Annotated in this window: 40 protein-coding genes (2 of these 40 cut by a window edge); 23 read left to right on the forward strand and 17 right to left on the reverse strand. The window is 61.3% G+C overall.

Annotation, left to right across the window (positions count from 1 at the left end; genetic code table 11):
* The 13 genes from GTP27_RS09510 to GTP27_RS09570 form a co-directional block, all read left to right on the forward strand.
* Positions 1 to 487, forward strand: the 3' portion of a protein-coding gene (locus GTP27_RS09510) for a DUF642 domain-containing protein (protein WP_202416658.1). Its footprint begins 104 nt before the window's first position; 487 of the gene's 591 nt are visible here — the last part of the coding sequence; its start codon lies off the left edge, out of view; it ends in the stop codon at positions 485 to 487.
* 193 nt (positions 488 to 680) lie between these two features.
* Complete coding sequence (locus GTP27_RS09515; protein WP_161038943.1) at positions 681 to 2,591, forward strand: SurA N-terminal domain-containing protein; 1,911 nt, start codon at positions 681 to 683, stop codon at positions 2,589 to 2,591.
* A gap of 290 nt (positions 2,592 to 2,881) precedes the next feature.
* Entirely contained in the window at positions 2,882 to 4,096 is a 1,215-nt protein-coding gene (locus tag GTP27_RS09520) for a XylR family transcriptional regulator (RefSeq protein ID WP_161038944.1), read from the forward strand.
* Between the two features lie 2 nt (positions 4,097 to 4,098).
* Positions 4,099 to 5,145, forward strand: a complete 1,047-nt coding sequence (locus GTP27_RS09525; protein ID WP_229633613.1) for an aldose epimerase family protein — start codon at positions 4,099 to 4,101, stop codon at positions 5,143 to 5,145.
* Positions 5,146 to 5,264: 119 nt separating this feature from the next.
* The gene (locus tag GTP27_RS09530; protein WP_161039062.1) at positions 5,265 to 6,383 is read left to right on the forward strand and encodes a fumarylacetoacetate hydrolase family protein; all 1,119 of its coding nucleotides are present in this window, start codon (positions 5,265 to 5,267) and stop codon (positions 6,381 to 6,383) included.
* 11 nt (positions 6,384 to 6,394) lie between these two features.
* Positions 6,395 to 7,183 (forward strand): D-xylose 1-dehydrogenase, encoded by a 789-nt coding sequence (gene xylB, locus GTP27_RS09535; protein ID WP_161038945.1) that lies wholly within the window; start codon positions 6,395 to 6,397, stop codon positions 7,181 to 7,183.
* Complete coding sequence (locus GTP27_RS09540) at positions 7,180 to 8,076, forward strand: SMP-30/gluconolactonase/LRE family protein (protein WP_161038946.1); 897 nt, start codon at positions 7,180 to 7,182, stop codon at positions 8,074 to 8,076. The genes xylB and GTP27_RS09540 overlap by 4 nt, the downstream gene beginning before the upstream one ends.
* The gene (locus GTP27_RS09545; RefSeq protein WP_161038947.1) at positions 8,073 to 9,860 is read left to right on the forward strand and encodes an IlvD/Edd family dehydratase; all 1,788 of its coding nucleotides are present in this window, start codon (positions 8,073 to 8,075) and stop codon (positions 9,858 to 9,860) included. The genes GTP27_RS09540 and GTP27_RS09545 overlap by 4 nt, the downstream gene beginning before the upstream one ends.
* A gap of 56 nt (positions 9,861 to 9,916) precedes the next feature.
* Positions 9,917 to 10,921 carry a D-xylose ABC transporter substrate-binding protein gene (gene xylF / locus GTP27_RS09550; RefSeq protein WP_161038948.1) on the forward strand — a complete coding sequence of 335 codons (1,005 nt, stop codon included), beginning with the start codon at positions 9,917 to 9,919 and terminating at the stop codon, positions 10,919 to 10,921.
* A gap of 10 nt (positions 10,922 to 10,931) precedes the next feature.
* Positions 10,932 to 12,470 carry a D-xylose ABC transporter ATP-binding protein gene (gene xylG, locus GTP27_RS09555; protein WP_161038949.1) on the forward strand — a complete coding sequence of 513 codons (1,539 nt, stop codon included), beginning with the start codon at positions 10,932 to 10,934 and terminating at the stop codon, positions 12,468 to 12,470.
* 3 nt (positions 12,471 to 12,473) lie between these two features.
* Complete coding sequence (locus GTP27_RS09560) at positions 12,474 to 13,616, forward strand: sugar ABC transporter permease (protein WP_161038950.1); 1,143 nt, start codon at positions 12,474 to 12,476, stop codon at positions 13,614 to 13,616.
* Between the two features lie 36 nt (positions 13,617 to 13,652).
* Positions 13,653 to 15,272 (forward strand): alpha-L-fucosidase, encoded by a 1,620-nt coding sequence (locus GTP27_RS09565; protein ID WP_161038951.1) that lies wholly within the window; start codon positions 13,653 to 13,655, stop codon positions 15,270 to 15,272.
* Between the two features lie 19 nt (positions 15,273 to 15,291).
* The gene (locus GTP27_RS09570) at positions 15,292 to 16,611 is read left to right on the forward strand and encodes a GDSL-type esterase/lipase family protein (RefSeq protein ID WP_229633591.1); all 1,320 of its coding nucleotides are present in this window, start codon (positions 15,292 to 15,294) and stop codon (positions 16,609 to 16,611) included.
* Positions 16,612 to 16,639: 28 nt separating this feature from the next.
* Here the strand turns inward: GTP27_RS09570 and GTP27_RS09575 are convergent, their stop codons facing one another.
* Positions 16,640 to 17,548, reverse strand: coding sequence for an alpha/beta hydrolase (locus tag GTP27_RS09575; RefSeq protein ID WP_161038952.1), 909 nt, complete (start codon positions 17,546 to 17,548; stop codon positions 16,640 to 16,642).
* A gap of 2 nt (positions 17,549 to 17,550) precedes the next feature.
* Here GTP27_RS09575 and GTP27_RS09580 point away from each other — a divergent pair, with 2 nt between their 5' ends.
* Genes GTP27_RS09580 through GTP27_RS09595 form a run of 4 tightly spaced genes read left to right on the forward strand, consistent with a single transcriptional unit; the run spans position 17,551 to position 22,583 of the window.
* Positions 17,551 to 17,751, forward strand: a complete 201-nt coding sequence (locus GTP27_RS09580; RefSeq protein WP_161038953.1) for a hypothetical protein — start codon at positions 17,551 to 17,553, stop codon at positions 17,749 to 17,751.
* A gap of 17 nt (positions 17,752 to 17,768) precedes the next feature.
* A complete protein-coding gene (locus tag GTP27_RS09585) occupies positions 17,769 to 18,932 on the forward strand; it encodes a glycoside hydrolase family 5 protein (protein WP_161038954.1) in 1,164 nt (387 codons plus the stop codon).
* A gap of 49 nt (positions 18,933 to 18,981) precedes the next feature.
* Positions 18,982 to 21,234: a glycoside hydrolase family 3 C-terminal domain-containing protein gene (locus GTP27_RS09590; protein ID WP_161038955.1), complete on the forward strand. Its 2,253-nt coding sequence runs from the start codon at positions 18,982 to 18,984 to the stop codon at positions 21,232 to 21,234.
* Complete coding sequence (locus tag GTP27_RS09595; protein WP_161038956.1) at positions 21,234 to 22,583, forward strand: tryptophan halogenase family protein; 1,350 nt, start codon at positions 21,234 to 21,236, stop codon at positions 22,581 to 22,583. Before GTP27_RS09590 ends, GTP27_RS09595 begins: the two co-directional genes overlap by 1 nt.
* A 102-nt stretch (positions 22,584 to 22,685) precedes the next feature.
* Here the strand turns inward: GTP27_RS09595 and GTP27_RS09600 are convergent, their stop codons facing one another.
* From GTP27_RS09600 to GTP27_RS09630, 7 genes are all read right to left on the reverse strand, one after another.
* Positions 22,686 to 24,227 carry a GH39 family glycosyl hydrolase gene (locus tag GTP27_RS09600; protein ID WP_161038957.1) on the reverse strand — a complete coding sequence of 514 codons (1,542 nt, stop codon included), beginning with the start codon at positions 24,225 to 24,227 and terminating at the stop codon, positions 22,686 to 22,688.
* Entirely contained in the window at positions 24,224 to 27,094 is a 2,871-nt protein-coding gene (locus GTP27_RS09605; RefSeq protein ID WP_161038958.1) for a glycoside hydrolase family 31 protein, read from the reverse strand. Before GTP27_RS09605 ends, GTP27_RS09600 begins: the two co-directional genes overlap by 4 nt.
* Before the next feature lie 14 nt (positions 27,095 to 27,108).
* Positions 27,109 to 28,677: a DUF5597 domain-containing protein gene (locus tag GTP27_RS09610; RefSeq protein ID WP_229633592.1), complete on the reverse strand. Its 1,569-nt coding sequence runs from the start codon at positions 28,675 to 28,677 to the stop codon at positions 27,109 to 27,111.
* A gap of 95 nt (positions 28,678 to 28,772) precedes the next feature.
* Positions 28,773 to 31,784: a TonB-dependent receptor gene (locus tag GTP27_RS09615; RefSeq protein WP_161038960.1), complete on the reverse strand. Its 3,012-nt coding sequence runs from the start codon at positions 31,782 to 31,784 to the stop codon at positions 28,773 to 28,775.
* Positions 31,785 to 32,199: 415 nt separating this feature from the next.
* Positions 32,200 to 32,670, reverse strand: coding sequence for a DUF4844 domain-containing protein (locus GTP27_RS09620; protein WP_161038961.1), 471 nt, complete (start codon positions 32,668 to 32,670; stop codon positions 32,200 to 32,202).
* A 112-nt stretch (positions 32,671 to 32,782) separates the two neighbouring features.
* Positions 32,783 to 33,841, reverse strand: coding sequence for a tRNA 2-selenouridine(34) synthase MnmH (gene mnmH, locus GTP27_RS09625; protein WP_161038962.1), 1,059 nt, complete (start codon positions 33,839 to 33,841; stop codon positions 32,783 to 32,785).
* Positions 33,838 to 34,437 (reverse strand): arylesterase, encoded by a 600-nt coding sequence (locus tag GTP27_RS09630; protein ID WP_229633594.1) that lies wholly within the window; start codon positions 34,435 to 34,437, stop codon positions 33,838 to 33,840. Before GTP27_RS09630 ends, mnmH begins: the two co-directional genes overlap by 4 nt.
* A gap of 115 nt (positions 34,438 to 34,552) precedes the next feature.
* Between GTP27_RS09630 and GTP27_RS09635 the strand changes: the two genes are divergently transcribed.
* Positions 34,553 to 35,236: an ABC transporter ATP-binding protein gene (locus GTP27_RS09635; protein ID WP_161038964.1), complete on the forward strand. Its 684-nt coding sequence runs from the start codon at positions 34,553 to 34,555 to the stop codon at positions 35,234 to 35,236.
* On the opposite strand, the gene GTP27_RS09640 is transcribed toward GTP27_RS09635, so the two are convergent.
* Positions 35,233 to 36,738 (reverse strand): NAD(P)H-hydrate dehydratase, encoded by a 1,506-nt coding sequence (locus GTP27_RS09640; RefSeq protein ID WP_161038965.1) that lies wholly within the window; start codon positions 36,736 to 36,738, stop codon positions 35,233 to 35,235. The two genes, GTP27_RS09635 and GTP27_RS09640, sit on opposite strands and share 4 nt — an antisense overlap.
* A 98-nt stretch (positions 36,739 to 36,836) precedes the next feature.
* Here GTP27_RS09640 and GTP27_RS09645 point away from each other — a divergent pair, with 98 nt between their 5' ends.
* Entirely contained in the window at positions 36,837 to 40,448 is a 3,612-nt protein-coding gene (locus tag GTP27_RS09645) for a hydantoinase B/oxoprolinase family protein (protein ID WP_161038966.1), read from the forward strand.
* Between the two features lie 198 nt (positions 40,449 to 40,646).
* Here GTP27_RS09645 and GTP27_RS09650 read toward each other — a convergent pair whose 3' ends face one another.
* Entirely contained in the window at positions 40,647 to 42,338 is a 1,692-nt protein-coding gene (locus GTP27_RS09650) for a response regulator (RefSeq protein WP_371865909.1), read from the reverse strand.
* Positions 42,339 to 42,640: 302 nt separating this feature from the next.
* On the opposite strand from GTP27_RS09650, the gene purL reads away from it, so the two are divergent.
* Positions 42,641 to 46,690 carry a phosphoribosylformylglycinamidine synthase gene (gene purL, locus GTP27_RS09655; RefSeq protein WP_161038968.1) on the forward strand — a complete coding sequence of 1,350 codons (4,050 nt, stop codon included), beginning with the start codon at positions 42,641 to 42,643 and terminating at the stop codon, positions 46,688 to 46,690.
* A gap of 111 nt (positions 46,691 to 46,801) precedes the next feature.
* On the opposite strand, the gene GTP27_RS09660 is transcribed toward purL, so the two are convergent.
* The 6 genes from GTP27_RS09660 to GTP27_RS09685 form a co-directional block, all read right to left on the reverse strand.
* Complete coding sequence (locus GTP27_RS09660; RefSeq protein ID WP_161038969.1) at positions 46,802 to 47,578, reverse strand: peptidylprolyl isomerase; 777 nt, start codon at positions 47,576 to 47,578, stop codon at positions 46,802 to 46,804.
* A 99-nt stretch (positions 47,579 to 47,677) separates the two neighbouring features.
* On the reverse strand, positions 47,678 to 48,457 hold the full coding sequence (locus GTP27_RS09665) for a peptidylprolyl isomerase (protein ID WP_161038970.1): 780 nt from the start codon (positions 48,455 to 48,457) through the stop codon (positions 47,678 to 47,680).
* 122 nt (positions 48,458 to 48,579) lie between these two features.
* Positions 48,580 to 48,852 carry a BolA family protein gene (locus tag GTP27_RS09670; protein WP_161038971.1) on the reverse strand — a complete coding sequence of 91 codons (273 nt, stop codon included), beginning with the start codon at positions 48,850 to 48,852 and terminating at the stop codon, positions 48,580 to 48,582.
* Positions 48,849 to 49,478, reverse strand: a complete 630-nt coding sequence (locus GTP27_RS09675; protein ID WP_161038972.1) for a septation protein A — start codon at positions 49,476 to 49,478, stop codon at positions 48,849 to 48,851. Before GTP27_RS09675 ends, GTP27_RS09670 begins: the two co-directional genes overlap by 4 nt.
* Before the next feature lie 10 nt (positions 49,479 to 49,488).
* Positions 49,489 to 49,884, reverse strand: a complete 396-nt coding sequence (gene msrB / locus GTP27_RS09680; protein WP_161038973.1) for a peptide-methionine (R)-S-oxide reductase MsrB — start codon at positions 49,882 to 49,884, stop codon at positions 49,489 to 49,491.
* A gap of 43 nt (positions 49,885 to 49,927) precedes the next feature.
* Positions 49,928 to 51,397 (reverse strand): protein adenylyltransferase SelO, encoded by a 1,470-nt coding sequence (locus GTP27_RS09685; protein ID WP_161038974.1) that lies wholly within the window; start codon positions 51,395 to 51,397, stop codon positions 49,928 to 49,930.
* A gap of 165 nt (positions 51,398 to 51,562) precedes the next feature.
* Between GTP27_RS09685 and GTP27_RS09690 the strand changes: the two genes are divergently transcribed.
* From GTP27_RS09690 to GTP27_RS09700, 3 genes are all read left to right on the forward strand, one after another.
* On the forward strand, positions 51,563 to 53,215 hold the full coding sequence (locus GTP27_RS09690; protein ID WP_161038975.1) for a 3-(methylthio)propionyl-CoA ligase: 1,653 nt from the start codon (positions 51,563 to 51,565) through the stop codon (positions 53,213 to 53,215).
* A gap of 163 nt (positions 53,216 to 53,378) precedes the next feature.
* Complete coding sequence (locus tag GTP27_RS09695) at positions 53,379 to 55,466, forward strand: 3-hydroxyacyl-CoA dehydrogenase NAD-binding domain-containing protein (protein ID WP_161038976.1); 2,088 nt, start codon at positions 53,379 to 53,381, stop codon at positions 55,464 to 55,466.
* Between the two features lie 162 nt (positions 55,467 to 55,628).
* A complete protein-coding gene (locus GTP27_RS09700; RefSeq protein ID WP_161038977.1) occupies positions 55,629 to 56,270 on the forward strand; it encodes a PEPxxWA-CTERM sorting domain-containing protein in 642 nt (213 codons plus the stop codon).
* A gap of 12 nt (positions 56,271 to 56,282) precedes the next feature.
* On the opposite strand, the gene GTP27_RS09705 is transcribed toward GTP27_RS09700, so the two are convergent.
* Positions 56,283 to 57,671: the 3' portion of an MFS transporter gene (locus tag GTP27_RS09705; RefSeq protein ID WP_161038978.1), read on the reverse strand. Its footprint extends 321 nt past the window's final position; 1,389 of the gene's 1,710 nt are visible here — the last part of the coding sequence; its start codon lies off the right edge, out of view — the gene reads right to left on this strand; the stop codon is at positions 56,283 to 56,285.

The raw sequence follows: 57,671 nt of genomic DNA on the forward strand, positions 1-57,671 counted from the left end.
GAATGCCATCGCATTTAATGGCGGCTGGTCGGTCAGCGGTGGCACCGTCGATATTATCGGCGCGCCCGGCTTTTTCGATCTGGTGCCCGGCAATGGGCATTATATCGATCTCGACGGCTCGACCAACAAGGCTGGTATCTTCGCCAACGCCATCAATGTGGTCAACGGCATGAGCTATACCCTGAGCTTCGATCTGGCAGGTAATCATCGTGCGGCCGGCACGGACACGGTGGTCGTCAATTTCGGCAGCGGCAGCCAGACCTTCACCCGTGCCGCCACCGATGGCTTCCAGACTTTCAGCCTCAATTACACGGCCACCGGTACCGGCAAAGTGGGCTTCAGCTTTGTCGATCAGGGTACGGATAACCAAGGTGCGCTGCTGGACCGCGTGACGGTAACGGCCGTGCCTGAGCCGGAAACCTACGGCATGCTGCTCGGTGGTCTGGCGCTGCTGGGCGTGGTGGCACGCCGCCGCCGTCAGGGCTGATTCCTCCTTCCCTGCAACATGGGCTCGCCGCGGCGGGCCTTTTGTTTTATGGGCGTTGCAATGTGTCTGTTTTGCCAAGGATTTAGACTTGCTATAGAGGGGGCTGCACTGTAAAATCGGCCAACTGGAATCGGCGAACGCGAGTTCGCCTTTTTTGTATGTGCAAGTCCCACTCAATCCGAATTGGCAGACCATGTTTGAATTTATTCGTACCCATCAACGCCTGATGCAGATTTTCCTGGCGATCATCATTGTCCCGTCGTTTGCTTTCGTCGGCATCGGTAGTTACAAGAGCTTCGGCGACGACGCCAATACGATCGCCAAAATCGATGGCAAGCCGCTGACCCAGCAGGAATTCGATAACGCCGTGCGTAACCAGCTGGACAATTACCGCCAGCGTCTGGGCGCCCAGTTCGACCAGAAAATGTTCGATACCCCCGAGTTCAAGCAGAATCTGCTGGACCAGCTGATCGCCGAACGTGCCATCGCTGCCGAAGTGCTGCGCTCGCACCTGACCGTCAGCGATGCATTGCTGCAGCGCGTGATCAAGGAACAGTTCGGTGGCGAAGGCGCGTTCGACATGGAACGCTATAAATCGATACTGGCTGCCCAAGGCATGACGCCCAGCATGTACGACCAGCGTCTGCGGCGCGACCTGACGCTGCAACAGCTGGGCAATGCCATACAGGCGACCGGCTTCGCACCACGCGCCGTGGCCAAGACCTTGTCCGATATCGGCGCGCAGGAACGCGAAGTGCAGGAACTGCTGCTGCCAGTGGCTGATTTCGTGCCACAGGTCAAAGTGACCGACGAGATGGTCAAGGCCTTCTACGACAAAAACGCCAAGTTCTTCGAAGTACCGGAACAGGCCAAGATCGAGTACGTCGTCTTTAACAGCGATTCGGTGCTGAGCCAGATCAGCGTGACCGATGCCGATGTTGCAGCCTATTACAACGCTAACCAGGCGGGTTTTTCCACGCCGGAAAGCCGCCGTGCCGCACACGTGCTGGTGGCTGTAAAGAAAGGCGCGAATGCTGCCGAGGTAGCTGCCGCCAAGGCGAAAGCGGAAGCCATCGTGGCCGAACTGCGCAAGGCACCAGCCGACTTCGCCAAGGTGGCGAAGGCCAAATCGGATGATGCCGTATCGGCCGAGCAGGGCGGTGACCTCGATATCGTGACCAAGGGTGCGCTGCCAGCACCGGTGGAAGCAGCTGTCCTGAAACTCAAACAGGGCGAAATCAGCGACGCGGTGCAGTCGGAATACGGCTTCCACATTCTGACTGTTACGGCCTTGAAGCCTGCTGTGCTCAAACCGCTGGACGAAGTGAAGACTGAAGTGGCTGCCGTGCTGAAAAAACAGAAAGCGGCCAAGAAGTATTCGGAGATGGCCGAGACCTTCTCGAACACGGTGTACGAACAGGCGGACAGCCTGAAACCGGTGGCTGACAAGCTGGGCCTGAAGATCGAAACCGCTGCCAACGTCAGCCGTACGCCCGGTCCTGCTGCTGCCGCTGCACCCTACAACAACGCCAAGTTCCTGACTGCGCTGTTCTCGAACGAATCGATCAGCAGCAAGCGCAACACGGAAGCGGTGGAAACGGCGCCGAGCACGCTGGTGTCTGGCCGTATCGTCGAATTCAAGCCGGCCAGCAAGCGTCCGCTGGCGGAAGTGGATGCCGCCATCCGTCAGCGCGTGACGATGGAAGAAGCCGCCAAGCTGGCCGCCAAGGCGGGTGCCGACAAGCTGGCAGCGTTCAGGAAATCGGGCGATGCGAGCGGCTTCGCTGCCGCCAAACTGGTGTCGCGCTCCAAGCCGGAAGGCATCAACGGCCTGGCCCTGCAGGACATCATGAAGGCCGACACCACCAAGCTGCCAGCCTATGTGGGCGTGGATGTGCCCGGTCTGGGCTATGGCGTGTACCGTATCAGCAAGGTGCAGCAGCCTGCCGTGCAGGATGAAGAGCGTCGCAAGGCTGAAGCCGAGCAGATCAACAGCATCGTGGCCCAGCAGGAAATGCACGACTACATCGAACTGCTCAAGCAGAAGGCCAAGGTGAAAATCCTCAAACCTATCGCCAAAGCGAGCGTAGTAGAAGTGAAATAAGGTCATTCCGAGGTCCCGCGCGGGACGCTGGATCAAGCGCAAAAAGCCGGCTATATGCCGGCTTTTTGCATTTCTGCGCGGCGGTTTTCCTCATCTTGATAGTAACTGTTGTAGATTGATGTCAGTTGTCCGATGTCTTGTGCTTTTTTGAACTAAGTTTGCCAGAAAACAAGCTATGGCCATGCATAATTGCAAGGCCATTTGGTGATTTTCATAATTGAGCCCGCTGCCATAGCACGGCAGAATGCAGGCATACCTATAAAAAATACAAGGTTGAGGAGACCGTCGCCATGTCGACGACTAAAACGCATCGCGTCGCGTTGCTGTTTAACGCAAACAAGATTTTTGACCGGGAAGTGATTGCCGGCATTGCGGAGTACCTGTCCAGCACCCGCAGTTCGTGGGATCTTTTTCTTGAGGAAGATTTCCGTCTGCGTTTACCCGGCATCGAAAAGTGGCAGGGTGATGGCATCATTGCAGACTTCGACGATCCAGCCGTTGCTGCTGCACTGGCCGAGAGCAAGATACCCGTGGTTGCCGTGGGCGGCTCGTATGCCAATCCGGCGGACTATCCGCGCGACGTGCCTTACGTTGCCACCGATAACTTCAAGCTGATCAAACTGGCCTACGATCACCTGATCGAAGCGGGGCTGCGCCACTTTGCGCTGTTTTCCCTGCCCGAGGCCGAAGGAAACCGCTGGGGCCAGGAGCGCGAGAAAGCCTTCACTGCGCTGATGCAGCGCGAGCGTTTCGAGGTCGAGATTTTCCGCGGACTGACCACCAGCGCACAGTCATGGGATGAAGCGGTAGAGCAGCAGATCTGCTGGCTACGCAGCCTGCCCAAGCCGGTCGGCATCATCGCCGTGACCGATGCGCGCGCGCGCCAGCTGATGCAGGCCTGCATGCTGGCGGGCATCGCCGTGCCGGAACAGGTAGCGCTGATCGGCATCGATAACGATCCGCTGGCGCGCATGCTGACGCGTATTCCTCTGAGCTCGGTGATTCAGGGGGCGCAGGAAATGGGCCGCACGGCCGCCCACCTGCTGGATCAGATGCTGCACGGGGTACGTCTGAACCATACCTGCATACTGGTGCCGCCAGCCGGTATCAATGTGCTTGCATCCAGCAAGCATGAATCCACCCGTCACCCCTATGTCATGCGTGCCTGCCACTTTATCCGCCAGTACGCCTGTCAGGGCATCAAGACGGATCAGGTGGCCGATTATGTCGGCATTTCGCGCTCTTCGCTGGAAGCCTATTTCCGCCGCGAACTCGGCTACAGCGTGCACGACCAGATACTGCGTTTCCGGCTGGAGGCGGCCACCGCCATCCTGTCCAACGGCGACTGCAATCTGGTCGATGTGGCGCTCAAATGCGGTTTTACCTCCAGCCAGTACATGCATCTGGTCTTCAAGCGCGAACTGGGCTGTACGCCCCGTGCCTACCAGCAGCGCGCGGCAGAAGACCGGCACGCTGCGCCGGCTACTTATGAAGGAATTCTTTAGTGATGATAGACAGTATGGCCGATACGGGCGCCGACGCCGAGGCGCAGGACCAGCTTTTCGAACTGCGCAACGCCGATGGCATGAAAGTCACCATCAGCGAGCGCGGTGCAGCGCTGGTTGCGTGGAAGGCGCCGGACCGTTATGGCCGCCAGGCGGATGTGGTGCTGGGCTATGCCGAACATGCCGCCTACCGCGACAACCAGATTTTTATGGGCGCCATCATCGGGCGCTGGGCCAATCGCATTGCTGCCGGCCGATTCGAACTCGACGGCCAGTCCGTGCAGACTGTGGTCAACGACCGGGGCAACCATCTGCATGGCGGTCCGCAGGGCTTTCACATGCTGCGCTGGGAAGGCGAGGGCGATGAGAGCGCTGTCTCGCTGCGGCTCACTTCACCGGCCGGGGATGCCGGTTTTCCCGGCCAGCTCGAAGTGTGCGTGCGCTACCAGCTCGATGACCGTGGCGCACTGCGTATCGATTATCAGGCCATCAGCGATGCTGCGACGCCTATCAGCCTGACCGCGCATCCGTATTTCAATCTGAATGGCGGCATTGCCGATGTGGGCGACCACATGCTGCAGATCGATGCCGACGAATACATGGCCACCGATGGCTTGGGCATTCCGCTGGCACGTAGCTCGGTAAGCGGCACAGCGTTCGATTTCCGCCGCCCTGCGGCCATAGGCGCGCGCCTGTGCTGGCCGGACCAGCAGTTGCAACTGGCGCAGGGCTTCGACCACTGCTTCTGCCTGCGTGGCAGTGCAGAAGGGCGCTCCGGCCCGCTGCGCGAAGTGGCGCGGGTGGTCGATCCCGGTTCTGGCCGCTGCCTGCAGGTTGCCACGACGGAGCCGGGGCTGCAGTTCTACAGCGGTAACAATCTGGATGGCGTACGCGGCTATGCCGCCCGGCCCTACACGCGCCACGACGGCTTCTGCCTGGAGGCGGGCTACTTTCCTGACCAGCTGAACAGTCCGCAAGCGGCTGCTGCCATCCTGCGGCCGGGTGAGGTTTACCGACAGACTACGATCTACCGGCTGAGCTTGCAGTAACTCTGCGTAATCATGACTGCCGTTGGTGAGTTTCGTAATTGCCGAGCCGGATCACACAGGGCAACATCTGATCCGTCCAATAACACTTAACGCGGGAGACGAAACAAGTGACAAATGCGATGTTGCCGGATGATAGTGAGCGGGCGCTGCTGGTAGGCCGGATCTGGCGTGCCGGCGTCGGCCCCGCCGTGGTGACCGTGCGCGCCGGCCAGCTGGTGGATATTAGCGCGCAGGCGGCGACGGTGGCCGATCTGTTCGAACGCGATGATCTGCTCGAGCTGGTGCGTTTTGCTTCCGGCGAAATACTGGGGCCGCTGGAGACCGTGCTGGCCGGTGGGAACAGCCTGCTGGCACCATGCGATCTGCAAGCCATCAAAGCCTGCGGCGTAACATTCGCCGTCAGCCTGCTGGAGCGGGTGATCGAGGAGCGCGCCAAGGGCGATCCGTCGCGGGCTGCGGCGCTGCGGCTGGAAATCCAGCGCCACATCGGTGCCGACCTGTCGGCCATCCGGCCCGGCTCGGAACAGGCGGCACGGCTCAAGACCGATCTGATTGCGCGCGGCCTGTGGTCGCAGTATATGGAAGTGGGCATAGGTCCGGACGCAGAAGTGTTCACCAAGGCGCAACCCCTGTCGGCGGTGGGCCATGGCGCCAGCGTGGGCCTGCATCCCGATTCGCAGTGGAATAACCCGGAACCGGAAATCGTACTGGCAGTGAATAGTCGCGGCTGCGCGGTGGGCGCCACGCTGGGCAACGATGTGAATCTGCGCGACATCGAAGGACGCAGTGCTCTGCTGCTGGGCAAGGCCAAGGATAACAATGCCTCCTGCGCGATCGGTCCCTTCATCCGCCTGTTCGACCAGCATTTCGGCATGGAGCAGATCCGTGCCGCCGAAGTGAGCCTGCTGATCCGCGGCAGCGATGACGGCTTCGAGCTGCAAGGCAGTAGCCGCATGCGCGAAATCAGCCGTGATCCGCTGGATCTGGTGGCACAGGCCTGTGGCCCGCACCATCAGTATCCCGATGGTTTCATGCTATTCCTCGGCACCATGTTCTCGCCGACCAAGGACCGCGATGCCAGCGGCGCCGGCTTCACCCATCATCTGGGCGATCTGGTGCGGATCTCGACGCCCGTGCTGGGCACGCTGGAAAACAGCGTGCAGCGCAGCGACCAGTTGCCGCCGTGGACTTTTGGCCTGCGTGCCCTATATCAGAATCTGGCCGCACGCGGTCTGTAGAAAGGTAGTCGATGAATCAATCGGACAAAACGCTGATGTACCCGCAGTATCAGGAGCTGGCCGGGCGCACGGTAGTGATTACGGGCGGCGGTAGCGGCATCGGTGCGGAAATGGTGCGTGCTTTCTGTTTGCAGGGCGCGCGCGTATTTTTCCTCGACATCGCCGAGCAGGCCTCGCGGCAACTGGTGGCCGCACTGGCGCAGCAGGCGCATGTGCCACTCTATTTGCCCTGCAATGTGGCGGACCTGGAGGCGCTGGCGCAGGCCATGGCGCTGATCGAACAGCAGGCCGGCACCATCCATGTGCTGATCAATAACTGCGCCAATGACGACCGCCATGCGGTGGCCGATATTACGCCTGCCTACTGGGAGGAGCGCATGGCGGTGAATCTGCGCCACCAGTTCTTCTGTGCGCAGGCGGCGGCGCGCGGCATGCGGCACGATGGCGGCGGCGTGATCCTCAATATGGGTTCGATTTCGTGGCATCTGGCCTTGCCGAATCTGAGCCTGTATATGACGGCCAAAGCCGCGATCGAAGGCATGACACGGGGACTGGCGCGTGATCTTGGCCCGGACCATATCCGTGTCAACTGCATTATCCCCGGTGCGGTACGCACGCCGCGCCAGATGGCGCTATGGCATACGCCGGACGAGGAAGCACGCATACTCGCCGGCCAGTGTCTGGCGCAGCGGGTGGAAGTAGAGGACGTTGCCGCAATGGCGCTGTTCCTGGCATCCGACGGCGCACGCCGCTGCAGTGGCCGCAATTACTACGTGGATGCAGGATGGTTCGGAGCATGAGCATGGCGGATTACAGCGCCCCCGAGTGTCTGTGGGAAGTCGGCGCAACGCTGGGCGAGGGCGTGCTGTGGCACGCGCCCAGCGCCAGTGTGTATTTTGTCGATATCAAGCAGCAGCGCATACACCGCTGCGACGCTCGCGGTGGCCGCCGCATCAGCTGGGAGGCGCCGGCGCAGGTCGGCTTCATCGTCCCCACCTCGAATGGCCGCTGGATCGCTGGCCTGAAAGGCAGTCTGCAGTATTTCGATCCGGCCAGCGGCGCCTTCACGCACTATTGCGCGCTGGAGCCTGAACAGCCCGGCAACCGCAGTAACGATGGCTATGTGGATGCGCAAGGGCGGCTATGGTTCGGCACCATGGACGACGGCCAGAGCGCAGCCAGCGGCGCGCTGTATTGCTGCGTGGCTGACGGCGTGCCGCGCCGTGCCGACAGCGGCTACATCATCACCAATGGCCCCGCGTGCAGTCCCGCTGGCAGCACGCTGTATCACACCGATACACTGGGGCTGCAAACCTTCGCCTTCCGCCTCGATGCTGCCGGCCAGTTGCATGACAAGCGGGTGTTCGCCAGCTTTGCGGGACGCGCTGGCCATCCGGACGGGATGGCCGTCGATGTGCTGGGCCGCGTCTGGATTGCCGTGTTCGGCGGCAGCCGCATCGATCGTTTCAGCGCTGCCGGCGAATATCTGGACAGCATCGCCATGCCTTGCTCGAACATCACCAAGCTGGCCTTCGGCGGAGCGGATCTGCGTACCGTCTTCATTACCACCGCGCGCAAGGAGCTGTCGGAAGCGGCGTTACAGCAGCAGCCGCTGGCCGGTGCGCTGTTTGCGCTGCATAGCGACGTCGCCGGACTGCCGGCCCATGTACTGCAACTGGGAGGCCGCGCATGAGCGGGCAAGAGAAAAAACCGCGGCGTTACCGTTCGCAGGACTGGTTCGATAATCCGGAACGGATCGACATGACGGCGCTGTATCTGGAGCGCTTCATGAATTACGGGATCACGGCGCAGGAACTGCGCTCGGGCCGCCCCATCATCGGTATCGCCCAGAGTGGCAGCGATATCAATCCCTGCAACCGCATCCATCTGGAGCTGGCCAAGCGGGTGCGCGAAGGCATCCGCGACGCCGGCGGCATAGCGCTGGAATTCCCCATCCATCCCACTTTCGAGAACTGCCGCCGGCCAACGGCGGCAATAGACCGTAATCTGGCCTATCTGGGACTGGTGGAAATCCTGCACGGCTATCCGCTCGACGCAGTGGTGCTCATGACGGGCTGCGACAAGAGTACGCCGGCCCAGCTGATGGCAGCGGCCACGCTCGATCTGCCCGCCATCGTGCTGTCCGGTGGCCCCATGCTGGACGGCTGGTTCAATGGCGAACTGGTGGGTTCGGGGGCGGCGATCTGGAAGGGCCGCCGCCAGCTGGCCGCAGGCCAGATCGACAATGAACAGTTCCTGCAGATTGCCACGGCATCGGCGCCCTCGGCCGGTCACTGTAACACCATGGGGACGGCATCGACCATGAATGCGCTGGCCGAAGCGCTGGGCATGTCGCTGACCGGTTGCTCGGCGATTCCGGCGCCTTACCGCGAACGGGGCCAGATAGCCTATGAAACGGGACGCCGTATCGTGGCACTGGCGCAGGACGATGTGCGGCCTACGCAGATCCTGACGCGTGACGCCTTCCTCGATGCAATTGTGGTGAATGCCGCCATCGGCGGTTCGACCAATGCCCAGCCTCACATCATGGCGATGGCGCGCCACGCCGGCGTGGAGATCACGCCGCAGGACTGGATGGCAGTCGGTTACGACGTGCCGCTGCTGCTTAACATGCAACCCGCCGGCAAATATCTGGGCGAGCGCTTCCACCGCGCCGGCGGCGTGCCGGCGGTGATGTGGGAGTTGCAGCAGGCCGGCCTGCTGCGTAGCGAGCGTCCTACCGTGACAGGCCAGAGCATGGCGCAGAATCTGCAGGGCCGCGCCAGCAGCGACCGCGAGATGATCCGGCCGTTCGCCGAGCCGCTTAAAACCCAGGCTGGTTTCCTCGTCCTGAAAGGCAATCTGTTCGATTTTGCCATCATGAAGACCAGCGTGATTTCGGCCGACTTCCGTCAGCGCTATCTGTCCGTGCCGGGACGCGAGGGCATCTTCGAGTGTCGCGTGGTGGTGTTCGACGGCGCCGACGACTACCATGCGCGCATCAACGATCCGGATCTGGGCATCGACGCCCAGACCATGCTGGTGATCCGTGGCGCCGGCCCGATAGGCTGGCCCGGTTCGGCGGAAGTGGTGAATATGCAGCCGCCCGATGCCCTGATCAAGCAGGGCATCCATGCCTTGCCCACGCTGGGCGATGGCCGTCAGTCCGGTACTTCGGACAGCCCGTCCATACTGAACGCTTCGCCCGAGAGTGCTGCGGGAGGCAATCTGGCATGGCTGCGCACGGGGGATACGGTGCGGGTCGATCTGCCCGCCGGCAGCTGTGACGTGTTGCTGAGCGAAGACGAGATGGCGCAACGCCGCGCCAGTGTAGCGCTGCCGCCGCTTCCGCCTAGCCAGACGCCGTGGCAGGAAATCTACCGTGCCACGGTGGGCCAGCTAGATTCGGGTGCCTGCATGGAACTGGCGCTGAACTACCGCGCAGTGGCCCACGATATGCCGCGCCATAACCACTAGCTGTTGCCTGACACTGGCATTAACATACGACGATAACAATACAACCGGAGACTGTAATGAAAAAACTTCTGAGTGCGATGGCGCTGGCCATTGCCACGCTGTGTGCCAGCGCACCGGCCAGTGCCGATGCGGCACATCCGAAAATCGGCTTCTCTATCGATGACCTGCGGGTGGAACGCTGGACCCGCGACCGCGACTTCTTCATCGCTGCAGCCGACCAGCTGGGCGCCAAGGTGTATGTGCAGTCGGCCGATGCCAGCGAACAGCGCCAGATGGCACAGATCGAAAACCTGATTGCGCGCGGCGTCGATGTGCTGGTCATTGTGCCGTACAACGCCACTGTGCTGGCAAATGCCGTCAGTCAGGCCAAGAAGGCCAAGGTCAAAGTGCTGTCGTATGACCGTCTGATCCTGAACGCCGATGTCGATGCCTATATCTCGTTCGATAACACTGCCGTGGGCGAGTTGCAGGCCACTGCGCTGGTGCAGCTCAAACCTAAAGGTAACTACTATCTGCTGGGCGGCGCGCCGACCGATAACAACGCCAAGATGCTGCGCGAAGGCCAGCTGAAAGTGCTGCAGCCGCTAGTGGACAAGGGCGCCATCAGGATCGTCGGCAAGCAGTGGGTGAAAGACTGGAGCGCGGCCGAGGCCATGGCGATAGTGGAAAACGCCCTGACTGCCAATGCCAATAAGATCGATGCGGTGGTGGCATCGAACGACGGCACGGCCGGTGGTGCAATCCAGGCGCTGGCTGCGCAGAAGCTGGCCGGCAAGGTGCCCGTGTCCGGTCAGGATGCCGATCTGGCAGCAGTGCGCCGCGTGATTGCCGGTACCCAGGCTATGACCGTGTACAAGCCGCTGCGCCAGATTGCCAGCGAGGCGGCCAAGCTGGCCGTGCAACTGGTGCGTGGCGAGAAACCGGCCACGCAGGCACAGATCGATAACGGCTACAAGAAGGTCGATACGCTGCTGCTCAAACCGATTCTGCTGACGTCGTCCAACGTTGACCTGCTGGTCAAGGATGGCTTCTACACCCAGGCCCAGCTGGCCGGCAAATAAGGCGTTCGGCATGTCGGAATATCTGTTTGAAATGCGCCAGATCGTCAAACGCTTTGGCGGGGTGGCGGCGCTGAACGGGATCGATCTGAAAATCCGTCCCGGCGAGTGCATAGGCCTGTGTGGCGAAAATGGCGCGGGCAAGTCCACGCTGATGAAAGTGCTGTCGGCAGTCTATCCGCATGGGAGCTGGGAAGGCGAAATCCTGTGGGAAGGTCAGCCGTTACGGGCCCATTCCGTGCGCGAGACGGAAGCGGCCGGCATCATCATCATCCATCAGGAGCTGATGCTGGTGCCGGAACTTTCGGTGGCGGAAAATATCTTCCTCGGCCATGAGCTGACCCTGCCGGGCGGGCGCATGAACTATCCGGCCATGAACCAGCGGGCCGAAGCGCTGCTGCGCGAACTCAAGCTGCCCGATGTAAACGTGGTGCTGCCGGTGAAGCAGTATGGCGGCGGCCACCAGCAGCTGATCGAGATTGCCAAGGCCCTCAACAAGCAGGCCAAGTTGCTGATTCTGGATGAACCTTCGGCTTCGCTGACGGCGGCCGAGACGGCAGTGCTGCTGGAGATCGTGCGTGGGCTGAAAGCCAAGGGCGTGGCCTGTGTGTACATTTCCCACAAGCTGGAAGAAGTGGCGGCGATCTGCGATACGGTGGTGGTGATCCGCGACGGCCAGCACATAGCCAGCACGCCGATGGCGCAGATGGATGTGCCGACTATCGTGGCCCAGATGGTGGGACGGGAAATGAGCCAGATGTATCCGCATGTGCCGCACAGCATAGGCGAAGTGGTGATGGAGGCGCGCCATATCAGCTGCTATGACCCCGATCAGCCGGCGCGCAAGAGGGTGGACGATGTGTCGTTCACGCTGCGCAAAGGCGAAGTGCTGGGCATTGCGGGCCTGGTGGGAGCTGGCCGCACGGAGCTGGTGAGCAGCCTGTTTGGCGCCTACGGCGGCCAGTGGCAAGGCGAAATCTGGCTGAACGGGCGCAAGGTGCAGAATCGCACGCCGCTGCAGGCCATTGCCAACGGCTTTGCGCTGGTGCCGGAGGACCGCAAGCAGCACGGCATCGTGCCAGACCTCGGCGTGGGAGCGAATATCACGCTGTCGGTGCTGCAGCGCTATACGCGCCTGAGCCGCATCGATAGCAGCGCCGAACTGCTGGCGGTACACCAGCAGATCAGCCAGCTGGCGCTGAAGACGGCCAGTCCGGCCTTGCCGATTACGGCACTCTCGGGCGGCAATCAGCAGAAGGCTGTGCTGGCCAAGATGCTGCTGACCGAGCCGCAGGTGCTGATACTGGACGAGCCTACCCGCGGCGTCGATGTGGGCGCCAAGTTCGAAATTTATCGTCTGATTCTGCAACTGGCCGCGCAGGGCGTTGCCATCATTATGGTGTCGTCGGAACTGCCGGAAGTGCTGGGCATTTCGGACCGGGTGCTGGTGATGGGCGAAGGGCGCCTGCGCGGCGATTTCATCAATCGGGATCTGACTCAGGAACAGTTACTGGCCGCAGCTATCGGCCAGCAGCAATACAGCGTAGCGTAAAACATGAAAAACACACAATTCAAACAGCTGTTCACGCAATACAAACTGTTAGCGCTGATGGTGGCCATCGCGCTGATCTGGGCTTTCTTCAGCTGGAAAACTGATGGCGACTTCGCCACCGCGCGCAATCTGTCCAACCTGATGCGGCAGATGGCGATTACCGGCATACTGGCCTGCGGCATGGTGTTCATCATCATTGCCGGCGAAATCGATCTGTCGGTGGGCTCCTTACTGGGCTTGCTGGGCGGTGCGGCGGCGCTGCTCGACGTCAGCCATCATCTGCCGCTGCCAGCCACGCTGGTGCTGGTGCTGGTCTGCGGCTTGCTGGTGGGCCTGTTCAACGGCTACCTGACGGCGTATGCAGGCATCCCCTCGTTTATTGTCGGGCTGGGTGGCATGCTGGCCTACCGCGGTGTGCTGCTGGGCGTGTCCGGTGGCCAGACCATCGCTCCCGTGTCGCCGGAACTGACGGCACTGGGGCAGGGCTATCTGGCGCCGTCGCTCGGGGTAGCGCTGGGCGTGCTGCTGGTGGCGCTCGATGTGCTGCTAGTGTGGCAGCAGCGCCGCCTGCTGGCATTGCACCGCCTGCCGCTGCGCAGTCTGTGGGCCGATGGTTTGCGGGTGCTGGCGACGGCGGCGGCAGTCGGCGGCTTTGTCTATCTGTTCAACAGCTACGAAGGGATACCGCTGCCCGTGCTGCTGTTGCTGGTGCTGCTGGGCGTGTTCAGCTACATCGCAACCCAGACGGTATTCGGCCGGCGCATCTATGCACTGGGCAGCAATATGGAAGCAGCCCGCCTGTCCGGCGTGAATGTACGTGCCATCAAGCTGTGGATCTTCGGCCTGATGGGGCTGATGTGCGCGCTCGGTGGGCTGATCAACACGGCCCGTCTGGCAGCCGGTTCGCCTTCGGCCGGCACGGCGGGCGAGCTCGATGTGATTGCGGCCTGCTTCATCGGCGGCACTTCCATGCGCGGTGGTGCCGGCACGGTGCACGGTGCGCTGATCGGTGCCCTGGTGATGGCCAGTCTCGATAACGGCATGTCCATGCTTGATGTGGATGCCTACTGGCAGATGATCGTCAAAGGTCTGATACTGACCTTCGCCGTATGGGTGGACGTGGCCACCCGCAGCGCGCGCCGCTAGGCCGCGGGCGAACTACTTTCAAGCGGAGCGGCCAGCATGCAACGTCGTCAACTATTGAAACAGCTGGCCGCCGCCATTCCGGCGCTGGCTGCGTCCCCCTACCTGTTTGCCGCAGCGCAGCCGCGCGCGCAATTCAGCCCGGACTGGGATGCGCTGGCGCGCTACCGCACGCCGGACTGGTTCCGTAATGCCAAATTCGGCATCTGGGCTCATTGGGGGCCGCAGTGTGCGCCGGAATATGGCGACTGGTATGCGCGCGCCATGTACGAGCAGGATAGCGAGGCCTACCAGCATCACCTGCAGCACTATGGCCACCCGTCGCAGCACGGCTTCAAGGACATTATTGCCGGCTGGCGCGCCGATGCCTGGCAGCCCGATGAGCTGCTGGCGCTGTATCGCCGTGCCGGTGCGCGCTATTTCGTCGCGCTGGCCAACCATCACGATAACTTCGACCTGTACAACAGTCGCTATCAGCCCGAGTGGAACTCCACCCGTATCGGACCGCGCAAAGACCTGATAGGCGGCTGGCGCGACGCGGCGCGGCGGCAGGGCATGCGCTTTGGCGTCAGCGTACACGCAGCCCATGCATGGACATGGTACGAGGTGGCTCAGGGCGCTGACCGGCATGGACCACTGGCGGGCGTACCCTATGATGGCCGCTTGCAGCGGGCCGGTGGCGTCGGCAAGTGGTGGCAGGGGCTGGATCCGCAAGGGCTGTACGCGCAGAATCACCCGCTAAGCGCGCCGGCCCGGCAGAGCGGTATCTGGGACGAGCAATGGCACTGGCGCGGCGGGGTTGCGCTGCCATCGGCCGGGTATGTGGAGCAGTTCCGCGCCCGGGTGATGGATCTGGTGCAGAACTATGATCCTGATCTGGTGTATTTCGACGATACGGTATTGCCGCTGCATCCAGTCAGCGACGTGGGATTGCGGCTGGCAGCCGATATCTACAACCTGAGTATCGCCCGCAAAGGGCGGCTGGAAGCCGTCATCAACGGAAAATTGCTCGATGCGCAGCAGCGTCAGTGCATGGTGCTCGATATCGAACGGGGCCAGAGCAACGAGATCGAAGCGTTGCCGTGGCAGACCTGTACCTGTATCGGTAACTGGCATTACGACCGGCGTATCTATGACGCCGATGGTTACAAGAGCGCCCGCACGGTGGTGCACATGCTGATCGATGTAGTCAGCAAGAATGGCAACCTGCTGCTTAGCGTGCCGGTGCGCGGCAATGGCAGCATAGACGAGCGTGAGCGGGCAGTGGTCGAGGAGATCGGCCAGTGGATGACCATGTATGGCGGCGCGATTTACGATACCCGTCCGTGGCGCGTGGCGGGCGAAGGGCCCGTACTGGAGGCCGCTGCTAGCCTGAGCAAGCAGGGCTTCAACGAAGGGCAGGGCGTCGCTTTCAGCAGCGCCGATATCCGTTACACCTGCAAGGATAAACACCTGTACGCCTTCGTCATGGGCTGGCCGGCACAGGGCACGGTGCTGCTGCGCCAGTTGCGCCGCGGCGTGCTCTCCGTGCGGCAGGTAACGCTGCATGGTTCCGTGACGCCGCTAGTGTTCAGACAGCAGGACGACGGCCTGCTGGTCGATCTGCCGCCGGACCGCCCTGCATTGCCTTATGCCTTTGCCCTGAAGATTTCCGCCTGAATCACTGACCATCGCACACATGAACCCACATTCGACTATGCATACTCTGCGGCTGGCCATCGCCAGCCTGGTGGCAATTACCTTGCCAGCGCTGGCGCCGGCTGGTGCAGCCGATCTGACCCTCTACAACGGCCAGGCGGCTAGCTCCCAGCCGGTGACGCTGGTGGCGCATGAGCTTGCAGCACCTATGCAGGCCGGCAAGGCGCTCTCGCTCAGTGGTGCCGGTGGCAGCGCCAGTGTGACGCCGGGGCAGGTCGATGGCCAGCGTCATGCGCTGGTGCTGCGCTGGGAACAGGCATGGTACGCAGCCTTGCGGCTGACGCCAGCAACTGCGCTCAACCTGCAGATGCTGGCGCCCCATGCCACGCTGGAATTCGATCTGCGGGTGGCGCAGCTGGAGCAGGGCGGCATAGACTTCAAGATGGCCTGTGGCGAGGCATGCCAGCGCAAACTTGGGTATGTGGTGCCGGGCCGCGCCATGCAGGGCAAAGGCTGGCAGCATCTATCGTTTGCCCTGAGCTGCTTCGCCCGGGCGGGCGATGATTTTTCTAAAGTCGATGTGCCGTTCGCGCTGGAAGCCAATGGCACGGGCGAGGTGGCGCTGGCCAATGTGCGTATCGTTGCGCATGGCAAAGCCAGCCAGTCCTGTCCCGATTACCGCAGCATCGCCTTTGCGCCCAGTCCGCTGAATCAGGCATGGGCCATGCCGCGCTGGATGCAGCGCCATGAGCAGAAGCTGGTGCTCAAGCAGCAGTTACTGAGCGCAGGTACGCCACCGCAACTGGTGTTTATCGGTGATTCGATTACCGAAGGATGGGAAAAAGAAGGCAGCGCGGTGTGGCAGCAGCACTACGCGCCTTACCATGCGCTCAATCTCGGTTATGGCGGCGACCATACGGAGAATGTGTTGTGGCGCCTGCAGCATGGCGAAGTAGATGGCTTGCAGCCTAAAGTCGCCGTGCTGATGATAGGCACCAACAACACGGGCGACCGGCAGGATCAGCCAGAGGTGACCGCAGCCGGCGTTGAGCGAATTTTAGCCGAACTGCGCCAGCGCCTGCCGCAGACCCGCGTGCTGCTACTGGCGATCTTCCCCCGCGAAGCGAGTGCCAATGCGGTGCTACGCCGCATCAATGAGCAGATCAATGTCAGGCTGGCGGCGCTGGCCGATGGCGAGCGGGTGGTGTTTGCCAATCTGAATAGCGCCATGCTGGATGCCGACGGACGGCTGGACACCGCCATCATGCCGGACCTGCTGCATCCGCAGCAGCGCGGCTATGCTATCTGGGCTGAGGCCATGCAGCCAGTGCTGGAGCATATGCTGGCAAGCCAGCTCTAGGCTGTCTTGCCAGTGTGCGGCGGCGGGCCTACTGAACGATCAGCTTGCGGCTAGCCAGCCATTCTTCGGCGCGTTTGGTCCAGTTAGAGGCATTGCCCAGGCCGGGGCGCAGGGCCATGCCGTGTCCGCCCCGCTCGAACAGATACATTTCGGCTGGCACGCGGGCGCGGGTTAAGGCCTGATAGAACAGGATGCTGTTCTCGACCGGCACTACATCGTCATCCTGACTGTGGATCAGTAGCGTGGGCGGGGTCTGGGCGTTCACCTGCAATTCGGTCGACATCAGCTGAACCTGCGCAGCGCCGGGCTGCTGGCCGAGCAGCGCCTGACGCGAGCCCATATGGGTGGTGGGCGGCGCCATCGTAATGACGGGATACATCAGCATCAGGAAGTCTGGCCGCGCGCTCACGCTATCGAGCGCGGCGCCGGTGCGGCCTGCCGCATGGTCATACAGGGTGGCCGCGCTGGCCGCCAGGTGGCCACCTGCCGAACTGCCCATTACGCCGATGCGGTCCGGTGCTACGCCGTAGTCAGCGGCATGGGCGCGTACGGTACGGATGGCGCGCAGCACATCCTGCAGCGGTGCCGGATGGCCGTAGTCCGACAGGCGCGATTTCAGCACGAAGGCTGTAACGCCCAGACCGGACAGCCATTGCGCATACTGGTGGCCTTCGCGCGTGTAGGATAGATAGGCATAGCCGCCACCGGGGCAGATGATTACTGCCGTGCGGGCAGGGCGGTCTATCGACGCGGGATAGACGGTCAGACTGGGTTGCGAAATATTGTTGATACGCTCGCCATCGTGCTGCTCGGCGCCGGCATGGGCACGGTAGTGAGGCACGCCTTCGGGCCACAGGCCGAGCTGCGCGGTCTGGGCGTGGGCCTGCCAGCTCAGGGCCAGCAGCAAAGGGAGCAAGCGGAAGCGGGATAAACGCATGGATGGAACTCCTGTCGGATGTCGATGTTGCGATAGTACTCAATCTGGCGCGCCGCAACCGGCGCTGCGTAATTTTGTTCGGACAGTTGCGGGATTTCGCAATTGCTGCGCCAGTGTGGGGCTCGCACAATGCCAGAGTAGAACTGGCCCGTGGCGTGCATCAGAGCGTGGCCCGGTCGCCTGGCGCCGCAGAGCGCCTGTAACCTGAACGGAGACTTTGATGAAATTATTATCCGCCCTGTGTCTGACAGCGCTACTGGGTGGCGGGATTGCGCTGAGCGTTACGGATGCCCAAGCGGGCAGCGCGCCAGTGCCCGAGCCTATGCGCGACATGAGCAGCATGCAGTTTTCCACCCTGATGTCGCCGGGCTGGAATCTCGGTAACGCGCTCGAAGCGATCGACAGCAAGCATCCCTATGTCTGGGGCAGTACGGTGTTTCAGGAGACGGCATGGGGCAATCCTCCTGCCACCCGCCAGCTCTTCGACGCCGTGAAAGAGGCCGGCTTCCGTAGCGTGCGCATTCCCGTTTCGTGGAAGGTGTATGCCGATGCGCAGGACAATATCAGTCCGCAGTGGCTGGCGCGGGTAACTCAGGTAGTCGATGATGCCCGGGGCGCAGGACTGATCGTGATGATCAACCTGCACTGGGATGGCGGCTGGATGCAGCCCACCTATGCCAGTCAGAATATGGCGCAGGCGCGTATCCGCAAGTTCTGGCGGCAGATCGGCGAGCATTTCCGCAACTATGGCGATAGTCTGCTGTTTGCCGGCACTAACGAGGTCATGGTCGACGGCGATTATGCTGCGCCAAGCAGCGAATATTGCGCCGTGCAGAATAGCTATAACCAGACCTTTGTCGAGGCAGTACGGGCAACGGGCGGGAATAATACGCAGCGCCATCTGGTGGTACAGGGATTCAATACCAATATCGACTACACGCTCAACTGTAATGCCACGCTGCCAGACGATACGACGGCGCAGCGGCTGATGATGGAAGTGCATGACTATGATCCGTTCGACTTCGCCCAGGATGCCAAGAGCGGCCAGTGGCGCTGGGGGAGTGCGGACAATCCGCGCGGCTGGGCCAATGAAGCCTATACCGATGGCCAGTTCGAGAAGCTGCGCAAAGCCTTTATCGCGCGCGGTATTCCTGTGCTGCTGGGCGAGTATTCGGCGATACTGCGCAGCGAATTCGATCCGTCCGGAAGCCAGCGCAAATACTGGGATAGCTATCTGACGCGCGCGGCACATAGCCGCGGCATAGTGCCCATGTACTGGGATAATGGCTACACCAGCAACCATCAGTCTGGATTGTTCGACCGTGGCCGTGCGCTACCCGTATACCGCGACATTATCGAAGCGCTGGTACAGGCCAGCCGCTGAAACGCTGCCGCGCATGCGGCAAGCGCCCCTTTATTTCACTAGATCGTATATGAAAATTCCAACACCCCTGAGTCAGATCTGTGCCGCCGTGCTGTTGTGCTGCAGTGCTACTTGTGCGCAGGCCGAACAGCCGGCATCGCTACAGCCGTGGATGAATCAGGCACTGCCTGCGGCGCAGCGCGCCGAGCTGGTGGTGCAGGCCATGACGCTGGATGAAAAACTCAAGCTGGTATATGGCTATTTGGGGGCCGACTCGGACTGGAAGAAGAGCAAGCGTCCGGCTGGTTCGCGCCCGCAATCAGCAGGCTATATCGACGGGGTGGCACGGCTGGGCATACCGCCGCTGTATGAAACCGATGCGGGGCTGGGCGTGGCCAGCCAGCCGGGGCCCGATGTGCGTCAGGCCACGGCGCTGCCGTCTGGCCTCAGCACGGCAGCCAGCTGGGATACGGTGGCAGCCCATGCGGCCGGAGCGATGATAGGCGATGAAGCGCGCAAATTCGGCTTCAATGTGCTGCTGGCCGGAGGCGTCAACCTGCTGCGCGAACCGCGCAATGGCCGTAATTTCGAGTATGCGGGAGAAGACCCGCTGCTGGCGGGGCGTATGGTCGGTGCCCAGATTGCCGGCATACAGTCGCAAAAAGTGGTGGCCACCCTTAAGCATTTCGCGCTCAACGATCAGGAAACCAACCGCACGACCTTGAATGTGAAGATTGATGACAGTGCTGCGCGCATGTCCGATCTGCTGGCTTTGCAGTTTGCTTACGAAGATGGCCAGCCTGGTTCTGTCATGTGCGGCTATAACCGGGTGAATGGCGCTTACGCCTGTGAGAACAGCTATCTGCTCAATACTGTGCTGAAGCAGGAGTGGGGCTTCAAGGGCTGGGTGATGTCGGACTGGGGCGCCACCCACAGCACCATACCGGCTGCCAATGCAGGGCTGGACCAGCAATCCGGCATGCCGTTCGACCTGTCCGACTATTTCGGCCCGCCGCTGAAGGAAGCGGTGCTCAATGGCTGGGTGGCGCAGCAGCGCCTCGATGATATGGCGCGGCGCATAGTAGGGGCCATGTTCGAGCATGGCGTGGTTGACCAGCCAGTAACGGTGGCGCCGCAGCAGATCGATTTCCCCGCCCATGGCGCAGTCAGCCAGCAGGCCGCGCAGGAAGGCATGGTGCTGCTGAAGAATCGTGCTGGTCTGCTGCCGCTGACCAATAGCGCGCGCCGGATTGCCGTGATCGGCGGTCATGCCGACAAAGGCGTAATGGCCGGGGGCGGCTCCTCGCTGGTATATCCGCACGGCGGCAATGCCGCCCCGGAGCTGGAACCCAAGGTCTGGCCGGGCCCGGTGATGATCTATCCGTCGGCACCGCTGAAGGCGCTGCAGGGCAAGCTCGTCAGCGCCAGTGTGCGCTTCGATGACGGGCGTGATCCGGCCCGTGCCGCTGCGCTGGCACGGGATAGCGACGTGGTGCTGGTATTTGCCACCCAGTGGACCGGCGAGGGCATGGATGTGCCGGATCTGGCGCTGCCGCAGCAGCAGAATGCGCTGATCCACGCCGTTACCGCAGCCAATCCGCGCACCGTGGTGGTGCTGGAAACGGGCGGACCGGTCACCATGCCATGGCTGGAGCAGGCTGGCGCCGTGCTGCAAGCATGGTATCCGGGTACCCAAGGCGGTGTAGCCATAGCCAGCGTGCTGACGGGCGAAGTCAATCCATCCGGCCGTCTGCCTATGACATTCCCGGTCAGTGCAGCGCAACTGCCCCGGCCCAAGCTGGACGGCTATCCCGAACAGGCCGACGCCCGTATCGAGGTGGATTATCACGAGGGGGCGGCGGTGGGCTACAAATGGTTCGACCTCCAGCGGCTGACGCCCTTATTCCCGTTCGGCTTCGGCTTGTCGTATACCGAATTTGCCATGTCCGGATTGCGCGCGGAACTGCGCGAGGGCCGCCTGCAAGCCAGTTTCGAAGTACGCAATACGGGTAAGCGGGCCGGCAAACAGGTGGCGCAGATCTATCTGGCTCCCCTGCAGGCCAGCTGGGAGGCGCCCAAGCGTCTGGGCGGGTTCAGCAAGGTCAGTCTGGCAGCCGGTGCGCGCGCCAGCACCAGTGTGACGATAGATCCGCGTCTGCTGGGTACCTTCGACAGTGTCAGCAAGCGCTGGCTGGTTGCGGCCGGCGACTACCGCATCACGCTGGCCGCGCATGCACGCGATACGCAGGCGAGCAGTGTAGTGATACATCTGGATGCCGCCAGCTATGATGTGCAAGGTCGTCCGATCGGGGCGCAGCATTGATGCAGCCCTATCAGCGCATCGCCATACTGGGCGGCGGCACGGCTGGCTGGATGGCGGCACTGGCGCTGGCAACCCGCCAGGGCGCGCTAGAAGTGGAAGTGGTGGAAGCTGCGCCCACTTGTACTATCGGCATGGGTGTGGCGAGTGGTCCCGAGTTGCGCGAATTCCACCGTATGGTCGGGATAGACGAAGCGGATTTTCTGCGGGCGACGCTGGGCAGTTACCGGCTGGGCACCGAACTGCGCGACTGGCAGCAACTGGGGCAGCGCTACTTCGATATGCTGGCCGGAATGGAGCCGGATGGTACGACGGCGCAATATGGCTATCAGTTCGACGCACAACTGTATGCTGGCTATCTGCGCCGGCTGGCTATGCTGCGCGGAGTGCATCGCAGCGTAGGCCGGCTGGAACAGGCCATCCGCCGCGCCGATGGCGGTATCAGCGCGCTGCAGCTCGACGGCGGCCGCCGTATCGGTGCCGATCTGTTTATTGATTGTTCGGGCCACGATGCACTGCTGCTGGCCGGCGCACTCGGTGTGCCGTCGCTGGATTTCAGCCAGTGGTTACCGGTCGATGCCCTCTGGCTGTGTCCCGCCGAACGCAGCGTCGCCACGCCGGCACCATGCAATCTGGCCGTCGCGCTGGAAGCAGGGTGGGCGTGGCAGATATCGTTACAGCACCGCAGCGAACATGCTTATGTGTTTTCGAGCCGTCACTGTGATGCCGCCGAGGCGCGTGCCCGGCTGCTGGCGCGGCTTGATGGCGCGGCGCTGGCCGAACCGCGCTTGCTGCACTTGCGGAGCGGCCACCGCATCCGCTTCTGGCTGCGCAACGTGGTGGCGCTGGGGCAGGCGGCGGGTCAGATCGAGCCTCTGGAAGCACCCGCCGTCATGCTGATCCAGCGTGGCTTGAGCGGCTTGCTGCAGGTATTGTCCTGTCCCGCCGCTGCGCAGGCCGGCGCAATCGAACGCTATAACGGCACGCAGGAACGGCTGTTCCGCTATGAGCGCGACCGCCTGATACTGCATTACAGCCGCTCGATGCGGCGGGATAGCCAGTTCTGGCGCGATATGGGCAAGCGGACTTTGCCCGACGGGCTGGCGCTACGCCTGCAGGCCTGGCGTGCAGCCCGGAATCCGCCGCGTCACGATGCGGCACAGGGGGAGAGTGGAGGCTGGAGCGGCATGCATGCCGGTGCCGGCTGTGTACTGCGCCGCTGTGATCCTCTGTTGCTGGAACTGACACGCGAAGAAGCCCTGCATGCACGCGATGCGCGGCACTTGCGGCTGGCTGCGCTGATGGAGCAGGTACAGCGTGAATATGGCGGCCAGCTTCCGCTGCCGGCCTGAACCCCAACACGCGAGTCTGCACTGCGGGGTGGCGCAGGCCCGCCGCTGGTGCGGCGGGCGGTCATGCAGAACAGTCAAGCGGCGGGGGCGGAGCGACCAGACTTAACGCCGTTCGATCTTGATCAGCACCACATCATTGCTACGCATTGCAAGCTCTAGCGTGGCGTGGCCGCTGGCCGGCACCTGCAGCAGCCGCGTGCGCGGCAGGTCGCGCGTCTGTGCGCGCAATTGCCGCAGTTGGTCGGCGCTCAGGGACTTCGGCGCGCCCATGCGCAGGTAGGCCGTATGGGCGTCGTTGGCCTGATAGCCGGTACGGTAGATGCGCACGGCATATGGGCCGGCCGGATAAGCTTTCAGCACGAGCCGCAAAGGCTGACTGACTTTGCTCGGCTGTACCCGCGTGTAGTAGCCACGATTGCTCAGCTGCTGCTGCGGGGTCTGGAAGTCCCAGGCCAGCAGCTGGGTAGCACTGCCGCTGCGGGCTGCATAGCTCTGTGCGTCGCCGGTGGCGAGTTCGGCCTCGCCTAGCTGATGCAGATATTTATAGGCAAACCATGCAGGCTTGCGTACACCCTGGGGATTCATCAGGCCAAAGCCGCCTTCGAACGGGGCCGTGGGCGGCCCCGGCTCTTCGAACAGGTCGCTATAGGTCCAGTAGCTCATGCCCTGTACCAGACCGGCGCTCTGTTTGAGTTTCTGCAGAATGTAAGGCGCACTCAGATAGGCGTCATGTACGGGATCGCGTGGCGTATAGCTGGTGCTCCATTCGGTGAAATAGAGCGGCATCGCGGCGTGGCCCGCAGCCTGCATCTGGCTGCGCACCTTGCGTACATCGCCGACGATGGCGTCGGGCGAGCCGGATAGCTTGGTGTCTTCCTTGCCGTGTTCATCGAGGAAGCCGCCTTCCACACCATAGGTATGGGTGGTGACAAAATCCACCGGCACGCTGTTCGCGCGCGTGTAGGCGAGGAATTCCGCCACCCATGCTGCGCCGGCCGTCGATGGGCCACCCACCCGCAACGCGGGATCGATGGCCTTGATGGTGCGGGCGGTGCGGGCATACAGCTCGAAATAGGCTTGCTGGTCGGCGCGTTCCCAGAATCCATCCAGATTGGGCTCGTTCCACACCTCGAAGAACCACGATCGCACTTCGGCGGCACCATAGCGCTGCTGTACGTGCCGTACGAAAGCATCAATCAGCGCCACCCATTTGTCCGGCTGAGGGTGCGAGGTATTGCCTTTCCAGTAAAAGATGCTGAGGTCGGAACTGCGCATGGCCAGCGGCGTGAAGCCCAGTTCCACAAAAGGCCTGATGCCTATTTTGAGCAGCTGGTCGTACAGATAATCGAGCTTGCTCCAGTCATACACAGGCTTGCCGTCTACTTCGCGGTAGGTACCCAGCACATCATGGAAGATGGCGTGGAAGCGCAGGTAGCGGAAGCCCAGTTCCTCCCGCGCAGTCTTAAGCTGGGCCAGACTGTCGTCGCGTATCAGGGTGCCCGGATAATCCGAACCTACCGCCAGGTCGGCATAGTGTGCGCGCGGTGTGGTCGGCGCCGCTGCATCGAGCACAATCTCGCGCACACCGGCGGCACTGGCGGTACCGCACAGTGCCATGCTGCACAACAGCAGCGCCGCTTTCATCGCTGCACCTTGATGGCGTGGCCATCGTAGTCCACCGTGCGGTCGGCCAGCGCGAAGTTCTCGCTGCTGGAATCACCCGGCTTGATGAAGCGCACCCTGAACTGACGTTGGGCGATCATGCCCTGGTAGCTGCCGCTGCGGGCGCCAATCGTGAATACCCCGGTCTTGTTGTTGTAGCTGAACGGAATCCGGCTGGCTTCGCCACGCAGATAGGCATTGCTGACGCCATCGTCCTCATACAGCGTGTACTGGCCATCGGCGCCGGTGTACACGTTGAGGGTAAGCGCTGCGTCGGGCTTTTCATCGACATACTGGGTAACCGGACCAAAAGGCACAATCGCGCCAGCTTTCACCAGCAGCGGGATACGGGTTTCCGGCGCCTCGACTCTGATGCTCTGGCCGCCATGGTGCAGCTGGCCCGTGTAGAAGTCGTACCAGTTGCTGCCTTTGGGCAGTACCACCTCGCGCGAGCGGCCGCCATAGGTGTACACGGGCGCAACCAGCAGGCTGTGGCCGAACAGGTACTGGTCTTTCAGGTCGCGCACTGCAGGATCGTGGGGGAAATCCATCACCAGAGCGCGCATGATGACACCCGATTGGTAGTGGATATCGGCAGCGGCCGAGTAAATATACGGCATCAAACGATAGCGCAACTGGTCGTACCACACCATAGAGTCGCGCATAGGCGAGCCTTGCGGCGAGATTTCATGGATTTCACGCTTGACCACCTCGCCGTGCGAGCGGAACAGCGGCGAGAAGGCGCCGAACTGGAACCAGCGCAGATTCAGTTCGCGCCATTCCTTCAGATCTTCCGGATTGCCAGCTTGGCTGCCGGTGCTGCGGTTTTCCTGTGCCGAACCCACGTCGCCGATCTGGAAGCGGGTTTCCTGGGCATAGCCGCCGATATCGTGGGTCCAGTTGGCGATGCCGGACATGGAGATGCCGACGCCGGCTGAAATCTGGTCGTACAGATTATTCCAGCGGCTCACCGTATCACCGCTCCAGACGGCACTGGCATTACGCTGGATGCCGGCAAAGCCGGAACGGGAAAGGATGAACTGGCGCTTGTCTGGCTGGTCCTGTTTCAGGTGCTGGTAGAAGCCGCCCGTATGCACCAGGCTATACGGATTGAAGGTGATTTCGCCGGCGCCATAAATGGTAGGGCCGATCAGCTGTTTGAAATCGGCCGGGCGGGCATTCGACAGCACATCGGGTTCGGTATTATCCATCCACCAGGCGTCAAAGCCCAGATCCACCAGCTTGGGCTTCATCTGGCGGTAGTAGATGTCGCGCGCTTCCGGTGCATACGGCGAGTAGTGGCTGTTCTTGTAGCCGGGGCCGACCCAGTCCAGGTCGCCGTTCTCGACGTTCCTGGTCCACATATGGCCTTTGGCTGCCAGTTCCTTGTAGTTGGCGGTATTGGCGTAGAACTTGCCCCAGATGGAAATCATGATGCGTGCGTGGGAGCGATGGACTTCATCCACCATGGCCTTGGCATCCGGGAAGCGGGCCTGGTCGAAATCATGGCTGCCCCAGCCATCTTCCGGCCAGTAAAACCAGTCCTGCACCATATTGTCGATAGGCCAGCCGCGCTTGCGGTATTCGCGCAATACGCCCAGCAACTGCTCCTGCGTTTCATAGCGCTGGCGCGACTGCCAGTAGCCATAAGCCCACTTCGGCATCATGGGGGCGCGGCCGGTCAGATGGTGATAGCCGGCGATGACCTTGTCCATGTTCTCGCCGTTGATGACGTAGTAGTCGATGGCCTGGGCCAGTTCGGACGAGAAGGTCAGCGAATGGCGTTCGGGCGCGGGCAGGGGATCATTGTGGGTCATGGCAATCATGCCGCCGGCTGGTTGCCATTCGAGCCGCAGCGGCACCGGCTGGCCGGCCTTGAAGCTGACCTCGAAATTGTGATACCACGGGTTCCAGCCCTGACGCCAGATGTCCATCACTTCTTTGCCATCGACCAGCAGGCGGGCGTAGTCGGACGCGTACAGCTGCATCTTGTGTACGCCAGCCTTGGGCGAACGCATGCTGCCTTCCCACACCACTTTCAGATTGGGCGCTTTCGGATCGACTGCATCCTTGGGCCAGTTCTCGGCCACGTCCTTCAGATACTGGTAGGCGATATCCTTTTCGCGCCGGCTGTACACCAGTTTGCCGTCCACATAGTATTTTGCCGTCAGTGCGCCGGGCAGGCCATCGGCATCGGCCAGTTGCAGGTCGCGGCTCAGCCATGCATACGGCTTGCTGTCGCCGAAGCGCGAAATGGCATTGTTATCCCACAATACGCCGTAGTTGCGGCTGGAGATCACAAACGGCACGGCGATGGCCATATTGTGCTGCATCAGCAGCACATCTTCGCCATTCATATTCATCTGATGGTTCTGGTGCTGGCCCAGACCGTACAGCGCATCGGTGCTGCCATGGTTGAAGCCCTGCTTGATGGCGAGCATGCGCTGGCCTTCCACTTGTACCGGCGTCATGCTTTCCGCGTGCTGGGTCAGGAAGGCTTTGCCGGCGGCGTTAAAGAACTGCAGCGCGCCCGTCGCAAGGCTTACTTCGACGGCCATGCGCCTGGCTTTGAGCCGGACTTTGTCCTTGCTGGCGGACAGGCTGTAGCTGTCCTGCACCGGCTGCGCCACCGCCATCAGCGAAGGCGTCAGGGCCTTGCCCGGCTGGTCCAGCTTGACCACGTGGATGATGTTGTCGGCCATGACTTCCAGCCTGATTTCTCTGGCGGCGCCGTTATCGGGCCGCACGATCAGACCTGTGGCGGTTTTTTCGTAGCTGCCAGCCAGGGCCGGAATGCTGGCCAACACGGCCAGACTGGCCACCGCAGGGGCCATGATCTTTATACGCATACAGTCTCCGCTATTTAGTAGGTATCGAGTTTTACTTTTAGCACCACCGGAGTGGCGCCCAGATTCAGGCCGTAGTCGGTCTGGTCGCCATTCCAGTTGCGCTCCATGATCCAGTTGCCACGGGCGTCGAAATGTCCCTGTTCCACCCGCGCCCACATCGAGGGCTGGCCTTGCGCATGGCTGATCTTGATGCGCGCATGCTGGCCGATGATGATGAATTCCTTGTCGCCGGTCTGGGCGATGGCCACCCCGCCATTGGGTATCTCTGTCCCGGCCGGATGGTCCTTCAGTTCCTTGAAATATTCGCGTTCGCCGAACTGCCATTCGCGGAACGAAATGCTGGCATTCCATCCCTGCATGGCAATGTTCTGCGGCTGGCGGTCGTCGCCTTCGGCCACGCCATAAGTGCGGCCTTCGTAGGCCCAGCGTGCCCACTGCCGCTGCATGGGGCGGAACGCGGCATAGATGGCGCCGAACGGCGCCACCATGCTGCGGTCGCTGGCCTTGTGACCGAGCGGGTAGTTGCTGTATGCGGCGTAGTCGATGCCGAACGGCGCCACGCCGATCGCGCCACGGCCCAGCACCAGCCAGAGGTAGCGCACGTAGTTGGCGCCGTTGCTCATCTCCGGCACCATGAGCGGCTGGTCGGTGCGCTGGAAGTGCTGCAGGCTGGCGTTGAATTTGTTCCAGTCCGGGTCGTAGATGTCGGGACCGGCGAAAGCGATGTGCGGCGCAGCGGCGCGGTAGATATCGATCACGTCATAAGTGGGGCCGCCGCTGGCGAAGTTTTCATGCCATGGCAGCAGCGGGCTTTCGGTCGAGTCGCGCTGGGCATTGTTGACGTACATGGGCAGGTCATATACGGCGCGGCCGGCTTTGGCGATCTCCTCGATATAGCTGGCAATGGCGTAGGCATGGAAATACTCGTCGGCGTAAGCGCCATAGGCCTGACGCCATGTGGCGCCAGGAGCCTGCGGCTGTTGCGGTTTCTTGTACGCGAGCACGGCGGCCGGCACGGGCCCGCTGAATAGCTGTTCGGCCGCCGGGGCGTAATCCCGCGCGTAACCATAGGTGCCGACTTCGTTCTCGACCTGCATCATGATGACGGTGCGCTCTGCGCTGTCCACCTGTTTGAGGTGCTGCATCAAGCGCACAAAGGCTTTGCGGTCCGCCTGCAAGGTGCTGCTGGCATGGGGCGACAGACAGTAATTGGGCTTGCCTTGCCGGTCCAGCATGCGGGGGAAGCGGGCATTATCGAACTTGACCCATGCGGGCGCATAGCTGGGGCTAGTATTCTTCCATGTGCCGAACCATAGCAGCACCAGACGCACCTGATGCTGGCGCGCCTGTTTCAGCAGCGCGTCCACGTAGCTGAAATCGAACTGTCCTTCGACCGGCTCGATCTGTTCCCATGCGACGGGAATTTCCAGCGTGTTGGCATGCATATCGCCGATGGCAGCGAAAACCTTATCCAGCGCCAGCGGATAATTGCTGGAATTGTGCGCCTGCCCGCCCAGTATCAGGTAGGGGGCGCCGTCCACCAGCAGGGCATGGCGGCCCTGCTGGTGGACGATACGGGGCATTTCCGAAGCCGGCGCCGCGCTGCTTGCTGCCATCAAAAACAGGAGACTGGTAACCAGCCGGCGGGCGCTTGGCATCATCTATTTCTACCTTTCGATCAGAAGTCGTAGCTCAGTTTTGCTACCACGCGGCGGCCGGTTTTGAACCAGGCGCGCCCCATCATGCCGATATTCTGCTGCATCAGCTGCTTGTAGGTGGCATCGGTCAGATTCTGTGCTTCCAGACCCAGTTGCAGTTTGTCGGTGAACTTGTAGAACATCGATGCGTCCAGCTGACCATAAGCATCTGACCAGGTAGGCAGTGCCCAGGCGACTATAGTTTTGCCGTAGTCTGCGCTGGCCGGATTGGTATCGGTGGCATCCGAACCCTTGGTGCCGTTGACGTTCACGCCCTGCAGTGCTTTGGAGCGCCAGTTGTAGGCCAGGCGGGCCGAAATCGGACCTTTGTCGTACAGCAGGGCCAGATTGTAGGTCTGGCGCGACAGGTTTTCCAGCGGCAGATTGCCGAAGGTGGTGCCGTTGGTGTCGCAGCCGTTCATGTTCAGATTCAGGTTGGCTGCCGTATCGCCGCCCGTGCAGTACTTCGAATAGATCGGCGTGTACAGTTCGCGCTTGCTGTCTACAAAGGTGAAGTTGGCCTGCACGCCGAGGCCGGAGAAAGCACCGGGCAGTTTGTCGAAGTACTGCTGGAAGGCCAGTTCGAAGCCACGGGCATGGCCTTTGGCGCCGTTGATCGGCCCTGTCACGGTAAAGTCATACAGCTTGCCGTTCACGTCTGCCAGCTGTTTTACATACATCTGCTTGACGATGATGTCCTTGAGCTGTTTGTTGAACAGGGCCACCGTGAAGGAGCCGGTCGGTGCGAAATACCACTCGCCCGTCAGATCGAGCTGGGTCGCCGTGGTCGGACGCAGCATCGGGTTGCCGTCGCTCTCGCCGGTCAGACTGACGCTGTTGACGCGAGTGACGCCGGTAACCGTATTGGTGGCCGAATCGGCGCTTTCGCCCAGCTTGGTATAGCCCTGCAACTGCGAGAAGTCAGGACGCGACAGCGCTTTGGCCAGCGCCAGGCGGAACTGCAGGCTGTCGCTGGCTTTCAGGCGCAGGTTCAGGCTAGGCAGGAAGTTGTGATAGTTATTCTGGTAGTCTTTCACTTCGGCGAACGGTTTGATATTCGGTACAGGCGTACCGACCATCACGCCGCCATTCGGCGCGGTCGAGGTGAACACGGTATAGCCATGGGCACGCGAGTCGGTCTTCACGTAGCGCAGGCCGATATTGCCGTCGACCGGGTATTTCAGGTTATCCAGACCGAAGCGCAACTGGCTATACAGGGCCTGGGTCTTTTCCGACTGGTCGTTGGTGCCGGCATAGTTGCTGGCGCCGTAGCTGGCCGGTGTCCATGGATCGCAGCTGCCCCAGCCCTGTTTGGCAACCTGCTCTTTGCACAGGATGTCGTGGTAGGCATGCAGCTTGGCATACGAATCGGGGAAGCCCTGGGCCAGCGAAACATCGGGGAAGACCACCGATGGCACGCTCATGCCGCCATTGAAGAAGTTGTTGAAGCTATGCAGATTGGTGTTGCCGCTGAAGCGGGGATCGCCCAGCGAGGCCAGACCGCTGATGTTCCAGCCCAGCTGCCATGGCTGGCTGATAGGCGACCAGTTATAGCTAGGATTCGAATTCTGCGTTACGGCATCGCGGTCCGTCAGGCGCACACCGAAGCGCAAGTCGCGCAGCACGGGATGGTCGAAGTCGTATTTGAGGTCGGTTTTCCAGGCAGTTTCGTTGGCGCGGCTCTGGTCCAGGTGTTCCATGGTGAAGGCCCAGTAGTAGTTCTTCGGATCGGCCAGATAGGCGCGATCGGCATCGGTGAACAGCAGCTTGGGCACATTGCCGCTCAGATCGACCTTCTCCTGTGGCATGGTCACCCCGGTGGCCACGGTGGAATCGACGCTGTTGGTGCTGGCGCGGATACGCTGCAGATCCGTGCTGACGGTCCAGTTGTCACGGCGCCAGCGCAGGTTCCACGACAGATCGGTGGTGTCGGATTTGCGGTTGGAAGTGCGGGTGTCGTCGCCGAAGTTGATGCCGCCATCGGACGGATCGGTCAGAGTGCCGGTCAGCAGCGCGCCGCGCGAATTGAAGGTGGCATCGGACGAAACCTTGATGTTGTAAGGGCTGGATTGGGCAAAGATGGCCTGCTCGTCCCACTGCATTTCGTATTTGGATTTGAAGTAGGTCAGATTGCTGGACCACTCGTCTTTTTTCCACTGCAGGGCGCCGTAAGCACCTTCGCGCTTGCGGTTGAATTCCAGCGTACGCCATTGCGCGCCTTTGGGCACGAATACGGTATTGCCCTTGGCATCTTTGAGCGGATAGTAAGGCTCGACCTGGAAAGCATCGGTGCGGGTGCCGCTTTCCGAATAGGCCAGATCGAGCAGTGCGCCTACTTCGCCCAGCGGGGTTTTCCAGCGGTTCGATACCAGACCGGAGGCAGATGGCGAGGTTTTACCTTTTTTCAGTTCCGACCAGGTGCGGTCAGCCGAAATGGCGGCTTTGTAGCCTTTGAAGTCGAACGGCAGTGCGGTGCGCAGATTGATCAGCCCGCCGACTGCGCCTTCCACCTGTTCGGCCGAAGGATTTTTGTAGATATCCACGCCGGCCACCAGTTCCGGCGGCACGTCTTCGAAGTTGAGCGAACGGCCACCATTGGCGGAGAACGAGTCGCGGCCATTGAGCTCGGAGCGCACATAGCTGAGACCACGAATGGACACGCCGGAGCCTTCTACCGAGAAGTGTTCGGGATCGCTCTTGCTCATGGTGCGGTCGATGGTGACGCCGACCACGCGCTGCAGCACCTCCGTCACCGAGCGGTCAGGCAGCTTGCCCATGTCCTCTGCCACGATGGAGTCGACGATTTCGTCCGAATTCTGTTTGATCTTCTGGGCCGATTGCAGCGCGGCGCGCTGCCCCGTGACCATCACGGTTTCGACGCCGCCGCCAGCCTGCTGGTCTGCATCGGCAGGGCGCGCCATGGCGTTATTGGCCAGCATCATGGTCATCTGGGCGAGGCCCATGGCGATTGCTGTCTTCTTGAATTGTTTCATCTACGTTCTCCAAGGGGATACGAAGCTACTGAGCTTTTCGGCTCGTCGTTTTAGTTATGGCTCAAGGTCTGGGGACTTTCCGGGATGCGGGTACAAGCTAGCCCGCAGGCGCCCCGCGGCGCCTGATTCTGCTGTTCATTCGATGTTGTCTCGCTCTCTTATTTTTGTCGCGTTGTCGTACCGGCGGGGTGCCAGTGCTTGCGATCTCGAACCATTGTGCTTTTTACTAAACTGGCTCGCAATTGCGAAATTCACCAAGCTCGCGAATGATAATAAGCAATCATTGCAATGCATCTTAGAGCGGATGCCGCGCACAGGCGGGAACTGCAGGCGCGGCGCGGAGGGGGGCAAGCGGGGACGGGGCAGGGGGTGTCGCCAGTGTGCGACAGTCGGTGCGCGAGTGACCAGACCGGACTTAAGCTAACCAGCCATAGGGGAAACCATAACGCCATACATTGAATAGCTCGGACGCGTGTTCGATCTGGCACGTTTCGAGTATGCGGCCAAAGTAGATCAGTAGCTGGTCGCGCTCTTCAGACTCGGACAGCGCAAAGCCGGCCAGCGTCTGCTTGAGGATGGCGAGCACGGTGGAGCGCTGCGGGCGTTGCGGCAATTCGCTCAGGAGCCTGCCGATGGCGGCGTCCACGGCAGCCTGGGCAGTGGCGCGTTGCGTCTCGTTGACGGCGCCGGGATAAAAGCTGCGTGTATCGAGGGTGAATTTATGCTCGGCCTGCAAGTCTCGCAGCTGCTGCAGCATCGCGGGAGTGAGGGCCACAGGGCGGTCCTGTATGGCGGTGGGCCAGAGGCGGAAGGTGAGCCCGGACACCCCGGCTGCAATGATCGCGGCGAGAAACAGCAGGAAGACAGCGAAAAAACGTATAAGCATTACTACTCCGTTAGGCGGGAATGGTGCCAGCGGAGTATCCCCCGCAGCAGGCAGGGGCATATCATAACTTTAACGATAGTAAAAATACAAATCAATCAAATCTGATCCCGTTTCAGTAGCGGCTGATCAGTTGCTGGGCACCCGCTGTGAAACTATCCCTATCGATGGCGTCCAGCCTGAGCTCCCCAGCCTGTTCGTAGCGCACGAAATTGCGGTCTATCGAGCGCAGATAGGCCGGGTCATAGTGCTCCTGCAGCAGCTCCTCTACCAGCGCAGTCATTTCCCCCGCCGTTGCCATGGCCTGCCAGCGCTTGATGCGCTCGTGGCCGTGCAGCGGCGTCAGGTAGGACAGCTGTTCGTTAAGCGCCGCGGCATTGCTGGTGTAGTGCTGGTAGTCTTCCATTAACAGGCGCACCCGGTCGACGCGGCTCAGCGACATGGCGATGCAGTCGGAGCCGCGCATGCGTTCCATCAATGCGGCCGGTACGCGCAGATTGCCCACCTTCTTGCTTTCGGCTTCGACGAAGACGGGGCGCTGATGGTCGAAACGGCGCAAGCTATTCCAGATCGCCGTTTCGAAAGCCTTCTGGCTAGGCTGCGGCTGGCTGGGCAAGCCGCCTAGTACGGAGCCGCGATGGGCGGCCAACTGCTCCAGATCGAGCACCTGTGCGCCTTGTGCCGCGAGTACTTCCAGCATGCGGCTCTTGCCGCTGCCGGTGGTACCGCAAATAACTTTGAAGTCGAATTCCGGTGTCTGTTCCAGCTGCTCATTGACATGGGCGCGGAAGGATTTGTAGCCGCCATCGAGCTGCACTACCGGCCAGCCTATCTTGGCGAGGATGTGGGCCATGGCGCCGCTGCGGTTGCCGCCACGCCAGCAGTAGATCAGCGGGCGCCACTCGCGTGGCTGGTCCAGCCACAAGGTTTCGATGTGATGGGCGACGTTTTTTGCCACCAGCGCTGCACCCAGCTTTTTGGCCTCGAACGAGCCGACCTGCTTGTACATGGTGCCGACGGTAATGCGTTGCGCATCGTCGAGTACGGGCGCGTTGATTGCGCCGGGCAAATGGTCGATCGCATATTCGCACGGGCTACGTGCGTCGATGATGGCATCGAACTGGTCTAGCTGGGGCAGCACCTGTTCAAGTCTGAGAACTTCCGGGTATTTCATTTGGCTTTGAGGGACTTCTGCAAGGTAGGCCAGATATTGGCGAGGATGGCAGGATGGGCGCTGGCCAGCGGATGCAGGCGGTCCGGCTGCATCAGCTCGGGCTTGTCGGCAACGCCTTCCAGCATGAAGGGCACCAGCGGTGCCTTGATCTGTTTCGCCAGCGTGCCATACATGGCAAAGAAGCGTTCGGTGTAATCGCGGCCATAATTGGGCGGCATGCGCATGCCGATCAGCATCACGCGCGCATCGGCCTTCTGCGCGGCACTGCTCATGGCCAGCAGATTGGCCTCTGCCGCGGCAACGGGTAGTCCGCGCAAGCCGTCGTTGGCGCCAAGTTCGATAACGACCAGCGCAGGTTTGTATTTGTCCAGTAGTGCAGGCAGGCGGCTGCGGCCACCACTGGTGGTCTCGCCGCTCACGCTGGCGTTGACGATGCTTGCTTCGATATTCTGGCTACGTAGTTTTTCTTCGGCCAGCGCTACCCAGCCCGTACCGCGCGCCAGTCCGTACTCGGCCGATAAACTATCGCCCAGCACCAGAACGGTTTTTGGTGCAGAATAGGCGCTGCCCGACGCAATGCCCAGCGTAGCTGCCAAGGCTATGGCGCAACACTGAGTCAGGTATTGAGACCAAGTGCGCAATCCCGATAAACGATTTAAGCTTTTAAGCATGCCTGATTTTCCTGAACGTTCTACTTCACTGAATCCCGCTATGGCCTCTGGCGCGACGGCCCATGCTGCCATTGAAGTACGCGGCCTCGCCAAGCGGGTGGCCGATGCCAGCGGCGAGCTGACGATACTTCATCCCCTCGATTTTACCGTGCAAAAGGCCGAGACGCTTGCGATTGTAGGCGCTTCAGGTTCCGGCAAGTCGACTTTGCTCGGCTTGCTGGCGGGTCTGGACACGCCAAGCGCAGGCACAGTGCTGATCAATGGTGTAGATATCTACGGGCTGGATGAAGATGGCCGTGCCTTGCTGCGCAAGGAAGGACTGGGCTTTGTATTCCAGTCGTTCCAGCTGCTGGCCCATCTGACGGCGGTGGAAAATGTCATGCTGCCACTGGAACTGCGCGGTGTCGCTAATGCCAGAGCACGCGCCGAGGCGATGCTGGAGCGGGTGGGCTTAGCCAGCCGTTTGCGCCATTATCCCAAATACCTGTCAGGCGGCGAACAGCAGCGGGTTGCGCTGGCACGGGCCTTTGTGACCGAGCCGCCCTTGCTGTTTGCCGATGAACCGACGGGCAGCCTCGATGCCGCGACTGGCGAATCGGTGATCGCACTGATGTTCGAACTGAATCGCCAGCATGGCTCCACGCTGGTGCTGGTGACCCACGATCAGAGCATGGCAGCGCGTTGCGACCGCACCCTGACCATAGCGGCAGGGCGGCTGGTCTAGAACGCGTGGTGCATAGCCATGCGGTTGATGGCCGCGCGTATCGCCGGTATCAGTTCGCTGGCAGTCAGTCCGATGGCATTGCCGCCTTCCGCGACCAGCACATCGGCAGCCATGCCATGCAGCCAGACGGCAGCTAGCGCTGCCTGCCACTGCGGCCAGCCCTGCGCCAGCAGGCTGCCGCACAGACCTGCCAGCACGTCGCCGGTGCCTGCGGTGGCCAGCGCCGCGTTACCGGTGCTGTTGATGACGGCCTCGCCTGCCGGGCTGGCAATCACGCTGCCGGAGCCTTTCAGCACCACGATGGCATTGAATCTGGCCGCCAGCTGGCGCGCAGCATGGACGCGGTCCGACTGTATTTCGGCGATGCTGCAACCAGCCAGACGGGCAGCTTCCAGCGGATGCGGCGTCAGGACCGCCATGGCTGGACGGGTCCGCAACGCCGTTTGCAGAGCGCTGTCGCCGGCGACCAGGTTCAGGGCGTCGGCGTCGAGCAGCAGCGGCGTATCGGTCGCAAGCATCCCGGCCAGCAGCGAGCTAGCGTGGGCGGAAGCACCCAGCCCCGGGCCTGCAACGATAGTGGCAGAAGAATAATCATAGCCGGCAGCGCTGCGGCACATCAGCTCCGGCTGTCCTGCGTCATAGGGCAGGGCGGTTCCGGCAAACAGCGCGTACACGCGCCCTGCGCCGGCATGTAGCGCCATGCGCGCTGCCAGTATCGGTGCGCCGGCCATGCCGTCCGCGCCGCCGACGACGGCCACATTGCCATAACTGCCTTTATGGCTATTCTGTCTGCGGCTACGCAGATGGCGGGCAAAATAGCGCACGTCGTTCAGGTGTAGACGGGCGGGGGGCAGCAGTGCACAGTCGATGTCGAGGCTGGCAACGTCGACCAGCCCGGCATAATCGCGCCCATCCGCCGTATGCAAGCCGGGCTTGTCGGCGATGAAGCTTAGCGTGCGGGTCGCGCGCAGCGCCACGCCATGCGGTCCAACGACGGTTCCGGTATCGGCATCGAGCCCGCTAGGCACGTCCAGTGCCAGTATCTGGGTATGCAGCGTGTTGACCTGTGCGGCGAGTTGGCGGAATTCTCCCGCTAGCGGTCTTTGCAGACCTATGCCGAACAGGCCATCGATCACCAGCGACCATGGCTGTGAAGGTAACAGTTCGCCGTGATAGTCCACAAACTGCGCATCGCTTGAACGGGCGCGCTGCAGCGCGGCCTGCCGCTCGGGCGAGCCGGCTGCCGCCGCTGCGTAGTGGAGTATGCTGACGCGGGCGCCGGCCAGCGCCAGATGGGCCGCCGCTTCCAGCGCATCGCCCCCATTATTGCCCGGTCCCGCCAGCACCAGTACGCGGGCGCCGCCCGCTGCAGCGGGCAGCATGTCGAGCGCGGTATTGGCGGCGGCCTGGCCGGCACGCTGCATCAGCACGCCCGATGGCAGGGAGGCGGCCGCAGCCTGTTCGATCGCACGTATTTTGGCGACAGTGTGGAGTGGGTTCATGCTGTAATTCTAGCATCGAAATTATGTCGCTCCGCTGCTGCACGGAAGCTGTCGCTGCTACTACAATAGGCGCTTCTTTTCATCGTCGTGAGGTAGATATGGATTGGCAGTTCTGGATAGATCGTGGCGGTACGTTCACCGATATCGTGGCTAAAGCGCCCGATGACAGTCTGCGTACGCTCAAGCTGCTGTCGGAGAATCCGGAACACTATGCCGATGCAGCCGTCGCCGGTATCCGCCAGCTGATGGGCGTGGCGGCGGGGCAGGCAGTGCCTGTGCAGCAGATCGGCGCCGTCAAGATGGGCACCACGGTGGCCACCAATGCGCTGCTGGAACGCAAGGGCGAGCCTACTGCGCTGGCGATTACCCGCGGCTTTGGCGATGCCCTGCGCATCGCCTACCAGAACCGCCCGCGTCTGTTCGACCGCCATATCGTGCTGCCCGAGCTGCTCTATCGGCACGTCATCGAGATCGACGAACGTATGGACGCACATGGCGCTATCGTCCAGGCGCTCGATACGGCACAAGCCCGAGCCGGGCTGCAGGCCGCCTACGATCAGGGGCTGCGTTCGCTGGCCATCATCTTCATGCATGGCTACCGTTACACCGAGCATGAGCGGCAGGTGGCCGAGCTGGCGCGCCAGGTCGGCTTTAGCCAGATCTCCGTATCGCATCAGGTGAGCCCGATGATGAAGCTGGTGGCGCGGGGCGATACTACGGTGGTCGATGCCTATCTGTCGCCGATACTGCGGCGCTACGTTGATCTGGTGGCGAACCAGCTGCCCGGGGTGAATCTGCAGTTCATGCAATCGAATGGTGGCCTGACGGATGCGCGGGCATTTCAGGGCAAGGACAGCATCCTCAGCGGCCCGGCTGGCGGCATCGTCGGCATGGTGCGGGCCAGCCAGCTGGCCGGTTTCGACAAGGTAATCGGCTTCGATATGGGCGGCACCTCCACCGACGTTTCGCATTTTTCCGGCGAGTTCGAGCGGGTGTTCGAGACGCAGGTGGCCGGTGTGCGCATGCGCGCGCCCATGATGAGCATACACACGGTCGCTGCCGGTGGCGGCTCGATACTGCACTTCGACGGTAGCCGCTACCGCGTGGGGCCGGACAGCGCGGGCGCCAATCCGGGCCCGGCCAGCTACCGGCGCGGCGGCCCGCTGGCTGTGACGGACTGTAACGTCATGCTGGGCAAGATACAGCCGCGCTACTTCCCCCAGCTGTTTGGCGCAGACGGCAAGCAGGCGCTGGATACGGCGGCGGTGCGTGAGCGCTTCGGCGCTATGGCCGCAGAGATCGCCCGTGCCACCGGGCGTGATACCAGCGCAGAGCAGGTGGCAGAAGGCTTTCTGGATATTGCGGTGGGCAATATGGCCAACGCCATCAAACAGATTTCGGTGCAGCGCGGCCATGATGTAACGGAATATGTGCTGACCAGTTTTGGCGGCGCCGGCGGCCAGCACGCCTGTCTGGTAGCCGATGCGCTGGGCATGAAGACGGTGTTTGTGCACTCGCTGGCTGGCGTGATGTCGGCCTACGGCATGGGGCTGGCCGATCAGAGCGCCATGCGCGAAGCAGCGGTGGAAGTCAGGCTGGACGAAACTGCACTGGCGCAGGTGGCGCAAAGGCTGGAGCAGCTGGGGGCACAGGCCAGCAGTGATCTGCTGGCACAGGGAGTGGCACAGGAGCGCATCGTTCTGATGCGGCGCGTTCATCTGCGCTACGAGGGTACCGATAGCGCGCTGATCGTGCTGTTCGATACGCTGGCGAGCATGCAGGCCCAGTTCGAGGCGGCCTACCGCAAGCGCTATTCCTTCCTGATGCCTGCGCGTGGGCTGATGGTGGAAGCTGTTTCGGTGGAAGCCATAGGCAAGTCCGATGCGCCTGCCGAGTCGGTGCAAGCGGCAGCGCGCCGCACGACAGGGCTGCTGCCGCAGGCGGTAGTGCCCATGTACACGGGCGGAAAATGGCGCCAGACTAGCTTGTACTCGCGCGAGCACACCCGCATCGGCGATGTGATCAAGGGCCCCGCTATCATCGCCGAACAGAATTCCACCACCATCGTGGAAGCGGGCTGGCAGGCCGAGGTGACACCGCACGACCATCTGCTGCTGCGCCGTGTTGCCGCGCTGCCGGAGCGGCGCGCCATCGGTACCAGCGCCGATCCTGTGATGCTGGAAATTTTTAACAATCTGTTCATGTCCATCGCCGAGCAGATGGGCCTGCGCCTGCAGAATACCGCGTATTCGGTCAACATCAAGGAGCGGCTGGACTTCAGCTGTGCCATCTTCGACGCCGACGGCAACCTGATCGCCAATGCGCCGCACATGCCGGTGCACCTGGGCTCCATGGGCGAGAGCATCAAGACGGTGATGCGCGAAAATGCCGGGCGTATGCAGGCCGGCGATGTCTACATGCTCAACGATCCCTACAACGGTGGCACCCATTTGCCCGATGTGACGGTGATTACGCCGGTGTTCGACCAAGCCGGGACCACGCTGCTGTTCTACGTGGGTTCGCGTGGCCACCATGCCGATATAGGCGGCACCACGCCCGGTTCCATGCCGCCTGATTCGCGTGTGATCGAGGACGAGGGGGTGCTGATCAATAACTTCAAGCTGGTTGACGGCGCCGCTGGCGGCCGCCTGCGCGAAGAGGAAACCCGGGCTTTGCTGGCCTCGGCGCGTCATCCGGCCCGCAATCCGGAGCAGAACATGGCGGACCTGCGCGCGCAGGTTGCGGCCAACCAGAAGGGCGTGGAAGAGCTGCACAAAATGGTGGCCCACTTCGGCCTCGATGTGGTGCAGGCCTATATGGGCCATGTGCAGGATAACGCCGAGGAAGCCGTGCGCCGCGTGATCAGCGCGCTGCAGGACGGCAGCTACACGCTGGATCTGGACAACGGCGCCCGCATACAGGTAGCGATCCGCGTCAATCAGGCCGAGCGCAGTGCCGAAATCGACTTTGCCGGTACCTCGGCCCAGCTGGAAAACAACTTCAACGCGCCATCAGCGGTCTGCATGGCGGCCGTGCTGTATGTATTCCGCACGCTGGTCAATGACGATATTCCCCTCAATGCCGGTTGTCTTAAACCGCTCAAGGTCAGCATACCCGCCGGTTCCATGCTGAACCCGCACTATCCGGCCTCGGTGGTATCGGGCAACGTGGAAACCTCGACCTGCATTACCAATGCGCTGTACGGTGCGCTGGGCGTGATGGCGGCAGCGCAGGGCACGATGAATAATTTCACCTTCGGGAATGCGCGCTACCAGTATTACGAAACCATCAGCGGCGGTTCCGGTGCCGGTCCCGGATTTGACGGCGCCAGCGTGGTACAGACCAATATGACCAACTCGCGCCTGACCGATCCGGAGATACTGGAGTTCCGTTTCCCCGTGCGGCTGGAGAGCTACACCATACGGCGCGGTAGCGGCGGCGCAGGGCGCTGGCATGGCGGTGATGGCGGCGTGCGCAAGCTGCGTTTCCTTGAGCCGATGACGGCCGCCATCCTCTCGAATAACCGTGTGCATGCGCCATTCGGCATGGCTGGCGGCAGTGACGGTGCCTGCGGCCGCAACAGCGTGGTGCGCGCCGACGGCAGCGTGGAGACCTTGCCCCATATCGGCAAGGCCGACATGCAGGCGGGCGACATGTTCGTGATCGAAACGCCGGGTGGTGGCGGTTATGGGCTGGAGGGGACGGACTGACAGGCCGGGTCCGCGCCGGATAGTGCTACCCATGGTACTGTCTGGCGATACCCGGTCGCGCCTGCTTGGCGCGGCAGGCCGGCACGCGTACAGTCATGGCTACACTTAATGACGACAGCGGAGAAGATAGTGCGTACGCTTACCCGAATATTGCGCGCCGGCGCCCAGACCCATGCAGCCATCCAGTCGGCTGCTGCTTTATGCGCTCTGTACTTTATCTCGTGGTATCTGATCGCCTACTGGTCGAACATCCCCGGTTCGCTGATGCTCTGATTCCACCAGCGCAGCAATCCCGTACTTACGCTGGGTGTGCGCAAACTGCGCCTCCAGCTGTGCCAGCGCTGCATGGTGCGGGTCGAGCAGGCGCATGCGGCCCAGCAGGGTGGCGCAGTGTTTGCCCAGCTGGGCCTCCCAGCCCAGATCATCCAGCTGCTTGAGGATGGCCGAGGTGGCAGCCAGTGCCAGCGACATATTGGCCGGGGCCTTGCGCAGACCGGCATTGAGCGTATCGACCGCCGCCCGCAAATCGCCCTGGCTGCGCTGTTCCGAGGCGTGCTCGATCAGTTCCGCCACCTGATGCTTGATTTCCTTGCTCATGCCTTCGGCCAGATCATGGCGGCCGGCCTGCTCGAATACCTGCACGGCGTCGTCCATCGACACGCCGCTTTCCGTGTCGTTCATCAGGCTGATCATCAGCTCGGACGCCTGCGCATCGAGTTCCGCATTCAGGCAGCTATGGACCACGCCGACCTTGAGGCCGGTCGATAGGCCGCGGCTGACAGCAATGGCGCTGACGGCATTGCTGAACTCGGTGGCCGCGCCTTTGCGGTTGCCGGTCATTTCGTGCAGCATGCCGGCGGCAACTGCGCGGCAGGCGTCTACATTGGCGCTGCTGCGCAGCGAACGTTCCATGTCGCGGATGACGCCGCTGATCTGCCCTGTGTCGCCTTTGGCAACCAGCGTCTTGACCAGTTTGACATGATCTTCGGGATCGCGGAATTCCGAATATTTGGCTTTGGCCACCACCTGTTTGAAGGCTCGTTCGGCGGCGCCGACGTCGCCCGTTTCCAGCGCAACCTCGCCCAGATGGCGCAGTCGGCCTACCAGATTTGGCGAGATTGCGACCGCATCTTCCAGTATCTTCTTGGCCGTTTCCTGCGCCCCCATGGCTTCATGGGTACGTGCCAGCAAGTCATAGGCCGACATGAATTTGGGATTGGAGACCAGCAGATGTTCCAGCGTGGCGCAGGCGTCCGGGTATTTTTCCTGGGCAAACTGGCAGCGCGCCACGCCCATTTGTGCCCACGCGATGGCGCGATTCATGACGATGACCTGATACACCGTCTCTGCTTCGGCGTATTCGCCTGTGCTCATCAGCAGTTCGGCACGCAAACGGGCAAAGTCCGTGGCATAGGCCGGGTTGGCTGCTTCGCGGCTGCGGCATTCGGTGATGGCTTTGGCGATATTGCCCGCTTCGGCCAGCTGGTGCACGGGTAAAAATACGGCGCGGCGGGTGATGGCGCGGCGCATGCGCTGCTGCAGCATGTCCACCGTGAACGGCTTGAGCACGTAGTCGGTCGGCGTCAGCTCGGCGGCGCCGATGACCTTGCTGTACACCCCTTCCGAGGTCAGCATGATGAAGATGCTCGATGGCGGCAGTAATTTGTGAGCGCGCAAGTCCTCCAGCAGCTGCTGGCCATCCTGGCCATTCTGCTCGCCGCTGCCATTGCCCAGATCATACTCGCACAGCACGATATCGAACGGCTTCTTGGCCAGTTGGCGGATGGCTGTGCCGGAACTGACCGCGTAATCGATCTTGCTGATGCCGGCCTGTGCGAGCATATTGTGCAGGTTGCCGCGCATACCCGGATTGGGATCGACGATCAACACTGACAAATCACTATTTTCGGCCATCTTAGCGCATTAAGTTAAAGTTGAATCTAGCATACTCTAAGGCAATGGAAAATGTTACCAAAACACGCTGAAAGCGCCATTTTTGGTCAATATCAGGCCCTGAAACGGTGAAAAATGTTGCTTTGGAGGCAGTTTTTGTCTGTTGTGGCGCTGTATAGACAGCGTCGTAAAGGGTATAATGCGCGCAAAGGAATTCTGCAATTCAAGTAGTAAGACATGTCTTTCATGCCTCATCGCCCTTTAATCCGCAGCCTCGCTGCATCAACCTTCTTCCAACCATGTTGATTCTGCCGGGCTCCAACGCCCTGTCCGCATTCCGTAGCCAACGCCTGTTGACCCAACTGCAAGCTGTGCTGCCTGCCATTGCCGCCGTTCAGGCGCGCTTCGTCCATTTTATCGATGCCACCGCGCCGCTGTCCGATGACGACAGCCGCCGTCTGGGTGCGCTGCTGACCTACGGTGAGCCGGCCCACGCCGACAACACCGAAGGCGCGGTCGAGGAATTCTTCGTGATACCCCGTCTGGGCACCATTTCGCCATGGGCCTCGAAAGCCACCGACATCGTGCACAACTGCGGCATGGCCCATGTGAAGCGGGTCGAGCGCGGCATCGCCTATCGCATCAACCTGAAGGCCGGTATTCTGGGTAGCAGCATCGGTGCGACCAAGCACCTGAGCGCCGAGCAGGCCCAGGCCGTTGCGGCTTTGCTGCACGACCGTATGACCGAATCCGTGCTGCGCCATCCGGACGAAGCGGCGGGCCTGTTCCGCACGCTGGAAGCGCGTCCGCTGGAGACGGTGGACGTGATCGGCGCCGGCAAGGCCGCGCTGGAAAAAGCCAATACCGACCTCGGTCTGGCCATGTCCGACGACGAGATCGACTATCTGGACGCAGCTTTCAGCAAGGCGGGCCGCAATCCGACCGATGTGGAACTTATGATGTTTGCGCAGGCGAATAGTGAACACTGCCGCCACAAGATCTTCAATGCCGACTGGACCATCGATGGCGTAGCCCAGCCTAAATCGCTGTTCGGCATGATCAAGAACACCCACCAGCTGCAGCCTAAGGGCACCGTGGTGGCCTACAGCGACAACTCGTCCATCATGGAAGGCGCCGAAGTGATGCGCTTCTTCCCGCAGGGTGAAGCGCACCAGTATGCGCCGGTGACGGAATTGACCCATACGCTGATGAAGGTGGAAACGCATAATCACCCGACGGCGATCTCCCCATTCCCCGGTGCGTCGACTGGCGCCGGCGGCGAGATCCGCGACGAAGGCGCGACCGGCCGGGGCGCCAAGCCGAAAGCCGGCCTGACCGGCTTCACCGTCTCCAATCTGCTGCTGCCGGGCGCCGTGCAGGCATGGGAAAACGATGCCAGCGTGACTGGTCCGGTGGCGGATTACCGCGACAGCGGCAAAGCCTACGGCAAGCCTGACCGCATCGCTTCGGCCTTGCAGATCATGATCGAGGGCCCGCTCGGTGGCGCCGCTTTCAGCAACGAATTCGGCCGTCCGGTACTGGGCGGCTATTTCCGTACCTACGAACAGAATATCGGCCAGCAGTTCGCCGGCGCGCACGATACCGTGATGGGCTACCATAAGCCTATCATGATAGCCGGCGGTATCGGCAATATCTCGGCCCGGCACACCCACAAGAACGATATTCCGGTGGGCAGTCTGCTGGTGCAGCTGGGCGGTCCCGGCATGCGCATCGGGATGGGTGGCTCGGCGGCGTCGTCGATGGCAACCGGCACCAACACGGCCGATCTGGACTTCGACTCGGTACAGCGCGGCAATCCGGAAATGGAACGCCGTGCCCAGGAAGTGATCAACAGCTGCTGGCAGCTGGGTCCTGACAATCCTATCATCTCCATCCACGACGTGGGTGCCGGCGGTCTGTCGAATGCCTTCCCTGAAATCACCAATGACGCCAAGCGCGGTGCGATCTTCGATCTGCGCAAGATCCCGCTGGAAGAGAGCGGCATGGCGCCGAAAGAGATCTGGTCCAACGAATCGCAGGAACGTTATGTACTGGCGATTGCGCCGGAAAGTCTGCCACTGTTCCAGAGCTTGTGCGAGCGCGAGCGCTGCCTGTTCGCCGTGGTGGGCACTGCCACCGAAGAACGCCAGCTCAAGCTGATCGATCCGGAACTGGGCAACTCGCCGGTCGATATGCCGATGGACGTGCTGCTCGGTAAACCGCCCAAGATGCAGCGCGATGTACACCATGTGCAGAATGATTTCCCGGCCATCGACCTGACCGGCATGGATCTGGAGGAAGTGGCCAGGCGCGTGCTGCTGCTGCCTACCGTCGGCGACAAGTCCTTCCTGATCACCATCGGCGACCGTACCGTAGGCGGCATGTCGGTGCGCGACCAGATGGTGGGTCCATGGCAGGTGCCGGTGGCCGATTGCGCCGTCACGGCCATGAGTTTCGAAGGCTATCAGGGCGAAGCCATGGCGATGGGCGAGCGTACCCCGCTGGCCGTGATCGATGCGGCTGCTTCGGGCCGTATGGCCGTGGCAGAAGCGGTGACCAATATCGCTGCTGCGCCGATCAACGATATCTCCGACATCAAGCTGTCGGCTAACTGGATGGCGGCCTGCGGCCAGCCCGGTCAGGATGCGGCGCTGTACGACACGGTCAAAGCCGTGGGGATGGAACTGTGTCCGGCGCTGGGCATCTCCATCCCGGTCGGTAAGGATTCGCTGTCGATGCGCACCACCTGGAAAGACGAAGGCGAGAGCAAGGCGGTGACCTCGCCCGTGTCGCTGATCGTCTCCTCGTTCGCTCCCGTGTACGACGTACGCAAGTCGCTGACGCCGCAGATCCGCACCGACCTCGGTGATACCTCCATCATCCTGATCGATCTGGGCCGCGGTAAAAACCGTATGGGGGCTTCGGCGCTGTCGCTGGTCATGGGCCAGCTGGGTAACGAAACGCCGGATGTGGATAGCCCGGAAGACCTGAAAGGCTTCTTCGCCGCGATCCAGCAACTGAACAAGGAAGGCAAGCTGCTGGCCTACCACGACCGTTCCGACGGCGGCCTGTATGGCACGCTGACGGAAATGGCCTTCGCAGGCCGTGCCGGTCTGTCGATCAACCTCGACATCCTGACGCTGGAGCAGGGCCATGGCGCCGATCAGGGCGATGCCAAGAACTGGGCCGGCCAGATCGCCGAGCGGCGCAACGAGCAGACCCTGCGCGCGCTGTTCTCGGAAGAGCTGGGTGCCGTGATTCAGGTACGCGCTGACGAGAAGTCGCTGGTCATGGACGTACTGCGCAGCTACAACCTGGGCGCCTGCAGCCATATCATCGGCAAGCCGAATGACCGTGGCGTGATCGAATTCACCCGCGATGCCAAGACTATCTACTCGCAAGCACGTTCGGCACTGCACCGTCTGTGGAGCGAAACCAGCTGGCGTATCGCCCGTCTGCGCGACAATCCAGCCTGCGCCGATGCCGAATACGACCGCCTGCTGGACGAAACCGATCCGGGCATGACGCCGCGTATCAGCTTCGACCTGAGCGAGAATGTGGCCGCGCCCTTCCTCGCTACTGGCGTACGTCCACGCGTGGCGATCCTGCGCGAGCAGGGCGTCAACTCGCATATCGAAACGGCGTACGTGATGCATCAGGCAGGCTTCACCGCGGTCGACGTGCACATGAGCGACCTGATCGCCGGCCGTGTCAAGCTGGACGACTTCCAGGGCATCATCGCCGTCGGCGGTTTCTCCTATGGCGACGTGCTGGGTGCGGGCGAAGGCTGGGCCAAGACCATTCTGTTCAACAACGCACTGTTGGACCAGTTCGCGCGCTTCTTCGCCCGTACTGACAGCTTCGGTCTGGGCGTGTGCAATGGCTGCCAGATGATGAGCAATCTGAAATCCATCATTCCGGGCGCTCACGCATGGCCCAAGTTCACCACCAACAAGTCGGAGAAATTCGAAGCCCGCTTTGCCATGGTGGAAGTGCTGGATTCGCCATCGATCTTCTTCAGCGGCATGGCGGGCACGCAAACGGCCATCGCCATCGCCCACGGCGAAGGCTATGCCGATTTCAGCCAGACCGGCAATATCGGCGAGGCAGTGGCTGCCATGCGCTTCATCGACAACCGCGGCGCGGCCACCGAAGTCTATCCGTATAACCCGAATGGCTCGCCGCAGGGCCTGACTTCGGTGACCACGGCTGACGGCCGCTTCACGGTGATGATGCCGCACGCCGAGCGCGTGTTCCGCACCGTGCAGCAATCGTGGCATCCGGATGCATGGGGCGAAGATTCGCCATGGATGCGCATGTTCCGCAACGCCCGCAAGTTCGTCGGCTAAGCTCCGACGGCGTAACAGAGGCCGGCATACGCCGGCCTTTTTTTTGCCCGGGCTGAGCGCGCATAAAAAAAGCGCCCCGCAGGGCGCTTTCGTGTCATCCGTCTAAACGGTTTACTGGATTTTGGCTTTGGCCATCAGCTCTTCGCGCAGGGTAGCGATCTTACGCTGCTGCATGGCTTCGTTGATCTGGCCTTTGACTTCATCGTACGATGGCAGTTTGACGGCGCGCGATTCTTCCATCTTGATCACGTGGAAACCGAACTCGGTTTTTACCGGAGTCTGGGTGATTTCACCGTTTTTCAAAGCAACCATGGCGTCAGCGAAAGGCTTGACCAGTTTGCCCGGCGTCATCCAGCCCAGATCGCCGCCGTTGTTGGCCGAACCGTCTTTCGATACCTTGGCCAGTTCTTCGAACTTGCCGCCGCTTTTCAGTTTGGCGATGATGTCTTTGGCTTCCTGCTCGGTGGCCACTAGGATGTGACGCGAGTGGTATTCTTTTTCGCCCATGGCAGCTTTGTACTTGTCGTACTCGGCTTTCATGTCGGCTTCCTTGACCGGATTCTTTTTCAGGTAGTCGGCCAGCATGGCGTTGATGATGATGCTCTGACGGGCATTTTCGATAGCGGCTTTGACTTCAGCCTTGGTGCCGAAACCCTGTTTGTCCGCTTCCTGGATCAGCACTTCGCGGCCGATCAGGTCTTTCTTGATCATTTCGCGCAGTTGCGGGCTGTCTGGCTGCTGGCCCTGGGCCACCACCTGTTTGACCACCTGATCAACCTTGGACGCTGGAATGGCCTTGCCATTCACGGTGGCTACGTTTTGCGCGAAGACTGGCGCAGCAGCGACAGCGAGCAGGGCTAACATCATGCGGGTTGGCTTCAACATCATTATTAAATCCTATAAAAAAACAAGAAATCGCACTCGGCGGTGCATGGTACCAACGCTAAATCAAAAACGGCGCCCCGCAGGGCGCCGCCTTGTGCAACATTACTGCACTTTTGCTTTTTTGACCAGTTCTTCCTGATAGGCTTGAACTTTCTTCTGTGCCAGCGCTTCGGCAACCTGCGGCTTGACTTCTTCCAGGGTAGGCAGCTTGGCCGCGCGGATGTCGTCCACTTTGATCACGTGGAAGCCGTTAGGCGTCTGCACTGGCTTCTCGGTGACCTGACCTTTTTGCAGGGCGACGAAAGCCGCCGAGAAAGCTGGCGGGAAGGCGGCTGGTACAGCCCAGTCCAGATCGCCGCCGTTGGCAGCCGAGCCGGTGTCTTTCGAGTTTTTAGCCAGATCTTCGAACTTGGCGCCGCCTTTGATCTTGGCGATCACGTCGTTGGCTTCCGCTTCGGTCGCCATCATGATGTGGCGTACGTGGTATTCCTTGTCGCCATTCTGGGCCACGAATTTGTCGTATTCGGCCTTGATGTCGGCTTCGGTGACAGGGTTTTTCTTAATGTAGTCGCCTACCAGCGCGTTGATGATGATGGCCTGACGGGCATTTTCCAGCTGGGCTTTGACTGCGGCGTCTTTGGAGAAACCCTGTTTTTCCGCTTCCTGCATCAGCACTTCACGGCCGATCAGGTCTTTCTTGATCAGTTCGCGCAGCTGTGGCGAATCCGGCTGCTGGCCTTGAGCAACAACTTGCTTGACCACGGCGTCCACGCGCGAGGTTGGAATAGCTTTACCGTTAACCACGGCAACGTTCTGTGCGAAAGCAGGTACTGCGATAACGGCGAGAAGTGCAATCAGCAGCTTGGCTGGCTTGAAGGTCATTATTAATTCCTGTAAGGGGAAAAGTTTAAGCGAAAATGCTAGGCAGGGAGTTGGATCAGCTATCTGTATTTCTGTTCAATTATTCTGAAACGAATAGGCCAGTGCCCATACCTCGCGTTACATCATACTTCGGACGGTGCCAATGCAATAATGGATAATGCATGTATTTCTTTATGCATCATATCGTGCACAGAATCATACACGAGCCGATGTCTTGTGACGAGTTTTAGCCCTTCAAATTGTAACGAAACAATTCTGACGTTGTAATGACCACCGCCGGAAGCGGCACCGGCATGGCCGGCGTGCAGGGCCGAATCGTCTTCCAGCGTCAGTTCCTGCGGCTGCAGGGCCGCTTCCATGCGGCTGCGCATGCGTTCGAGACGGGTATCGCTCATGCCTGATCCTTCATATGACGGGACAGATAAATGGTCTGGGCCACGATGAATACAAACATGATGGCGGTGGAGCCGAATGCCTTGAAGCTTACCCAGGCACTGGTGTCACCTTTGAACAGCACAAAGGCCAGATACCAGTTGAGGAAGCCCATTGCAGTAAAGAAACAAATCCATGCGAGATTCAGGCGCGACCAGATCTGCTCGGGCAGCTGGACGATTTCTTCCATGGATTTGCGCATCAGATTCTTCTTGAATACGAGGTCGCTGACCAGCAGGCCGCTGGCGAAGAACCAGTAGACGATGCTGAGTTTCCACTTGATGAAGTCCTCATCGTGCAGATAGATGGTCAGGCCGCCGAAGAAGACGAACATGGCCAGCGAGAACCACAGCACGAAGTCGACCTTGCGGCGCTGCAGCTTGATATAGGCTATCTGGGCCATGGTGGCCAGTATGCCCACCAGCGTGGCGATGACGATGGGGGCCTGTTCGGCGGTGACGGAGCCGCCAGAAACCATGCCGCTCAGATAGGTATTGATGAAGTGCTGGGCCGCTTCGGCATTCCATCCTGACAGTTTGTACGCTGCAAAGAACAGTATCAGGGGAATCAGATCGAACAGGAATTTCATGGTGTCTCGGTTATTGTGGGTCGAAGCGCAATGATGCAGAGTTAATACAGTAACGCAAACCGGTGGGCGGCGGGCCGTCCGGGAAAACATGGCCCAGATGGGCATCGCACACGGCGCACAGGATTTCGGTGCGCAGCATACCATGGGAACGGTCGACTTTCTCCGTCACATGGCGCGGATCGATGGCCTCGAAGTAGCTGGGCCAGCCGCAGCCGGAATCGAATTTGGCATCGGAGCGGAACAGCGGCGTCTCGCAACAGACACAGGTGTACACACCGGCCTCGTGGTGGTCCCAGAACTTGCCGGTAAAAGCACGTTCGGTGGCGGCGTGACGGGTGACCTGATACTCCATAGGTTCGAGCATGGCGCGCCATTCGGCGTCGGAACGGATGACTTTATCTTGCATGGCTTATCACTCGCTTAAGAATGGATGGTTGGTCGGGAGGCCATCAGGAAGAACAGCTTACCTCAAGATGGCTGGCCCAGTCGGGCGGCAGGGCCGCATAGGCCGCATGCTCAGGCTGTTCGTCGTACGGGTGGCGTAAAACTGACAGTAAGCGCTCGATTTCGCTGAAATCCTTATTCTGGGCCTTTTCGATGGCCACCTGCGCCAGATAGTTGCGCAGCACGTATTTCGGATTGACGCGGTTCATGGCCAGTCGGCGCGCTTCGTCGCTGGCGCTCTCGTGCTGCAGGCGCTGGCGGTAGAGTCCGGCCCAGTGATCGCAGGCGGTGCGGTCGATAAACAGGTCGCGCACGGCGCTGTCGGCGTGCTGGTCGGCGCGGTGCAACTGCGACAGGCTGCGGAAGAACAGGGTGAAATCGACGCCGTTGGCCTGCATGATGTCGAACATGCGGTCGAACAGGGCGCGATCCGCATCGGCGTATTCGGGCAGCTGGCTAAGTCCCAGCTTGGCATGCAGCAAGCGGTCGATTTCGGCGGCGAACACGGGCTGATAGCGGTCCAGCGCGGCCTGTGCCAGTGGCACATCGTCGATCAGCGGCATTAATGCCTGCGCCAGCGCGTAGCAGTTCCAGTGGCCGATCTGCGGCTGATTGGCATAGCTGTAGCGGCCATGCTGGTCGGTATGGTTGCAGATGTGGCCGGGATCGAAGGCTTCCATGAAGCCGAAAGGACCGTAGTCCAGCGTCAGGCCGAGGATGGACATATTGTCGGTATTCATGACGCCGTGCATGAAGCCTACGCTCTGCCACTGCGCCATCAGGCGCGCCGTGCGCTCCGTCACTTCCTGTAGCAGGGCCGCATAAGGCGCCGCGTGCGCTTGCAGCGCCGGATAGAAGCGGCTGATGACGTAATCGGCCAGTATCTTCAGTTCGCCCGGCTGCTTGCGATAATACCAGTGTTCGAATGAACCGAAGCGCACAAAGCTGGGCGCCATGCGCACCACTACGGCCGCCGTTTCTACCGTCTCGCGCATGACACCCTGATCGGAGCCTGCCAGCGCCAGCGCCCGCGAGGTGGGGATGCCTAGCGCGGCCATGGCTTCCGAGCAGAGAAATTCGCGTATCGACGAACGCAGCACGGCGCGGCCATCGCCCATGCGCGAGTAGGGCGTCATGCCGGCGCCTTTCCATTGCAGCTCGATGGGGCCTTCCGGCGTGGCAATATCCCCCAGCAGTATGGCGCGTCCGTCGCCCAGCTGGCCGGCCCACACGCCGAACTGGTGGCCGGAGTACACGGCGGCCAGCGGCTGTGCACCTTGCGGCACGGCATTGCCTATCCAGACCTCCAGTCCGCTGGCGGCCTGCGCGGCGTCCAGCCCGATCAGCTGTGCGGCTGCGCCGCTCACGGCAACCAGATAAGGCGCCGGCAGCGGGGTAGGCATCAGGCGGGTGTAGAAAGCTGGCGGCAGGGCAGCGTAAGAGTTGTCCAGCGTATGGTCCAGCAGCGTCGGCATGGCGGTGGTTTCCTGTGCAAGGGTAAGGCAGTGTTGCGGCGTTTGATCGCGAGCGCGATTCTACCGTGTTTGCCGCTGCTGCGTTGCAGCATCGAAAACCATTGACGCTGCAGGCAGCGGCAAACCAAACTCGTTCATCAATTACCAATGTTGCCGGAGACCGCTATGTACCCACAGAGTCCAGTAATGGGCCAGATGATGAACCAGCCCCTGATTGTTTCGGGGATACTTGAATTTGCCGCGCGCCATTATGGCAGCAGCGAGATCGTCTCGCGCCGGGTGGAAGGCGATATCCATCGCTATACCATGCGCGACTGCCATCAGCGCGCCAAGCGGCTGGCCAATGCCCTGCATGCGCTGGGCGTGCGCATGGGCGAGCGCGTGGCCACGCTGGCCTGGAACGGTTACCGCCATCTGGAAGCGTATTACGCCGTATCCGGTTCCGGTGCGGTGCTGCACACCATGAATCCGCGCCTGCATCCGGAACAGCTGGCCTACATCTGCAATCATGCAGAAGACCAGTATCTGCTGTTCGATTTCTGCTTCCTGCCGCTGGTGGAAGCTTTTGCCCCCCATTGCAGCACCATCAAAGGCTATATTCTGATGGGCGGCAAGGAACGCATGCCTGCGCATTCGGCGATTCCCAATCTGCTGTGCTACGAAGACCTGATTAACGGCCATTCCGACGATTATCAGTGGCCCCAGTTCGACGAGAACTCGGCCTGCACCCTGTGCTACACCTCGGGCACCACGGGTAATCCGAAAGGCGTACTGTACTCGCACCGTTCCACCGTGCTGCACGCCTACGCGTCGGCCATGCCGAACGGGCTCAATGTCTCGTCGCGCGATACGGTGATGCCGGTGGTGCCCATGTTCCATGTGAACGCATGGGGGCTGCCATATTCGGTGCTGCTGACGGGCGCGAAGATGGTGTTTCCCGGCGGTTCGCTGGACGGCAAGTCGGTCTATGAACTGATGGAAAGCGAAGGCGTGACCTTCTCGGCCGGTGTGCCCACCGTCTGGCTGGGGCTGATCAATTATGCCGCCGAGCACGGGCTGAAATTCTCCACCTTCCGTCGCACCGTCATCGGCGGCTCGGCCTGTCCGCCCGCCATGATGAATACCCTCATCGATGAATACGGTGTGGAAGTGATCCATGCCTGGGGAATGACGGAAATGTCGCCGCTGGGCACGACGGGCGGCTTGCTGAACCAGCATCTCTCGCTGAGCCGCGAAGAGCAGCGCAAGATCCTGCAGAAGCAGGGCCATGCCATTTACGGCGTGGATATGAAGATAGTCGACGATGACGGCAAGGAACTGCCTTGGGACGGCGTCAGCTATGGCCACCTGATGGTGCGCGGGCCATGGATAGTGGCACGCTACTTCAAGGATGAGGGCGGCGATGTGCTGGAAGATGGCTGGTTCCCGACCGGCGATGTGTCGACCATCGACGCCGATGGCTATATGCAGATTACCGACCGCAGCAAGGATGTGATCAAGTCCGGCGGCGAGTGGATAGGCACCATCGATCTGGAAAATATCGCCATGTCCCATCCGGCCGTGATGCAGGCGGCCTGTATCGGTGTGACCCATCCGAAGTGGGACGAGCGCCCGCTGCTGGTGGTCGTACTCAAGCCGGGCCAGTCGCTCGACCGGGCCAGCCTGCTGGCTCACTTCGAAGGCAAGGTTGCCAAGTGGTGGCTGCCGGATGACGTGGTGTTCACCAGCCAGTTGCCGGTGGGCGGCACCGGTAAAATCCAGAAAAATCGCCTGCGCGAGCAGTATCGTGACCATTTGCTGGCAGACGGTGCTGCCTGAACCGGTAGCTGGCGTCTGATGTCGCCACTAGGACGGGCCAGACGGGTGCTGCATGGTTGCGCCCTCTGGCAGCGCCCGGATGCGCTCAAAAAATAATAATACGACCGTTCTTTTATGCGGTATAGTGGCTGCATTGTAGGCACCACCACTATAAGGAAGAGACATGACTGCTGAATACCAGGTTCACGGCGCGGTAGCCGTTATTACGCTGAATAATCCACCCGTCAACGGTCTGGGGCTGGCAACCCGTACTGCCGCTGTGCAGGGACTGCAGCAGGCTGCGGCCGATGCGGCAGTCAAAGCCATCGTCATCACGGGTGCCGGCAAGGCTTTTTCCGGCGGCGCCGATATCAAGGAATTCAACTCGCCCAAGGCGCTGGCCGAGCCCAGTCTGCATACCCTGATTGCCACGGTCGAAAATTCGGCCAAGCCGGTGGTTGCAGCTATCCATACGGTCTGCATGGGCGGCGGGCTGGAGCTGGCCCTCGGTTGCCACTACCGCGTGGCGCTGCCGGGTGCGCAGATCGCGCTGCCGGAAGTAAAGCTGGGCCTGCTGCCGGGCGCGGGCGGCACCCAGCGTCTGCCTCGGGTACTGGGGCTGGAAATGGCGCTGAATATGATCGTCTCCGGTACGCCGGTAGCATCGGAAAAACTGGCCGGTACGGCCCTGTTTGATGCCGTGTTCGAAGCTGGCTCCGATCTGCTGGCGCAGGCAGTGGCGTTTGCCGCCAGCGTGGCCGATGCGCGTCCGCTGCCGAAAGTACGCGAACGCAAGGTTGACTATCCCAACCATGAGGCTTTTCTGCAGTTTTCGCGCAACACCGTCAAAGCCATGGCCGGCCCATTCCCGGCCCCGCTGGAGTGCGTAGAGACGGTAGCGGCATCCGTCACCAAAAAATTCGAAGACGGCCTGAAGTTCGAGCGTGAACGCTTCCTGCATCTGATGCAGACCACCGAATCGAAAGCATTGCGCCATGCCTTCTTCGCCGAGCGCGTGGCCAGCAAGGTGCCCGATGTGCCGGCCGACACGCCGGTGCGTAGCATCAGGCAGGCTGCCGTCATCGGTGCAGGCACCATGGGCGGCGGTATAGCCATGAACTTCCTGAATGCCGGTATTCCCGTGGTACTGCTGGAAACCCGCCAGGATGCGCTCGACAAGGGCATGGCCACTATCCGCAAAAACTACGAGAACACGCTGAAGAAGGGCAAGCTGACGCAGGAAAAGCTGGACCAGCGCATGGCACTGCTGACGGGTACTTTGGCGTATGGCGACATTGCGCAGGCCGACATCGTGGTGGAAGCGGTGTTCGAGGACATGGGCGTGAAGGAAACCGTGTTCCGCCAGCTGGATAGCGTGATGAAGCAGGGCGCCATACTGGCCTCGAATACCTCGACACTGGACTTGAACCGCATTGCCAGCTTCACCAGCCGCCCGCAGGACGTGGTCGGCCTGCATTTCTTTAGCCCTGCCAATGTCATGAAGCTGCTGGAAATTGTCCGCGGCGCGCAGACCGGCAAGGATGTGCTGGCCACCGCTCTGGCACTGGCCAAGAAGCTTAAAAAGACCGGCGTGGTGTCGGGCGTGTGCGATGGCTTCATCGGCAACCGCATGATAGAACAGTACAGCCGTCAGGCCGGCTTCCTGCTGGATGAAGGCGCGCTGCCGGAACAGGTCGATCAGGCCATCGAGAAGTTCGGCTTCGCCATGGGACCGTTCCGCATGGGCGATCTGGCGGGCAATGATATCGGCTGGGCCATCCGCAAGCGCCGCGCTGTCGAGTCGCCGGAAATCACCTATTCGCGTAGCGCCGATCTGCTGTGCGAAATGGGCCGTTTCGGCCAGAAGACGGGCGGTGGCTGGTACGACTACAAGGCCGGCGACCGCAAAGCCTACCCGAACGAACAGGTGAATGCCATGATCGTCCAGCATTCGGCCGATCTGGGACTGACCCGCCGCCAGATCAGCGATCAGGAAATCGTCGAACGGCTGGTGTATGCGATGGTGAACGAGGCCGCGCATATTCTGGAAGAAGGGATCGCGCTGCGCGCCTCCGACATCGACATGGTGTATCTGACCGGCTACGGATTCCCCCTGTTCCGTGGTGGACCGATGTTCTATGCCGACACGGTAGGCTTGCCGAATGTCCTGTCGGCCATGGCGCAGTATGCCCGTGCTTATCAGGGCAGTGCGTGGCAGCCGGCACCGCTGCTGACCCGTCTGGCGAGTGAAGGAAAAGGCTTTAATAGTTGATTTATGGAATGTTTGCGTGCTTTATTGGAATTTATTTTTCTATGCGTGAACATTTCGGCAAAATACTTGCTATAATTTCTCCATGGTAGCGAAAGTTTCCTCTTGTTATGTTTTTGAGTGAGGCTAGCGCTCTTTACATCCAATATCCATCATGGGGAAATTATGCAACGTACCATCATCGCTGCCTTGATCGCTGCCGCTGCTTTCACTTCGGCCCACGCTGCCAGCATCAACGGTCTGGTCAACACCGGTGTGGGCGCCAGCGGCACCGCCGACACCCACTACTCGCTGAGCAACGAGAACAAGGTTTCGGTTCCTGTCGTTACTTTCGACAATGTCTGGCCTATCAGCCCATGGCTGGCAAACAGCACCGATTCGAAATGGATCACGCCGACTGCCAATCAGGCGCAGTCGTTTGATCCGAGCGCAAACGGCACCTACACCTATTCGCTGTCCTTCAATCTGACCGGCTATGATGCCCATACTGCCGCGCTGGCTGGCCGTTTTGCTGCCGATAACACCGCGGTAGTGCTGCTGAACGGTACTCAGATTGGTAGTTCCAATGGCTTCACCAGCTGGAGTAGCTTTGCTACCAGCGCAGGCAACGGTTTCGTTGCCGGTAACAATACCCTGCAATTCGTCGTGACCAACTGGGGTCAGGCCACTGGCAATCCGACCGGTCTGCGCGTCGAGTTCACCGGTTCGAATGTGGCTGCCGTACCTGAGCCGGAAACCTATGCCATGATGCTCGCTGGTCTGGGTCTGGTAGGTCTTGTCGCCCGTCGCCGCAAGCAAGCAGCTTAATTCGAAGCTGAATTAGTCCTCAAGGCCGCCATGTGCGGCCTTTTGCTTTTGCTCGGCGCCATTGGTTTCACGCAGAAATAGCGTGCCCACCACGGCCGTCACCAGTGCGATGACGATGGGATACCACAGGCCGTAATAGATGTCGCCGTGATACGCCACGAGTGCAAACGAGACCGTAGGCAGCAGCCCGCCGAACCAGCCATTGCCCAGATGATAGGGCAGCGACATGGCGGTGTAGCGTATGCGGGTAGGGAACATCTCGACCAGCATGGCCGCAATCGGCCCGTACACCATGGTGACATATAGTACGAGCACGAACAGGATCAGCACCACCATGGTCTTGTTGATCTGGCTTTCATCGGCGCGGCTGGGGTAGCCTGCTGCCTTGATGCTGACCGCCAGCGCTTTTCTGAGCTGGCTCTCGGCCAGTTTGCTGGCCAGATCGAAGTCCAGCCCTGTCTCCGTCATGCTCGCATTAAATGCCTGCAATTCCTTGCTGCCTATGCGTATGCGCGCGATGCTGCCGGCTGCTGCATGCTCATGGGTGTAGGCGACCGAGGCGTGCGATAGCAGGCTGGCGGCAATATCGCAGGATGAGGGATAGCGGATCGTGTTGCTGGGACTGAACTGGAAATGGCAGGAAGCCGGATCGGCAAGCAGGGTGACCGGGGCTTTTTCCAGCGCTGCTTCGAGCGCCGGATTGCCGTAGTGGGTCAGCGCGCCGAACAGAGGGAAATAAGTGGCGGCAGCCAGCACACAGCCGCTGAGGATGATCCATTTGCGGCCATAGCGGTCGGATAGCTTGCCGAATACGATAAAGAAAGGCGTGGCCAGCGCCAGCGACATGGCGCTCATCAGGTTGGCGCTGGCGCCATCGATCTTCAGCGTCTGGGTCATGAAGAACAGGGCATAGAACTGGCCCGTGTACCAGACGGCGGCCTGCCCCATGGTGAGGCCGAACAGGGCGATAATCGCCAGGCGCAGATTGGGCCAGCGGCCAAAGGCTTCCTGTATCGGTGCGCTGGAACCGCGCCCTTCCGCTTTCATGCGGGCGAACATGGGCGATTCCTTCATCGACATGCGGATCCACACGGAAATTCCCAGCAGGATGACGGAAACCAGAAACGGTACGCGCCAGCCCCAGTGGGCAAATTCGGCTTCGCCTGTCGCCATGCGCGTGCCCAGTATCACCAGCAAGGACAGTAGCAGGCCCAGCGTGGCCGTGGTCTGTATCCACGAGGTGAACAGGCCGCGTTTGCCGGGCGGCGCATGTTCGGCTACATAGGTGGCGGCGCCGCCATATTCGCCGCCCAGCGCCAGCCCCTGCAGCACGCGCAGCACCACCAGGCTGATGGGTGCGGCAATGCCGATGGCATGATAGGCCGGCAGCAGGCCCACCAG

The sequence above is a fragment of the Duganella qianjiadongensis genome, from assembly GCF_009857915.1.
Taxonomy (GTDB): domain Bacteria; phylum Pseudomonadota; class Gammaproteobacteria; order Burkholderiales; family Burkholderiaceae_D; genus Rugamonas; species Rugamonas qianjiadongensis.

What these genes read in the sequence shown, in the direction of transcription:
- GTP27_RS09515 (WP_161038943.1), top strand. Translation starts at nt 681, where the DNA reads ATGTTTGAATTTATTCGTACCCATCAACGCCTGATGCAGATTTTCCTG.
- GTP27_RS09520 (WP_161038944.1), top strand. Translation starts at nt 2,882, where the DNA reads ATGTCGACGACTAAAACGCATCGCGTCGCGTTGCTGTTTAACGCAAAC.
- GTP27_RS09525 (WP_229633613.1), top strand. Translation starts at nt 4,099, where the DNA reads ATGATAGACAGTATGGCCGATACGGGCGCCGACGCCGAGGCGCAGGAC.
- GTP27_RS09530 (WP_161039062.1), top strand. Translation starts at nt 5,265, where the DNA reads ATGTTGCCGGATGATAGTGAGCGGGCGCTGCTGGTAGGCCGGATCTGG.
- xylB (WP_161038945.1), top strand. Translation starts at nt 6,395, where the DNA reads ATGAATCAATCGGACAAAACGCTGATGTACCCGCAGTATCAGGAGCTG.
- GTP27_RS09540 (WP_161038946.1), top strand. Translation starts at nt 7,180, where the DNA reads ATGAGCATGGCGGATTACAGCGCCCCCGAGTGTCTGTGGGAAGTCGGC.
- GTP27_RS09545 (WP_161038947.1), top strand. Translation starts at nt 8,073, where the DNA reads ATGAGCGGGCAAGAGAAAAAACCGCGGCGTTACCGTTCGCAGGACTGG.
- xylF (WP_161038948.1), top strand. Translation starts at nt 9,917, where the DNA reads ATGAAAAAACTTCTGAGTGCGATGGCGCTGGCCATTGCCACGCTGTGT.
- xylG (WP_161038949.1), top strand. Translation starts at nt 10,932, where the DNA reads ATGTCGGAATATCTGTTTGAAATGCGCCAGATCGTCAAACGCTTTGGC.
- GTP27_RS09560 (WP_161038950.1), top strand. Translation starts at nt 12,474, where the DNA reads ATGAAAAACACACAATTCAAACAGCTGTTCACGCAATACAAACTGTTA.
- GTP27_RS09565 (WP_161038951.1), top strand. Translation starts at nt 13,653, where the DNA reads ATGCAACGTCGTCAACTATTGAAACAGCTGGCCGCCGCCATTCCGGCG.
- GTP27_RS09570 (WP_229633591.1), top strand. Translation starts at nt 15,292, where the DNA reads ATGAACCCACATTCGACTATGCATACTCTGCGGCTGGCCATCGCCAGC.
- GTP27_RS09575 (WP_161038952.1), bottom strand. Translation starts at nt 17,548, where the DNA reads ATGCGTTTATCCCGCTTCCGCTTGCTCCCTTTGCTGCTGGCCCTGAGC.
- GTP27_RS09580 (WP_161038953.1), top strand. Translation starts at nt 17,551, where the DNA reads ATGGAACTCCTGTCGGATGTCGATGTTGCGATAGTACTCAATCTGGCG.
- GTP27_RS09585 (WP_161038954.1), top strand. Translation starts at nt 17,769, where the DNA reads ATGAAATTATTATCCGCCCTGTGTCTGACAGCGCTACTGGGTGGCGGG.
- GTP27_RS09590 (WP_161038955.1), top strand. Translation starts at nt 18,982, where the DNA reads ATGAAAATTCCAACACCCCTGAGTCAGATCTGTGCCGCCGTGCTGTTG.
- GTP27_RS09595 (WP_161038956.1), top strand. Translation starts at nt 21,234, where the DNA reads ATGCAGCCCTATCAGCGCATCGCCATACTGGGCGGCGGCACGGCTGGC.
- GTP27_RS09600 (WP_161038957.1), bottom strand. Translation starts at nt 24,227, where the DNA reads ATGAAAGCGGCGCTGCTGTTGTGCAGCATGGCACTGTGCGGTACCGCC.
- GTP27_RS09605 (WP_161038958.1), bottom strand. Translation starts at nt 27,094, where the DNA reads ATGCGTATAAAGATCATGGCCCCTGCGGTGGCCAGTCTGGCCGTGTTG.
- GTP27_RS09610 (WP_229633592.1), bottom strand. Translation starts at nt 28,677, where the DNA reads ATGCCCCGTATCGTCCACCAGCAGGGCCGCCATGCCCTGCTGGTGGAC.
- GTP27_RS09615 (WP_161038960.1), bottom strand. Translation starts at nt 31,784, where the DNA reads ATGAAACAATTCAAGAAGACAGCAATCGCCATGGGCCTCGCCCAGATG.
- GTP27_RS09620 (WP_161038961.1), bottom strand. Translation starts at nt 32,670, where the DNA reads ATGCTTATACGTTTTTTCGCTGTCTTCCTGCTGTTTCTCGCCGCGATC.
- mnmH (WP_161038962.1), bottom strand. Translation starts at nt 33,841, where the DNA reads ATGAAATACCCGGAAGTTCTCAGACTTGAACAGGTGCTGCCCCAGCTA.
- GTP27_RS09635 (WP_161038964.1), top strand. Translation starts at nt 34,553, where the DNA reads ATGGCCTCTGGCGCGACGGCCCATGCTGCCATTGAAGTACGCGGCCTC.
- GTP27_RS09640 (WP_161038965.1), bottom strand. Translation starts at nt 36,738, where the DNA reads ATGAACCCACTCCACACTGTCGCCAAAATACGTGCGATCGAACAGGCT.
- GTP27_RS09645 (WP_161038966.1), top strand. Translation starts at nt 36,837, where the DNA reads ATGGATTGGCAGTTCTGGATAGATCGTGGCGGTACGTTCACCGATATC.
- purL (WP_161038968.1), top strand. Translation starts at nt 42,641, where the DNA reads ATGTTGATTCTGCCGGGCTCCAACGCCCTGTCCGCATTCCGTAGCCAA.
- GTP27_RS09660 (WP_161038969.1), bottom strand. Translation starts at nt 47,578, where the DNA reads ATGATGTTGAAGCCAACCCGCATGATGTTAGCCCTGCTCGCTGTCGCT.
- GTP27_RS09665 (WP_161038970.1), bottom strand. Translation starts at nt 48,457, where the DNA reads ATGACCTTCAAGCCAGCCAAGCTGCTGATTGCACTTCTCGCCGTTATC.
- GTP27_RS09670 (WP_161038971.1), bottom strand. Translation starts at nt 48,852, where the DNA reads ATGAGCGATACCCGTCTCGAACGCATGCGCAGCCGCATGGAAGCGGCC.
- GTP27_RS09675 (WP_161038972.1), bottom strand. Translation starts at nt 49,478, where the DNA reads ATGAAATTCCTGTTCGATCTGATTCCCCTGATACTGTTCTTTGCAGCG.
- msrB (WP_161038973.1), bottom strand. Translation starts at nt 49,884, where the DNA reads ATGCAAGATAAAGTCATCCGTTCCGACGCCGAATGGCGCGCCATGCTC.
- GTP27_RS09685 (WP_161038974.1), bottom strand. Translation starts at nt 51,397, where the DNA reads ATGCCGACGCTGCTGGACCATACGCTGGACAACTCTTACGCTGCCCTG.
- GTP27_RS09690 (WP_161038975.1), top strand. Translation starts at nt 51,563, where the DNA reads ATGTACCCACAGAGTCCAGTAATGGGCCAGATGATGAACCAGCCCCTG.
- GTP27_RS09695 (WP_161038976.1), top strand. Translation starts at nt 53,379, where the DNA reads ATGACTGCTGAATACCAGGTTCACGGCGCGGTAGCCGTTATTACGCTG.
- GTP27_RS09700 (WP_161038977.1), top strand. Translation starts at nt 55,629, where the DNA reads ATGCAACGTACCATCATCGCTGCCTTGATCGCTGCCGCTGCTTTCACT.